This window comes from Pseudomonas sp. PDM26, assembly GCF_019219185.1.
Lineage (GTDB): Bacteria > Pseudomonadota > Gammaproteobacteria > Pseudomonadales > Pseudomonadaceae > Aquipseudomonas.
This window is the reverse complement of sequence record NZ_JAHUWC010000002.1, coordinates 459,661-517,331: the sequence shown is the minus strand read 5'-3', so window position 1 is coordinate 517,331 and position 57,671 is coordinate 459,661. Positions and strand designations below refer to the sequence as shown.

Below are 57,671 nucleotides of genomic sequence, written 5' to 3'. Positions count from 1 at the left end.
CGTTTTGCCGGGGCAGGAGGGTGACGATCCACCGCGTGGCGGCCTGGTTTTCGCCGCTGAGGGTGTTCAACTGGTTGACCTGGCGTGTGCCGCGCACTTCGAACAACGGCTCCAGCGGTGCCAGGTCGGGTTTGCCGAACTGAGTGACATCGGTGGATTCCAGGGTCAGCTCGACCGTCTCGCCTGAGCTGAGGCGACTGCGGTCCACACTGGCGACCAGCTCTGCTGCCTGTGCCTGAACCGCGCAGAACAACAGGCCATGCAGCAGTGCGAGCAATAAAACGGTGAAGCGGGTCATCGAGTTTCTTCCTGATCCTGATGTTGTTGCTGTTCGTACCAGAATTTGCGCCTGAGCAGTTCACCCGGGTCATCCGGAATCTGCCGCAGCCATTGCTCCAGTGCCTGGCGCTGTTCACCTTCGATGCCGTCGGTGACCGGGCGCAAGGGTGGTGTAGTGTGTTGTTCGTCACCCAGTTCGCTGCCTGGTACTTCGTTGGTCCCCGTTTTCGGCGGTGTGGTGGGCGGTTGTCGCTCACCCGGGCCGGGCGGTTGCCCATCGTCGCTGCTCGAGGGTTGGGCAGCAGCACCGGGCGGAGGTTCCTGCGATTCGGCTTCGGGCCGGGCGTTGCTGGCGGCGTCTGGCTCAGGAGGGGGTGGCGTGTTTTTCTCCTTGAGCAGACGTTCCACCAGCGCCTTGTTGGTCAGTGCCGGACGCAAATCAGGTTGACGTTCCAGTGCCTGTTCGTAAGCGTCCAGGGCGGCCTCCAGCTCACCACTTCTGGCCAGGGCGTTGCCCCGATTGTAGTGGGCATGGGCATCGTTGCCCTCGGCAAACCGCTCGGCGGCGCCGGCGTAGTCTCCGGCTTCATAGAGCGCCACGCCTTGCCACTGATGGTCCTCGAAGCGCCGGGCGGCCTCGGCCGGACGCTTGTGTTTGAGTAATTGCACGCCTTGTTGATCAGGACGCAGCCACAGGTCTGCGAGGTCGAAGGCATAGCTGGGTTGCGGTAGCGCCAATAGCAGCGGCAGGCACAGCAACCAACCACGACGTCCTGCGCAGGCCGCGAGCAGCAACAGTGGCAGCAGCAGCCAGTAACCCTGGTCGGCCCAGGTATCGAGGCGCAAGGTCTGACCGTCGTTGCGCAAATTGCGCGGACCGTCGAGCAGGCCAAGGGCGTGCAGGTCGCTATCGTCCAGGCGCGCCTGGCGAAAGCGTCCATCCAGGTCGTTGGCAAAACCTTTCAGGCCGGGCTCGTCGAGGCGCGACACGAGAATGGCGCCTTGTTCATCCTTGAGGAAGCTGCCGTCTTCCTGAGTGATCGGCGAGCCTTCGGCGGTGCCGATGCCGAGCATCAGAAATTGAGTCGATTTGCCGTTCAGCGCGCGACGGATGCCCAGCCGCTCTGGTTCGGTCAGGGACGAACCCATCAGCAGGATCCGACCTTCGCCCAAAGCAGCTTGTTCGAGCAGTGCCAGGGCCTTGAGTACCGCCAGATCGGCGCGATGACCGGACTCTGGCATCAACGACGGTTTCAGTGCATCCAACAAGTTGCGGCTGGTGGAAAGATCATCTGACAGCGGTACCAGCGTGTGGGCACTGCCGGCGTAGACGACAATGGCGGTTTGCGCGTCGCTGCGGATCTGCAGCAGGTCGTACAGCTTGCGCCGGGCCTGTTCCAGCCGATTGGGCGTGACGTCGGTGGCAAGCATTTCCGGGGTCAGTTCAAGAACCACCACCAACGGGTCCGCGGGTTTCTGGCTGGTTTGCTCGACGCGTTCCCAACCCGGCCCCAACAGCGCGAGCACGGTCAACAGCCACGCCACGCCGAGCGCGACCCAGGGCAGTTTACTGTCGCGACCACTGCCGCCGCTGAGCAGTGCCGAGTGAAAGGCCGGCGGCAGGATCATCTGCCAGCGCCCGGCGCGCTTCTTGCGGTGCCAGAGTTGCCAGAGCAACCAGCCAAGCACCGGCAGCAACAGTAGCCACCAGGGCCGGAACCAGTAGGGCCACAGTGCACTCATCGGCGCCTCCGCAGACGCAGGCGTTTAAGACGCTGGCGCCAGTCGGGCAGCAATTGCGTTTGCAAATACAGATCCTTGGTAAACAGGCGTTGCAACGGGTTGTCCGGCCAGAGTACGGGAGCCACCAGCAGTATGCTCAAGCACAGCGCCAAGGCGAGCGGCCAGTGATACAACGATTGAGTCGGGCGGGCCTGGGTGGGTTGTTGGGCCACGGGCTCCAGTTGGTCAAGGGTGTCCTTGATCGATTGCAGCTCCTTGCCATCGTGGGCGCGGAAATACCGGCCGCCGGTGGCTTCGGCGATGGCTTTCAGGGACGGCTCGTCGAGGTCCAGGCTCGGATTGACACCGAGGAACCCCACGGAGCCACTTTGTTCCGGATCGGCACCAATGCCGATCGGGTAGATTTTCACACCTTCTTGGGCCGCCAGTCGGGCGGCGGTGAGCGGATCGATTTCACCGCCATTGTTGGCGCCGTCGGTGACCAGTATCAGCACGCGGCTTGTTGCCGGGCGCAAACGCAGGCGTTTGAGGGCCAGACCGATAGCATCGCCGATGGCGGTGTTTTTGCCGGCAATGCCGATGCGCGCTTCGTCGAGCCAGACGCGTACGGTGTGGCGGTCGAAGGTCAGCGGTGCCTGCAGGTAGGCCCGGCTGCCAAACAGGATCAGGCCGACGCGGTCACCTTCGCGACTTTCGAGGAAGTCGCCGAGCAGGTGCTGGACCAACGACAGTCGACTCACCTCTTCGTCCTGCCACTGCATGTCAGGGAAATCCATGGAGCCGGAAACGTCCACCGCGACCAGCAGATCGCGACCGCTGGCGGCGATCGGCAAGGGTTCGCCGAGCCACTGCGGGCGCGCCGCCGCGACCAGCAGTAACAGCCACAGCAAAATGAACGGCGTCTGTTGGCGCCATGTCGGCAGGTTGGCCCGGGCGCGACGCCCGGCGAGGCCTTCCAGGTCGCTCAGGAAGCTGACCTTGAGTGCCGGTTCGCCACTGTCGGCCACCGGCAATACGATGCGCATCAGCCACGGCAGCGGCAGCAGGGCAAAAATCCACGGCCAGGCAAATTCAAACATGCTTGCGAATCCATGTGTCGACGGCCTGGGTCAGGCCGGCGATCGCCTTGTCGTCGAGCTTGCATTCGGGTTTGTAGGCGCCTTCCACAAGCACCATCCAGCGAGTGAGCCCGGCCGCCGGGCAGCGGTTGTCGAGGAACGCCAGCCATTTGCGGCCGTTGAGGGTATGGCTCTGGCTGTAGGGGTAATGGTTGCGGCACAGGCGTTTGAGCAAGCCGTTGAGTTGCTGCAGCCAGGCACCGGCTGGCGCACCGTCGTAGGGTTTTGGCATCAAGGCCAGCTCCGCCAGGGCGGCAAGGCGCACCGGGTCAAGCGGCTGTTCAGCACGTACCACCGGGCGTTTGTCCGGAATAAAGCGACGCAGCTTCCACAGGCCCAAACCGATCAGTGGCACCAATAAAAGCAGCAACCACCAACCCGGTGCCGGAGGCCAGAATTCCACCGGTGGCGGGGATATCAGCGGTTGCAGTTGATCAAGGCTGCTCATCGACCTTTCCCTGGTTTCTGTGGGTTCAGGTATTCGCGCAGTTGTTCGACCATCTCGCTCTGGGTACTCAGTGGCATCAGCAAGACGCGCAGTTTCTGCGCGAGCAGCTCCCAGCGAGCGATGCGTGCTTCGGCCTGGGCCCGGTAAGTCTGGCGCAGGTCGAAATTCAGCGTATCGAGTTCCAGTTGCGCTCCACGTTCGGCGAAACGTAAAAGTCCCGCGGCGGGCAGGGCATGATCCAGCGGGTCGGACACCGGCAGCAGCAACAGGTCGCAATGACGCGATAACAGGCTCAGCTGTTGCTCGGCGCTTTCCGATAGCGCGCGTTCATCGCAAATCACAATCACCAGGCTGCCCGGGCGGGACACTTCCCGGGCGCGGCGTAGGGCGATACCAAAGGCATCACGGTCCGGCTCGCTTTCGCTGTTGAGCGACTGATTGACCCGCACCAGCCGGTTGAGCAGCTGCAGCAGGCTTTGCTTGCTGCGCCGAGGCTTGATTTCGTAGTGCTGATTGTCGCCATACACCAGCCCGCCGACCCGGTCGTTATGCCCCAGGGCTGCCCAACCGATCAGGCTCGCGGCCTGTGCGGCGAGCACTGACTTGAACATCAGGCCCGAGCCAAAAAACAGGCGACGGCTTTGTTCGACCATGATGAAAATCGGCCGCTCACGTTCTTCGTGGAACAGCTTGGTGTGAGGCTCCTGGGTGCGTGCGGTCACGCGCCAGTCAATGGTGCGCACATCGTCGCCGGCCTGATAGACCCGCACCTGATCGAAGTCGACGCCACGGCCGCGCAATTTGGAATGGTGCAGGCCGATCAGCGGGCTGCGTTGGCTCGGCGTGGAAAACAGCTGCACTTCGCGCACGCGATGACGCATCTCGATCAGGTCGGCGAGGCTGACACGGATGCCCGGCTCGGGCGGCAGGCTGGCTTTCATCGGGGTCAAGCGACGGCTACGACGTCGAGAATCCGCTGGACCACCCGGTCCTGGTCGATGCCAGCGGCTTCGGCTTCAAAGGAAAGAATGATGCGATGGCGCAGCACGTCGAACAGCACGGCCTGTATGTCTTCCGGGCTGACGAAGTCGCGCCCGGCCAGCCAGGCATGGGCGCGGGCGCAGCGGTCCAGGGCAATCGAACCGCGCGGGCTGGCGCCGTAGGCGATCCACTCGGCCATTTCCGGATCGAACTTGGCCGGGGTGCGGGTGGCCATGACCAGTTGCACCAGGTATTCCTCCACGGCGTCGGCCATGTACAAACCGAGGATTTCCTTGCGTGCGGCGAAGATCGTCTGTTGGGTAACCCGACGCTCAGGCTTCGCTTCGCCGTTCAGAGCTTCGCCACGGGCCTGTTGCAGGATCTTGCGTTCAACCGTCGCGTCCGGGAAACCGATCTTCACGTGCATCAGGAAGCGGTCGAGCTGGGCTTCGGGCAGCGGGTAGGTGCCTTCCTGCTCGATAGGGTTCTGCGTGGCCATCACCAGAAACAGTGGCGACAGCTCATAGGTGCTGCGCCCGACACTGACTTGCCGCTCGCCCATGGCTTCGAGCAAGGCCGACTGGACCTTGGCCGGGGCGCGGTTGATTTCGTCCGCCAGCACCAGGTTGTGGAAAATCGGGCCTTGCTGGAACACGAAACTGCCGGTTTCCGGGCGGTAGATTTCCGTACCGGTAATGTCGGCCGGCAACAGGTCAGGGGTGAACTGGATACGGTGGAACTGGGCTTCGATGCCTTCGGCGAGTTCTTTGATGGCCTTGGTCTTGGCCAGGCCAGGGGCACCCTCGACCAGCATATGGCCGTCGGCGAGCAGGGCGATGAGCAAGCGCTCGATGAGTTTTTCCTGGCCGAGAATCTGCGTTGAAAGAAAGGTTCGCAGCGCGAGTAGCGCTTCACGATGTTCCATCGATGACTGTTCCTGCAAAAGGGTGGCCGAGGACGTTCGAAGTACGTCAGGGCCGGGGGCGTTACTTTAATCCATCGCGGGGGGCGGCGACTAACGGCATTTTGCGCAAAGTGCGGGAAATGATTGGGGCAATTGCTGGATTTGTGTAGCAGGGGAGTGAATGGGTGGCTGTTCCGGCCTCATCGCGAGCAGGCCGGAACAGGCGCTGATATTCAGAGCTGGCTAATGAAGGTGCCAGTGCCTTCAAGAATGTTCTGCAAGGTCTCTTCCACTTCGGCCAGGTCCGTCATGTCGGCATCAAAGGTAATTTCCAGCACATCATCCCCATTCAGCACATCAGCATCCGCCGCCGCAATTTCAATCTTCAGCAGAGTAGGGCTGAGCGTGACTTTCACGCCATCAAGCGTCGAAGGCTCGCCGTCGAGGGTGATTTCCAGCTCGTCTTCATCGGGGTAGCGGCTCATCAGGAACATTTCGCCCTGGTCGCTGTGGCAGCAAAGCATGGCCATGTTGTCTTCTTCGTCGTCGCAAGGGTTGACGATCAAGAGGGCGGTTTTCATTTTCATGGGAAATTCCTGGCCCGGCGGGCGTGGTAAACGCAACAAAGGGCGATTTTGCCAGCCTGCGAAGATTTCTGCTCGTCCGAGTGTCAAAGACCCGGTCGTGGACGGAGAGAGTGTTACTGGTCATTTCTGGTACGCATGTCCCGTAAAACCGGACGAAAAACCGTCATTTTTCTGTGCGAATGCTAGTGTTGTTCGATGCGCGTGCCTTGAGCTGCGTACCGATGACCGAATATGTCGCAGCACCGCAAGCATCGGCCTTGCCGCACTCGTTAAGCTGCGCAACGGATGAGCACCCGTAAAGACATTGCGCTGCACGTGGCCCAGTCGTTTTTGCAGATGCTCATTCACGGAAGGTGAATGTGACCTGAGTGTCTCGTCCAGCTTCACCCACCTGTCACCCTGTTTCCTCTGCCCGAGAATCAGGAGCCGGGTGACGGGTAGCCCCGAACAGGGGCTTTGCACGCGACGCTTCCATCAATAACAAGCCCAAGCGGAGTACCACAGATGGCGTTCTTCACCGCAGCCAGCAAAGCCGACTTCCAGCACCAACTGCAAGCGGCACTGGCGCAGCACATCAGTGAACAGGCACTGCCACAAGTGGCGCTGTTCGCTGAACAATTCTTCGGCATCATTTCCCTTGACGAGCTGACCCAGCGTCGGTTGTCCGACCTTGCTGGCTGCACCCTTTCTGCATGGCGCCTGCTTGAGCGCTTCGATCACGCGCAACCGCAAGTGCGCGTCTTCAACCCCGATTACGAACGCCACGGCTGGCAGTCGACCCACACTGCGGTCGAAGTGCTGCACCACGACCTGCCATTCCTGGTGGACTCGGTGCGTACCGAGCTGAACCGCCGCGGCTACAGCATCCATACCCTGCAAACCACCGTGCTCAGCGTGCGTCGTGGCAGCAAGGGCGAGCTGGTGGAAATCCTGCCCAAAGGCACCCAGGGCGACGACATTCAGCAAGAATCGCTGATGTTCCTGGAAATCGACCGCTGCGCCAACACCGCCGAGCTCAATGTCCTGAGCAAAGAGCTGGAGCAGGTGCTCGGTGAAGTCCGCGTGGCCGTTGGCGATTTCGAGCCGATGAAGGCCAAGGTCCAGGACATCCTGACCATGCTGGACAACAACCAGTTCGCCGTCGATGGCGAAGAGAAGAGCGAAATCAAGAGCTTCCTGGAATGGCTGGTGGGTAACCACTTCACCTTCCTCGGCTACGAAGAGTTCGTGGTCAGCGATGAAGCCGATGGCGGCCACATCGTCTATGACAAGGACTCCTTCCTCGGCCTGACCAAACTGCTGCGCGCGGGCCTGACCTACGATGACCTGCGCATCGAAGACTACGCCGTGAACTACCTGCGCGAACCGACCCTGCTGTCGTTCGCCAAGGCTTCGCACCCAAGCCGTGTCCACCGTCCGGCTTACCCGGATTTCGTGTCGATCCGTGAAGTTGACGCCAACGGCAAGGTCATCAAGGAATGCCGTTTCATGGGCCTGTACACCTCGTCGGTGTATGGCGAGAGCGTGCGGGTGATCCCGTACATCCGCCGCAAGGTCGAGGAAATCGAACGCCGTTCCGGCTTCCAGGCCAAGGCTCACCTGGGCAAGGAACTGGCGCAGGTGCTCGAAGTGCTGCCGCGCGACGATCTGTTCCAGACCCCGGTGGACGAGCTGTTCAGCACCGTGATGTCGATCGTGCAGATCCAGGAACGCAACAAGATTCGCGTGTTCCTGCGCAAAGACCCGTACGGCCGTTTCTGCTACTGCCTGGCCTACGTGCCGCGTGATATCTATTCCACCGAAGTGCGTCAGAAGATCCAGCAAGTGCTGATGGATCGCCTGAAAGCGACCGATTGCGAGTTCTGGACGTTCTTCTCCGAGTCCGTGCTGGCCCGTGTGCAGCTGATCCTGCGCGTCGACCCGAAAAACCGCCTCGACATCGACCCGCTGCTGCTGGAAAAAGAAGTGGTGCAGGCCTGCCGCAGCTGGCAGGACGACTACGCCGCCCTGACCATCGAAAGCTTCGGCGAAGCCCACGGCACCAACGTGCTGGCTGATTTCCCGAAAGGCTTCCCGGCCGGCTACCGCGAGCGTTTCGCCGCTCACTCGGCGGTGGTCGACATGCAGCACCTGCTGAGCCTCAACGAAAAAAATCCGCTGGTGATGAGCTTCTACCAGCCGCTGGGCCAGGTGTCCGGCCAGCGCATGCTGCACTGCAAGCTGTACCACGCCGACACGCCGCTGGCGTTGTCCGATGTACTGCCAATCCTGGAAAACCTCGGTCTGCGCGTGCTGGGTGAATTCCCGTACCGCCTGCGCCACAACAGTGGCCGCGAGTTCTGGATTCACGATTTCGCGTTCACTGCCGCCGAAGGCCTGGAACTCGACATCCAGCAACTCAACGACACGCTGCAGGACGCGTTTGTCCACATCGTGCGTGGCGATGCCGAGAACGATGGGTTCAACCGTCTGGTACTGACCGCCGGCCTGCCATGGCGCGATGTCGCGCTGCTGCGTGCCTACGCCCGCTACATGAAGCAGATCCGTCTGGGCTTCGACCTGGGCTATATCGCCAGCACCCTGAACAACCACACCGACATCGCTCACGAGCTGACCCGGTTGTTCAAGACCCGTTTCTACCTGGCGCGCAAGCTGGCCGGCGACGATCTGGACGACAAGCAGCAACGCCTGGAACACGCTATTCTCAGCGCCCTGGACGACGTCCAGGTACTGAACGAAGACCGCATCCTGCGTCGCTACCTGGACCTGATCAAGGCCACCCTGCGCACCAACTTCTACCAGACCGATGCCAACGGCCATAACAAGTCGTACTTCAGCTTCAAGTTCAACCCGCACTTGATTCCCGAACTGCCGAAGCCGGTACCGAAGTTCGAAATCTTCGTCTACTCGCCACGCGTCGAAGGCGTGCACCTGCGCTTCGGCAACGTGGCTCGTGGCGGCCTGCGCTGGTCCGACCGTGAAGAAGACTACCGCACCGAAGTGCTCGGCCTGGTAAAAGCCCAACAAGTGAAGAACTCGGTGATCGTGCCGGTGGGCGCGAAGGGCGGCTTCCTGCCGCGTCGCCTGCCACTGGGCGGCAGCCGTGACGAGATCGCGGCCGAGGGCATCGCCTGCTACCGCATCTTCATTTCGGGCCTGCTGGACATCACCGACAACCTGAAAGACGGCGCCCTGGTGCCACCGGTGAACGTCGTGCGTCATGACCACGATGACCCGTACCTGGTAGTCGCGGCGGACAAGGGCACTGCGACCTTCTCCGACATTGCCAACGGCATTGCCATCGACTACGGCTTCTGGCTGGGTGACGCGTTTGCGTCCGGTGGTTCGGCCGGTTACGACCACAAGAAAATGGGCATCACCGCCAAGGGCGCGTGGGTCGGCGTACAGCGCCACTTCCGCGAGCGCGGCATCAATGTCCAGGAAGACAGCATCACGGTTGTGGGCGTCGGCGACATGGCCGGTGACGTGTTCGGCAACGGCTTGCTGATGTCCGACAAGCTGCAACTGGTCGCAGCGTTCAACCACCTGCACATCTTCATCGACCCGAACCCTGAGCCGGCATCGAGCTTCGCCGAGCGTCAGCGCCTGTTCGACCTGCCGCGTTCGGCCTGGTCGGACTACGACACCAGCATCATGTCCGAAGGCGGCGGCATCTTCTCGCGCAGCGCGAAGAGCATCGCGATTTCCCCGCAGATGCAAGAGCGCTTCGACATCCAGGCCGACAAGCTGACCCCGACCGAACTGCTGAACGCCTTGCTCAAGGCTCCGGTGGATCTGCTGTGGAACGGCGGTATCGGTACTTACGTCAAAGCCAGCAGCGAAAGCCACGCCGATGTCGGCGACAAGGCTAACGATGCACTGCGCGTGAACGGCAACGAACTGCGCTGCAAAGTCGTGGGCGAGGGCGGTAACCTGGGCATGACCCAACTGGGTCGCGTCGAGTTCGGCCTCAATGGCGGCGGTTCCAACACCGACTTCATCGACAACGCCGGTGGCGTGGACTGCTCCGACCACGAAGTGAATATCAAGATCCTGCTGAACGAAGTGGTTCAGGCCGGCGACATGACCGACAAGCAACGTAACCAGTTGCTGGCGAGCATGACCGACGAAGTCGGTAACCTGGTGCTCGGCAACAACTACAAGCAGACACAGGCCCTGTCCCTGGCAGCACGCCGTGCCTTCGTGCGGATTGCTGAATACAAGCGCCTGATGAACGATCTGGAAGGCCGCGGCAAGCTGGATCGCGCCATCGAGTTCCTGCCGGCCGAAGATGCAATCAACGAGCGCATCGCCGCAGGCCACGGCCTGACCCGCGCCGAGCTGTCGGTGCTGATCTCGTACAGCAAGATCGACCTCAAGGAGCAGTTGCTGGGCTCCCTGGTGCCGGACGACGACTACCTGACCCGCGACATGGAAACCGCTTTCCCGCCAACCCTGGTGAGCAAGTTCTCCGCGGCCATGCGTCGTCACCGTCTGAAGCGCGAAATCGTCAGCACCCAGATCGCCAACGATCTGGTCAACCACATGGGTATTACCTTCGTTCAGCGACTCAAAGAGTCGACCGGCATGAGCCCGGCGAACGTTGCGGGCGCTTATGTGATCGTGCGCGACATTTTCCACCTCCCGCACTGGTTCCGTCAGATCGAGAACCTGGACTACCAGGTTTCCGCCGACGTGCAACTGGAGCTGATGGACGAGCTGATGCGTCTGGGCCGCCGCGCCACGCGCTGGTTCCTGCGTGCCCGTCGCAACGAGCAGAACGCTGCCCGTGACGTCGCCCACTTCGGTCCGCACCTGAAGGAGTTGGGCCTCAAGCTCGACGAGTTGCTCAGTGGCGAGATCCACGAAACCTGGCAGGCCCGTTACCAGGCGTACGTCGCAGCCGGTGTGCCGGAGCTGCTGGCGCGCATGGTGGCTGGCACCTCGCACTTGTACACCTTGCTACCGATCATCGAGGCCTCCGACGTGACCGGCCAGGACCCTGCGGACGTGGCCAAGGCCTACTTCGCCGTGGGCAGCGCGCTGGACATCACCTGGTACATGCAACAGATCAGCGCTCTGCCGGTTGAAAACAACTGGCAGGCCCTGGCCCGTGAAGCGTTCCGCGATGACGTCGACTGGCAGCAACGTGCGATCACCATCTCGGTCCTGCAACAGGGCGACGGTACCCAGGACGTGGAAACACGGCTCTCCCTGTGGATGGATCAGCACGAGAGCATGATCGAACGCTGGCGCACCATGCTGGTGGAAATCCGTGCCGCCAGCGGCACCGACTACGCCATGTACGCGGTGGCCAACCGCGAACTGCTGGACCTGGCATTGAGCGGTCAAGCGGTAGTGCCTGCCGCTGTCGCCGCCGAGCTGGAACCGGCTGCCTGATCAGGCGTTGAATAAAAAAAGCCCCGCATCGAAAGATGCGGGGTTTTTTTTTGTCGCAGGTTTTTGTGGTGACGGGTCGGGCCTCTTCGCGGGCAAGTCGGATCGCGAAGAGGGCGGTGAGATCAATACAACTTCTGGCTTGATTCATTACCAAGCATCGACACATTACTTGTCGGGCTGGTCAATAAATTACTGAGCGACTGATCAAACTTTTGCAGGGCCCTTACTTGCACATTCTGTTGTTCATTAATATCCGCCACTATCTCTTCACTGCGCTTATAGTCGGCCCACACCGGACTGAGTGCCTTGGCATCATGACCTTGTGCAGTACCGATGTAGTTGAAGTTCTTGTCATAAAAGTCCGCACGGACATCCGCCTGGATATCCGAACTGCGCGAGGTCATCAGTTGACTGCGGGTGTCGACCACCGCCATCACATCCGGTTTCGCTGCCCTGAGGCTCTGAATGTCCGGGTATACGATAACCGGGCCAAATTGCCGCTGCAGGGAGGCCTTGACCCAATCCACCGCCTGGTCTGGCCTGGAGGTGGCTACGTAGGCGTCATGAATCGGCTGCACCAGCAGGCTCTGGCCGAAACCGGTGCCGGCGTTGGCTTGATAATCCCGAAGGTAGGCACGATTGGTCTGAGTGGTTTGGCTGTAAATAACGCCCAACGAAACATGGCTACCGTTGGTAATGCGGGTGGCAGCGCTGCGGCCCACCGGTTCGGTGAAGATACCGTTCAGCGAAGAGACCGCCGTGGGCGCGGTGGGGATCGAGCAGCCGGTTAATACAACAGCCATGGTCAACGTACTGGCAAGCGCAAGTTTCATGGTGTTTCTCCAGTGAAACAATTTTAGTCGAAAGTTAAAGTTGCCGGTGCTGTTCCGGCGGTGACTCAAGACTAAACCCTGGTTGATTTATTTAAATGGCCAATATCCGCACTTGTCAGGTGGCCAATAGTTTTGTTTGGTTTAAAAGTCTTCGGTTAATTGCGTGAGGAAATAAAAAGTCCCGAATTCGCGATTCGGGCCTTTTTATTTATAGCTGCACGTTCAGGCATCAGTGTTCCAATGGGATCAGCACTTTTTCATCCGGGGCCAACACCATGAACACCAGCAATTTGGCCGGTTTGGTTGCGCTGGCGTTTTTCGATACCAGGTGTTCCGATCCCGCCGGCTCATACCAGAACTCACCGGCCTTGTAGGTTTTCGCCGGCTCGCCCTTGACCTGAGAAACGATTGCTCCCGAGGTGACGTAGGCCATGGTGGAGCCATCGTGTTTGTGGGCGATGGACGACTGACCGGGTTGGTAATCGACTTCGATCATCAGCGCTTTTTTACCGGGGACGTTCTTCAGCAATTCGTCCTGCAGGACAGTGACCTTTTCCGAAGGATCATGGGCAAAAGCCGATGCACAAAACATCAGGGCCAGGGCGGCAAGGGGGGCAGCACAGAAGCGCAACACGTTCATGGTTCTTTACCTGCGGTGGGTTAGTTGTCGAAAACAACAGTAGTGCGCAAGTAATAGAGGTTAAACAGCCAATATTCGGGAAGGCGAGGGGACCAATTAACCGGCGTTAAAAGCAAAGATCGCAGCCTGCGGCAGCTCCTGCGGAGAGTTCCGTGTAGGAGCTGCCGCAGGCTGCGATCTTTTGATCTTGTTTTTAAACGATCGGAAAGCTGTTGAAGTCCACGGCATTGGCCAGTTGGCTATCGATCAGGCTGATAAAACCCTGGACCTGCGGGCAGTTGAAATGCGATCGCATGGCCGCTTCCGATTGCCAGTGGGCGCTGACGGTCCAGCGATTGGTGTCCTCGGGGCAGCGGTCGACCATATAGGATTCGCAGCCCGGTAGTTCACGCAGGGTTTCGACAATCTTTTGCAGTTGCTTACCCAGTTCATCCGAGCGGCCGGCGGCGGCCTGTACCTGTACGGTATTGATCACTTCATGGGACATTGCTCACACTCCTGAATCAGGCCGGACGAATCCTGCTCATTGAGGGATAACGCCTATGCAGGATAGGCCTGCCCCCGTGGACCGCCAATAGCCAATCGCCGGATAAAGCCGCAGGCCAATCCGTCAGGCCACCTGCTGCAGAATGTCGCGCAAACGGTCCAGGGCGATGTCGATATCAAGGGTTTCGATGGCGCCAAAACCGAGGAAAAGCCCGGCCTTGGGCGCTTGCTGATAGAAGAAACTGTCGATGGCATAGAGCCCGACTTCGACTTTTTTCGCCAGTTCGATCACCAATGGAATATCCATCGGCACTTTGCACATCACCACCATATGGAAACCGGCGGTGGTCGGCACCGCCTCGAGCCAGGGCGAGAGATCGCCGGCCATGCGCGCCAGGATTCGCTCGCGGCGCCCGGCATAGATCGTATGGCAGCGCCGGATGTGCTTGAGCAGGCAGCCTTCGGCGATGAACTTGGCCAGCGCCCATTGCGGCAGGGTCGAAGTGTGCAGGTCGGTGAGCTGTTTGGCACGCACCACGGCCTCGAGGATCGCTGGCGGCAGGATCGCATAGCCGAGCCGCAGTTCCGGCAACAGGGTTTTCGAGAACGTGCCGACGTAAGCGACGATCCCCCGTTCATCCATGCTTTGCAGGGAATCGGCAGGACGGCCCTCATAGCGGAATTCGCTGTCGTAGTCGTCCTCGATGATGATCGCGCCCAGCTCATGAGCCTTGGCCAGCAGGGCTACCCGCCGCGCCTGGCTCATCGGCATGCCCAACGGGAACTGGTGCGAAGGGGTGACGTAGATCAGGCGCGTACCGCGAGGAATCTGGTCCACCACAATGCCTTCGGCGTCCACCGGTACGCCAATCACCGTGGCGCCATGGCTGCCGAACAGCAGCCGTGCCGGCGGGTAGCCTGGGTCTTCCATAGCGACCAGGCTACCCGGACTGATCAGCACCCGGGCGATCAGGTCCAGCGCCTGCTGCGCGCCGTTGCACACCACCACATCCTCATCCTGGCAATTGACCCCGCGGGAGAACGCGATGTGCCGGGCAATGGCGTTGCGCAGGGCTGGCAAACCCTCTGGCAGGCTGTAGAGGCCTTTGGAACCGGCAATCTGGCGCAGTGCGTGAGAGGTGCAGCGTCGCCAGTCATCCTGGGGAAACTGGCCCTTGCCGGTGGCGCCGCCGATGAAGTCGTAGCGCAGCGAGCCCTCAAGCGTCGGGTGACGCAGAAACACCGGCAGGTTGCGCCAGGACTCGATCACCTCGAAACCCGCAAGCTCGCAATGGCTCTGTTTACGCTGCACCTTCGAAGTGCGCGCGTTGACGTAAGTGCCTTTGCCGACCACGCCGGTGAGGAAGTTTTCGTAGGTCAGCTGGGCGTAGGTATCGGAAATGGTCTTGCGCGAAATACCCAATTGCTCGGCCAGCAAACGGCTGGGCGGCAGTTGTGTCCCGGCGGTCAGGCGACCGGACTCGATGGCGCTGCGCAGTTGGTTGTACAGCTGGCCGGCCAGGTCCTTGCGGCCGTTGATGACAACATGTAGTTCCATACCGGCGAGGCTCCGGGGCTGTTGAGGCGCGTGTGCGTCGCGCAAGATTACCCCTATCCGCTTGTGGTACAGAAGTTGTGCAGTGGAAAAACCGTCAATTGGTCTGGTGGCGGTGGTCCCCGGGGAAATCGCCTGATTGGATCTGTCATGCCTGAGCGCCAGCGACTACGGTGAAGGTCACATCACTGCTGCACGAGATCGCTCCATGACCCTTCGCCTGGATTACTACAGCGCGTCCCCCAAAGCGATGAAAGCCATGATCGCGATGGAGGCCCTGACCAGCAGCCTGAGCATCGAGCAGGGCCTGCTGCACCTGATCAAGATTCGTGCTTCGCAGCTCAATGGCTGTGCCTTTTGCACCGACATGCATTCGGTGGATGCACGGCGCCTGGGCGAAAGCGATCGGCGCCTCTATTGCATAGCGGTCTGGCGCGACAGTAATTTTTTCAATCCGCGGGAAAGAGCCGCGCTGGCCTGGACCGAGGCGGTCACTTTGCTCTCCGAAAGCCACGTGCCGGACGATGTCTACACCCAGACCCGGGAGCAGTTCAGTGAAAGCGAAATGGTCGACTTGACCATCGCCGTCACCACCATCAACAGCTGGAACCGCCTGGCCGTGAGCTTTCGCCAGGCGCCCAGTACCTGAGTCTTTGTCATGGCAGGTTCATGAACGATCCGCAGGATGCAACTGTCAGTGTCAGATCGACAGGGAGTCCTCGATGTCAGTCATGGAAACCAGCACCCGCCTGGGGGCTACCGAGTATCGTGTAGCCATTGAAAAAAACACCTCCTGGCGCCAGTTGGCAGCAGGTATCGACCCCGAACTGGCGCTGTGTTTCACCGCCAGCGCCCGTTGCGGTTGCTTCATGCAGGCCGCCCGCAGTCTCAACCTCAAGGCCACCCGCCTGCGCAGGCAACTGTTGCTGCTGGAGACGCAGCTCGAGTGTTCACTGTTCAACCATTCAGACAATGGTTTGAGCCTCAGCCGCGATGGCTTGCGTTTGCACGCACAATTGATCGCCCTGGCCCATGAGCGCAATTTGCCGGTGATCGAGCAGCCGTTGATTCGTCTGGCCGTGGCGGATTCGATCCTGCATGACCTTCTCGGACGCGGCCTGGTTGCACTGCTGCGGCGCAATGCCAGCCTGCGGCTGGACATCATCACGCTCGACAGCGAATTGTCATTGCAGGCGGTCAGCGCCGACGTGGTGGTGTGGCTGGGCGAGACCGAGTCGCCGTTACCGGGGCCAAGCTTTGCCACCACTGAACCCCGGCGTCTGGTGCAACTGGATTACCTGCCGCACATTGCCAAGCGCTACTCGCGGGTCGCTTCCAGGCCGGAATGCGTGGATGACCTGGCCGGTTTTCTCCTGGTGCAATGGCAGCAGGACGGCCATGTCGAAAGCTTGCGGCCATGGAATGCGCTGGTGGATCAGCGCCTGGCCGGAGCGGTGCAACTGCAATCCTGGGAGCTGATGCTGGAGATGATCCGTTGCAGTGCCTGCATCGGCCTGCTGCCGCACTACATGAGCCACTTCGACCGCGGGCTGATCGCCTTGCCGGGCCTGTTTGACCAGCCGATGCGACGTCAGGTGTGGATGGCGGTCAATGCCAGTTCCGGGGACGATGCGCAGGTAAGGATGATCGTCGAGTTGATCGAAAACACCTTCAGCGAGCGCCGGGCGTGGTTCGAAAGCTGAGTGCTCCCACATTGGTACTCGCCACACCCGAAGGTAGCGTTATAGAGTGAACGGCCATGTCTGCTTCAAGGATGATTCACCCATGCCAGCCACCGAACCCGTTATTACCCTCGAACGCTTCAACGAGTCCCATATCGAAGGCATCACGGCGCTGTACAACGCCCCGGAGATCGCCCGACAAACCCTGCAAATGCCGTTTCAGTCCACCGAGCTGTGGCGCAGTCGCCTGGCGCTGGATAACGAACGCCTGGTGAAAGTGGTGGCCCTGCACCAAGGAACGGTTATCGGCAACATTGGCCTGGAGCAGTTCTCACGCATTCGTCGCAGCCATGCCGGCAGTTTCGGTATGGGCGTTGCGGTGGCGTGGCAGGGCAAGGGCGTGGGTTCGAAGCTGCTCGCGACGGCACTGGATATCGCTGACAACTGGATGAATCTGCAGCGCATCGAGCTTTCGGTGTACGCCGACAACGAAGCGGCCATTGCCCTGTACCGCAAGTTCGGTTTCGAAACCGAGGGCCTGTTCCGTGATTACGCCGTGCGCGACGGCGTGCTGGTGGATACCTTGAGCATGGCGCGCCTGCGTCGCCCGCCCAAGGCCGGTTGAGTCAGCCGCCCTGGGCGAACCCCTGGCATACCTCCTGGCTGTTAGTCGCACATCGGCCTCTCGCATCTGCCATGCTCAATGTCCGTAACACCGCTGCAACCAAAGGAACACTGCAATGGACGATGTACAGCAACTGGGCGAAATGCTTCGCCACTACGCCGAAAGCGAAGCGCACAAAAAGCAAGTGTTCGAGTCGCAATCGGCCGAGTGGGCGAGGCGCATTGGTGCGCTGTTCGATCAGATCCAGCAGTGGCTGGAACCGGTCAAGGCACCTGACCTGCTCGAAGTGAATCGCGAAGTGTATGTCGCGTCGGGGCCGAGTGTTCCGGTGGAGACCTCTGCATTCAAGACCGAAAAGCTGAGCATCCTGATCGCTGGCAAACCGGTGGAATTCGTCCCGGAGGTGATGGGTGTCGGCGGGCAGATTTGCGTGGCGGTGATGGGCTTTACAGCAGCACGTTATGGCAGCGTGTCACTGGTGTGCCTGCCGCCATCCACTGGCTGGCAGTGGCGCAAGACCAATGGCTTGAAAGACCCGGACACTTTTGAGTTCGATGCAAACTTCCTGGCGCAACAACTGCAAAGCCTGATTCCCCGGGAGCGCAGTTGAGACAAATAACCCTGTAGGAGTGAGCCTGCTCGCGATGGCGGACTGTCAGCAACATACATGTTGAATGCTGAAACGCCATCGTCGGAACGCCGCCCGGAGCAGGCTCACTCCTACAATGGTCAGTGGTGCCTCAGATTTCGAGGTTGCCCCACCCCGGTTTCGGCACTTCAGGCGCCACCGCATTCACTGTCTTGCCCGTCGCCAACTCCACCCGCCGCGCCACTTCCGGGTCATCCGCAAACGGGATCAGGCTCGCATCGTCCAGGCTCTCGGCGGTCTGGTGGCGCAGACAATACTCGATGGCGAACCACAAAAATGCCACACCCGGAATGTTCAATATGATTTCAATCATCAGGCTAACCGCGCCTCGCGTTCGGCCATCGCCACGTCCGTTACCCGCACCGTGCGCCACACGTTGTAGGCCATCAGCAGCATGCCGCTGAGGAAGAACACCCCGCCGGCAAAGCGCACGACGAATCCCGGATGGCTGGCCTGCAAGGCTTCGACGAAGGAGTAGGTCAGCGTGCCGTCATCGTTGATCGCGCGCCACATCAGGCCCTGGGTGATACCGTTGACCCACATCGAGGCGATGTACAGCACGGTGCCGATGGTCGCCAGCCAAAAGTGCAGGTTGATCAGCGGCGTGCTGTGCATCTGATCGCGTCCGAATACCTTTGGCACCATGTGATAGGTCGCACCGAAGGTAATCATCGCCACCCAGCCCAAGGCGCCTGCGTGTACGTGGCCGATGGTCCAGTCGGTGTAGTGGGAGAGGGCGTTGACGGTCTTGATCGCCATCATCGGCCCTTCGAAGGTCGACATGCCGTAGAACGCCAGAGACAGCACCAGGAAACGCAGGATCGGGTCGCTGCGCAACTTATGCCAGGCACCGGACAGGGTCATCATTCCGTTGATCATCCCGCCCCAACTCGGCGCCAGCAGGATCAGCGACATCGCCATGCCCAGGGACTGAGCCCAGTCCGGCAGTGCGGTGTAGTGCAAGTGGTGCGGACCTGCCCAGATGTACAGGGTGATCAGCGCCCAGAAGTGCACAATCGACAGGCGATAGGAATACACCGGCCGGCCCACTTGTTTTGGCACGAAGTAATACATCATCCCCAGGAAACCGGTGGTCAGGAAAAAGCCCACGGCGTTGTGCCCGTACCACCATTGCACCATGGCGTCGGTGGCCCCGGAGTACACCGGATAGGACTTGAACCAGTCGACTGGAATCGACAGGTGATTGACCACGTGCAGCATGGCGATGACCACGATGAATGCACCGAAGAACCAGTTGCCGACGTAAATGTGTCTGGTCTTGCGTTGCACTACGGTAGTGAAGAACACCACGGCGTATGCAACCCAGACCACGGTCATCCACACCGCGCCGGTAAATTCGATTTCGGCGTATTCCTTGGTGGTGGTGTAGCCCAGCGGCAGGGTGATCAGCATCACCACAATCACCGACTGCCAGCCCCAGAACGTGAAGGCGGCGAGTGTGTCCGAGAACAGCCGCACCTGGCAGGTACGCTGCACCGCGTAATAGCTGGCGGCGAATTGCGCGCTGCCGGCGAAACCGAAAATCACCAGGCTGGTGTGCAGCGGGCGCAAGCGGCCAAAGGTGGTCCACGGCAGGTCCAGGTTCATCTGCGGCCACACCAGTTGCGAGGCGATCCACACGCCCATCGCCATCCCCACGACGCCCCAGACCACGGTCGCCACGATGAATTGGCGGACGACCTTGTAGTTATAGGCCTGTCCGATAGTTGTTGTGCTCATGATCGATGCTTCCACGGTTGCAATGACATGCACTGTAAAAACCGTGGAGAAAACAAAACAGGTTCAGAAATATCTCATTTGTGCGGATCAGATAAGTTGCGCTGCTGCGGCGATCTTACGCGCTCTGATACGGTTTTTAACGACTCAGGTGAATCTGTAACGTGCTGCACCGCTGGCGCATAGTCGCTCTTATGAACGAGCCACAGAGCCCGATGCCCCGCAATCCTGATGAGGTATTTACATGTATCAGTACGACGACTACGACCGGGCGCTGGTGTTCGAACGGGTTGCGCAGTTCCGTGATCAGGTCGAGCGCTTCATGGCTGGTGAGCTGAACGAAGAAGAGTTCCTGCCGTTGCGCCTGCAGAACGGCCTGTACATGCAAAAGCACGCCTACATGCTGCGGGTGGCGATTCCCTACGGCACGCTGAGTGCCCGGCAGTTGCGTACGTTGGCGAGCATCGCCCGGGATTACGATCGCGGCTACGGCCATTTCACCACTCGACAGAACATGCAGTTCAACTGGATCGAACTGGCCCAGGTGCCGGACATCCTCGAACGCCTGGCCGAGGTGGAAATGCATGCGATCCAGACCTCCGGCAACTGCGTGCGCAACATCACCACCGAAGCCTTTGCCGGGGTTGCGGCCGACGAAATGATTGACCCGCGACCGTTGGCGGAAATTCTGCGGCAGTGGTCGACCATCAATCCGGAATTCCTGTTCCTGCCGCGCAAGTTCAAGATCGCCATCTGCTCGGCCGAGCAGGACCGTGCGGCGATCATGATGCATGACATCGGCCTTTATCTTTACCCGGGTTGCGAAGGACACATGCTCCTGCGAGTCATGGTGGGCGGCGGTCTGGGGCGTACGCCGATCCTTGGCTTGCAGATCCGCGAAGGCTTGCCGTGGCAGCACCTGCTGTCTTACGTAGAGGCGGTGCTGCGGGTGTATAACCGCCATGGCCGGCGGGACAACAAGTACAAGGCGCGAATCAAGATCCTGGTCAAAGCCCTGGGCATCGAGGCCTTCGCCCGGGAAGTGGAGGAAGAGTGGCAGTACCTCAAGGACGGCCCGGCGCAACTGACCCTGGACGAGTTCGAGCGTGTGGCCAGTGCGTTCGTCGCACCGCCATATCGTGATCTGTCCGACACCAGCCTCGATTTCGGCACGCACCTGGCCGAAAACCCGGCGTTCGCTCGTTGGGTGCAGCGTAATGTGCAGCCGCACAAAATATCGGGCTATGCCAGCGTGGTGTTGTCGACCAAGCCCGGCAGCGCTGCGCCACCGGGCGATGTCACTACCGAACAGATGGAGGCAGTGGCCGAGTGGTCCGAACGCTTCGGCTTCGGCGAAATCCGCATTGCCCATGAACAGAATATCGTCCTTCCTGACGTGTCCAAGGCCGATCTGTTCACCCTGTGGCGCCTGGCCTGCGGACACAATCTGGGCAGCGCCAACGCCGGATTGCTCACCGACATCATCGCCTGCCCCGGTGGCGATTTCTGCGCGCTGGCCAACGCCAAGTCGATCCCCATCGCCAAGGCTATTGCCGCACGCTTCGAAGACCTCGACTACCTGCATGACCTGGGCGACATCAGCCTCAATATCTCCGGCTGCATGAATGCCTGCGGTCACCATCACATCGGCAACATCGGCATTCTGGGGGTCGATAAGAACGGCACCGAGTGGTACCAGATCACCCTCGGCGGCGCCCAGGGCAAGCACAGCGCGTTGGGCAAGGTCATTGGCCCGTCCTTCAGCGCCGCCGAAGTGCCCGAGGTGATCGAGCGCATCATCGACACCTTCGTGCGTTATCGCGAAAGCGAAGAACTGTTCGTCGACGCCTTCCAGCGGATCGGGCTAGAGCCGTTCAAGGAGGCGGTCTATGCGAAAGTGCTGGAGGTGTCGGCATGAACAATCTGTTGCGGCTGGAAGAGGGCATGGCGCGGATTGTCGCGGATGATCCGTGGAAGCTCGTGCGCGACCCGCAAGCATCGCTGCCCGTGGGGGCCGCGATTCTGCCGCTGAGCCGTTGGCTGGAAAACCCGTCGCAAAACGGCGTGTGGCTGGGGCCGGACGATGAAGTGGAAAGCCTTCAGCCATGGCTTGCCCAACTGCCCTTGATCGCCCTGGATTTTCCGAACTTTCGCGATGGCCGCGGGTACAGCCAGGCGTATCTGCTGCGTACGCGATTGGGATGGGCCGGCGAGTTGCGCGCCATCGGCGATGTCTTGCGCGATCAACTCAGCCACATGCGCCAATGCGGCTTCGACAGCTTTGCCGTGCGTGAAGACAAATCCGCAGAAGATGCATTGAAGGGATTGGCGGGGATGAGCGTGGTGTACGGGCGTTCGGTGATTGAGCCGCGGCCGTTGTTTCGTCGGCGGGGCTAGATCACTAGCAAAAGGGCGCATCCCGAACGGCGGAATGCGCCGGGTGCTGTCAGTTGATGCGAACCAGCGTCCCTGATCCGGTCTTTTCATGGGTAACTGAATCTGTAACGTAGTTTCCTACGCACATATCCGAAAGAGCTGATAGTTGCTCTGATTCCGAGATGACACTTTGTTCAGCTCTTGAATGGGTGGTCAGATCGAAGAGGTTTCATCGGATGGAGGGAATTTCGTTTGAACAGGCTCTGTCGCTGGTCTCATGGCAGAACAGTCTCAATTGCCTGGTGGATCCGGACTGGTCCCGTGCCCAGTATCCTTATCTGCGTGGCGTTCTGGCTGAAACCGCCGAGGCCATGGACCATCACGGCTGGAAGTGGTGGACTCCCCAGACCCCCGACCTGCAACAGTTTCAATATGAACTCATGGATGTATTGAGCTTCTTCCTCTCCCATCACATTAGTGAAAATCGCGGTGACCTGAATACTTCTGCGCGCGCCCTGGTCGGGCAATCAGATCCCGATGTGAAACATTATCTGTTCGACCAGCGCGTGATTGACCTGAAGGCCTGTGATGTCCTGCAGCTATTGGAGCGGTTCGCGGGCCTGGCGATGTTTGGAATAGCTGCCTTGCCTGTGCTGGAGCGCATATTTTGCCTGTCGGGGCTGAGTGACTGGGACGCTGTGGTTTCAACGTACCGCGAAAAATATGAATTGCATGTGTTTCGACAACGCAATGGATACAAATCGGGTGAGTACCGGAAAAACTGGAAAGGAAAAGAAGACAGTCTGCATCTCGCTGAACTCGCCCAGAGCAGTGGTCGCACAGGTGCCAGTCAGGATTGGCAACTCGATCAAACATTAAAAAATGCCTATTTACGCCTGACCTCTCGAAATGATGTCGAACCAGGGGGTAGCAATGCCTGCGATTGAACAACTTCCCGGACCCGCCGGGTTGCCGTTGCTCGGTAATGCATTGCAACTCAAGTCATCGCAGGTCTACAGGCAACTATGCGAGTGGGCGGACCGATATGGCTCTATCTATACATTCAGAATCGGTAGGCGCCGTATTTTGGTTATTTCCGATGCGGCACTGATCGGCGAGTTGTTGCGCGATCGTCCGGAAAAGTTTCGTCGATGGAGCAAAATGGAAGAGCTGGGCCTGGAAGTTGGAGCCGATGGCGTGTTTGTGGCCGAGGGGCAGAAGTGGCGACGCCATCGCGAGTTGGTTGTGCCGGCATTTGACAAACTGCATGTCAAACATTTCTGGAGTCGGCTGGAGGCAGTCACGGAACGCCTTGAGAACCATTGGCGCGCGCGTGCTATCGCCCGGCGGGCGTTTGATATTCGCCAGGATTCGATGAGCTATACGGTCGACATCGTTGCCGGGTTTGCCTTTGGTCATGACCTGAACACCTTGAATGACAAGGACAGCGTGCTGCAGGGGCACCTGTCGCAGTTCTTGCACACGGCTGCGCGGCGTCAGGCCGCGATATTTCCCTATTGGCGTTACCTGAAGTCTAAGTTGGACCGCAAGTTCGACGCATCCCTTGCGCAAATAAACCAGACAGTCAATGAAATGATCGCGCAGGCGCGCGTGCGTATTGCAGTCGATCCCTCGCTTTGCGAGCGCCCGGGTAACATGGTTGAAGCATTGGTTGCCTACCAGAACAACAATGACACCAGAGCCCTGAGCGATGGCGAGATTGTCGGCAATGTGCTGACTTTCCTGTTGGCGGGAGAGGACACCACTGCCAATACGATTGCCTGGACGATTTACTACATGGCCCGTCACCCCGATATTCAGCGTGAGATGCAGCGCGAGGTGGACAGTGTCATCGGTGCCGGCACCCGGTTGAGCGACATAAGGCAAATTGATGAGTTGCGCTACGTCAACGCAGTCATACAGGAAAGCATGCGTCTCAAACCGGTGTTTCCGCTCCTGACGCTCGAGCCTAACCAGGATGTGCTGATCGACAATGTGTCGGTGACCCGAGGCACCCCGTTGTTCCTGTTGCCGGGCCACCTGGGACAGCAGTCTGGCTGCTTTACCGATGCCTGGCAGATGCGCCCCGAACGCTGGCTCGATGACGCCCGCTATGTCGATGACAACCACAAGGCCTTCATGCCCTTTGGATCCGGGCCGAGGTATTGCCCCGGTCATCGCCTGGCGAAACTGGAGTGCCTCATGGCCATCAGCACATTGGCCAGGAACTTCCATGTGCTACCGGACCCGGACGCCGTTGAAACGAGTGAAATTTACGCCTTCACCCTTTGCCCCTCGCATGTGCCGGTACTGCTGAGCAAGCGCTGACCCTACCCGCAAATAAACCTTGAAAATGGAGCTTTAATTGGACAGCCAATCCCAGTCCTATCTATTGCGCGTGGGCGATGCCGATCGCGAGCGCCTCGAAGTGCTGGCCAGCATCTACGATCCAGGCAGCCAGGACTTTCTGCAACGTCACCTGCCAGCTCAGGCACGTACTCTGATTGATCTTGGTTGTGGTCACGGCCAACTGACATGCTGGATGGCGAAGGCATTCTCCCGGGCCTGGGTCTACGGGCTGGATCTATCAGATGAGCAGCTGTCTATCTGTGAGCAGAACCGGGTGGCGCTCGACGTACCGAATGTCAGCTTCCATCGTCATGATGTGCTGGACCCTGCCCCGGATATTCCACAGGCAGATGCAGTTTATTGCCGCTATCTCCTGTTGCACTTGAGAGAGTGGAACACCTTCTTCCATAACGTTCTGGCACTCTGTAAGCCGGGCGGTTCACTGCTGATCGAAGAGCCGGGATTTCCCTTTTTCTGTTATCCACGCCATGAAGCGCTCGATCGTGCGAACGCCCTCGGACAAGCACTGACCTCGAGGATGGGCTTGCGTTTTGACTGTATTGATCCGTTATGGCGCTATGTTCATGCACTGGACAGTGTCCGGGTAAAGGCTTATTCGTTCAGCCAGCCGATCCTGGCTACCGACCGCCAGAAAAGCCTGCTTTGGCGTTCATTTACGCAAATTCATCAACCCTTGGTCTCGATGGGGTTGTGTACTGGGCAAGAGGCTGATTCCATTCTTGCCCAGCTGGCGCATATTGCCGGCGATCCACTGTACGTTGTCGGTACCTTGCGCATGGTTCAGTTGCATCTGGTGAAGCTGTGATGGCTGAGATCAAAGTGATTCTGGTTGATGAAAAAGACCAACCGGTGGGCGAAATGGAAAAGCTTGCAGCCCACGAAAAGGGGCTGATGCACCGAGCGGTCACGGTCTACGTGTTCAACTCGCGCAGTGAGCTTTTGCTCCAGCAGCGCGCCGCGGACAAATACCACTGTGGCGGGCTTTGGAGTAACGCCTGTTGTGGTCATCCTTACCCAGGGGAGGACACACTTGCAGCGGCACAGAGGCGGCTTGAAGAGGAAATGGGCATCAGGTGTACGCTACACAAGGGCTTTGAGATCAAGTACCGGCTGGAGGTTGACCAAGGCTTGGTGGAGCACGAATACGGTCACGTATTTTATGGGGTCAGCGACCAGTTGCCGGTACTGAACCCAGATGAAGCCCAAGCGTTTTGTTACCTGTCCCGAGGGCAAATAGAGGCGCGCATGCTCCGGGATCCGGAGCATTTCACGCCTTGGTTTCGATACACTTTTGCCAGGGCAAGCAAAGCGTTTGAGGTGTGACACCAGCTGTTATTTCAATGCCGGGTCCCCCATGTTCATTTTCTTCCAGCCCTGCAACAGCACCTGCGCCTTGGGCTCCTGGCCGTTGTCCAGGTAGTACTGGATCAATGACAAGCGGGCATTGCGGTTGGACGGTTGTTCTTTCAACAGCCGTTCCAGCTCTGCGCACGCCTCGTCAATCTTGCCGCTGTCATGCAGGGCCACCGCCAGCACATAGCCGAACTGTCCGCTCTGTGGCTCCAGTTGCGCGGCCTTGCGCAGGTACGGCATGGCTTGTGCGGCCTTGCCCGCGCGAATCAGCGCAAGGCCCTGGGTGTGTTGCAGCAGGCCTGAGTCAGGGTGGTCCTTGAGGCTTTGCGCCAGCAGGACATGGCCTTCCTGACGGCGACCGTTGGCCTCCAGCCATTGCACCAGGGTGACCAGCGCCGGGTAGAAGTCCGGGTCGCGCTGCAAGGCGGTACGCAGCAAACCTTCGACTTCTGCGCTGCGGCCATCTGCCTGATAGAGCATGGCCAGGTTCAGGTTGGCCTCGGCACGCTCGACCAGACTCTTTTGCACCGCCTCGTATTCGACGATAGCGGCATTCCAGCTGTCCTGAGCCGTGCCCAGGCCGTTGCGCGCCACACTGAGCAAATCCCGGGCGGCGGCGATGCGCACTGCTCTGACAGGATCATTCAACAAGGGGGTCAGCAGCTGCGCGCGTTCCGGTGGCGGCAGGAATGCGCTGAGCGCGCGTATGGCGCTCTCACGTACTTGAGGCGCCGTATTGCTCAGGTCCCTGGTGGCCAGTTTCAACGCTTGTTCGCTCGGATACAGCGACAATTCGCCGAGCAGCGTGGCGCGCTGGATCGCCGGCAGATTGCTGCGTTGCAGTTGCTCGAACAGCGCCAGCGCCGCACCCGGTTGACCGTTACGGATCAACCACAGGCTTTCGTCGTAACGCGGGGCTTGCACCGCGCTGGCGTTGGCGGTGTTCCACAGTTTGAGTTGCCCGGTGATCTTGTCGCCGGCCTTGCCCTGGTGGCAGGTCAGGCAGGCGTCAGGCGAACCGAGTTTTTTTGCTCGCTCAGGGTCGGGAATGCTGAAACTGTGGTCATGCCGAAAGTCATTGCCCATGTAGAACTTGCCGGGCATATGGCAATCCACGCACTGCGAGCCCGGTTGGCCCATGGTGTGGCGCGTGTGTTCGATTGAATCGTAGTTTTTCGCTTGCAGGCCCTTGCCGTCGACGTCTTCCACGGTGGTTTTGCTGGTGGCGTTATGGCATTGCAGGCAAACGCTGTTGCCTGGCGCTTTCAATTGAGTGCTGTGCGGGTTGTGGCAGTTGCTGCAACGCACGCCCTTGTCGAACATTTTGCTCTGGGCGAAAGAGCCGTGTTCGAACACTTCGTCCTTGATCTTGCCGTCCAGCGCGTACAGTTCACGGGTCAGGACGCTCGGCAGGTAGTCGTCCATCAGGCGCTTGCCGACCGTGTAACCGTCGTCCAGCGGCGCGCGGCGCGAGTGGCAGCGGGCGCAGGTTTCGATTTCGACAGTGGCGTTCTTGTCCATGAGGTCGACGGCAAATCCGGCATGGATCAGGTCGGTTTTCTTCGCCGTCCATTCCAGGTGGTTGGACGCCGGACCGTGGCAGGCCTGACAACCGACACCGAGGCTGTTCCAGTGGCTGTCGAAGGTGTTTTTCGCCGCATCGAAATTGCGTTTGAAACCGGTGGTGTGACACTCGACACACATGAAATTGGCGTTCTGGCTCGGTTTGCTCCAGTGCAGCGGGTTCTTGAAGTTCACGCCCTGGCCCGGATACAGGTGAAACCAGCGGTGCTTCTCGGTATCCCAGGCTACGCCGAGGGCCTGCAAGCGGCCTTCGCCAACCTCGAGCAGGTATTGCTGCAAGGGGGCGACGCCAAAAGCATAGGCCACCTTGAAGTTGGCATTCTTGCCGTCGACGCCGGGAGTGTTGACCCAGAATTCGTCGCCTTTGCGCGAGAACACCGTAGTCTCTTTTTCGGTCTTGAAGGTGACGTTATTGAAGTCGCCGAGCAGGGTGTTGGCGTTGGCTTGCTGCATCGCCAACTGGTGATGGGAGCCTTGCCAGTCCTTGACCTGCTCGCCGTGGCAGCCCTGGCATTGTTGCTCGTCGACCATTTTCGCAGGCGCGAGAGCGACCGGTTGCGGTTTGGCCGATTCGACGACAGGGGCGCTGACAGGGACTGGCTGGAGTAGCGTCGGTGCACTGCTCAGCAAAAACCAGCCAATACCCGCGACTGTGAGCAGCAAGATGCCGATGGTGACAGGGAAAAGGTAACGGTTGATCAGGGTCGGTTGCGAATCAGGGTGTGGGTTTGCAGCTTTATTTTTATGTTTGCGCATTACGACTTCCATGGTCCGGGTGCGATTGCCGTCAGGGCGCGTTCAGGCTCGATGCAGCTTTGCCGGATGGCCGGTGTGTGTCAAATGGCATTGTTTTGAGGCTGATGGCCCCTTCGCGGGCAAGCCCGCTCCTACAGGGTGTTGTGTCGTACTCAATTGCAGTGAACAACACCAAACCCTGTGGGAGCGGGCTTGCCCGCGAAGGCGGCCGCCAAGGCACCTGATCACTCCCCCGACAAACCACCGGCAATGTACTGCGACAAACGTTTATTGCAGTCCTGCATTACGTCTTCTTATTGCACTTGCTCGGCTGTGGAGGCATCGAACGGATAGATCCGACGCCATTCGGACGCCATATCGACGACCGTCCAGCCACGTTTGTTTGCTTCGTCCAGGGCCTTGTCCAGACGACCGATCTGCGATTTACGGTCGTAAGCCCATTCGCGTTTGGCGTCGGTGTGGTGCACCAGGCCCATGAAGCGTTTACCGGGACCGGCGGCGGTCCACTGGAGCATTTGCAAGTCACCGTCGGAGTTGCCAAAGGCGAGGATTGGCCGGCGTCCGATCACGGCGTCGATGCTTTCCGGTTTGCCCGGGCCATCGTCGTTGTGGGCCAGTTTTGGCGTGCGCAGGATAGATGCCTGGCCGTCCTTGAATTGATAGGCAGTGACAAAGGTGGTGCCAATGACCTGTTCTGGCGGGATGCCATAGACCTTCTCGGCGAAGGCGCGCATGAACCCGGTGTCGCCGCCGGACACGATGTAGGTCTTGAAGTCCTGGCCGCGCAGGTAGTCGAGCATTTCCAGCATCGGCTGGAAGATCATCTCGGTGTACGGCTTGCCGGTTTTCGGATGGCGGGCCTGGCTCAGCCAGGTTTTGGCGTAGTCATCGAAGGCATCGGTGGTCATCCCGGTGTGGGTGGCACCGAAAATTTTCATCATGCCCTCAAGACCACTGGCGGCCAGGGCCTTGTGATCGTTTTCCAGCACTGCCTGGAAGGGCTGGGTGGTTTTCCATTCCGGGTGCTGCGGTGCGGTGCGTTTGACTTCCTCGAGGGCGAACAATAACTCGAAGTACATCGGCTGCTCGCTCCACAAGGTGCCGTCGTTATCGAACACGGCAATGCGGTCCTCGGGTTTTACGAAGTCCTTGCTGTTTTGATCGGTGACCGTCTGCACGAACTCGATGATCTGTTTTTTCGACGGGCCATCGTTCCAGGAGGGTAGCGGCTCGGCCGCCTGAACCAGTAACGGCAGGCTCAAGGCCAGGGTCAGCAGGAAGCTGAATACGCGGCGATGGCGCAGAGATATCGAATTCGTCATGGGAAATCCTTCTCGTCAACGGAGTTGAGCGGATGCAGTGCACCAGAGACGGACTCTCTGTTGCGCCCGGCCTGACTATGCAGCGTAGACAAGGATTGCCTGATTTGGCGCAGCGCCTGATTTTTGTCCGGTTCACGGCCGTAACAGACCCGCCGGGAGGTTTGCACAGGTGCGGGCCGAGGCGGGTCGGTTTCAGGCCGCGGCCCATCCGGTCGCTCATTGATCCCGTAAACCAATCGCATCCTATAAATATGTACCGCACCTGATCGCTGCCCCGTAGACATGCTGTGCCCTACAGACAAGGAGAGACTGTATGGCACATCGAACACAGAATGATGGGACGTCAGGAGACGTAGTAATAAGGTCCGGACCGCCGGCGTCGGGAGGCGGTGGTGGTTCATGGGGAGGCGGTGGTTTCGGGGGCAATCGTGTCGGCGCGTCCGGCAATTTCGGTGGCCCGAGCGCTAAGACCATAGCGCTCAGGAAAAAAGCCAGGCAGGCGCAAAAAGAGAAGGCGGCCAGAGATACGGCAGACGCTGCAGCTCGGGCGCAAGAGCAGGTACGTGTACAGACGCGGCAACAACTGCTCGCAGGACAGGCCCAGCGTCATGGCATCTTGAGGGCTGAGATTGACCAGGGCTTTGCCGCCAGGACTGCTCAACTGGCGTCATCACTTGAACACGAGATATCGAGCGCAAGGCAGCCTCATGCCAGTGGTTCGAGTAGCGAACGCTGGCAGCTGTATCTGATCACCAAAGAAAAAAACGAAATAGACGGGCTGATCACCCGCAAAGCATCAGAACTCAGTGCAAAAAATATCGTTGCCCATTCGTTTGATGGGCACGATCCACTCACGCGCACGCCAGCTGATTACCTGATGCGACTGGACCAGTTCGGCGAAGCGCTCGACAGTGGTTATCAGGCTTGGGCAAACGCCTATACAGCGGCCCATGAATCCCGGTTGCTGAACGCTCAAATAATCTCGCTCACCGAAAAGTCCAACGGCCTGGCCAGCCATCACGCTGAACAGACCATCGTCTGGCGTGAGAGAGAAGCTCATTGGGAGCGTCTTCGGCAGTTCGCCGAGCAACGTGATGCGCGCATCCGTTTCAAGCAACAGGCCGATGCAGATACGCGCATCGAGCGCATCAGGCAAGCCAACACACTGACGTTACCTGCCAGTTCGCTGGCTGCTGGCGGCGTGGTGTTGACACCGCAAGGCGTACTCATTGCCCAGGAAGTTGCGGCAGTACTCGAAAATGCAGTTCAGGCGGGCATCAAAGGTCTTATCGATCTCGGTCGCATAGCGCTAAAAACAGGACCAGTGTTCATCACGGGGATGCTGGAGTCACCCGTCCTGGGCAACAGTGAGTTGACTGCGGAACAACGAAACCGCTTGTTCTACGCCGTCGGTGTACCCGCGAAAACACTGGAGCTTTAGGACGCGCGGGAACTGCAAGCGATCGCTGACGAACACGGTTCGGTAGAAGCAGAGTACCGGCTCAAACCCTTGCCCATGCCGCAAGGCGTTGCAATTGTCATCGCCAATACTGGCGGCGAGATCGATTCCCGGGTTCCGGTCGTCAATGCAGTACTTGACCCTCTGACAGGGATCTACTCTGCCGAGGTGCCTGGATCGCCAGCCAGGCACCTGCAGTTCACCGCCGATGTCCCTTCCCAGGCGACGATGCCTGGCCAGACGCCGCTGACGGTGATGGAGCCCCAGGCTCAAGACATCCCCTCAGGCGTCGATCTGCGCATCCAGGATTGCATTGTTTGCGTGCCTGGCCTTGAACCGCTCTATCTATCTTTCGGCGTCCCGCCCATGGGCTCGGGAGTCGCTACGGGAACAGGTCAGCCGGCCACGCAAGATTGGTGGAATTCGGCGACTCAGGCTGCCGGTGCGACTTTTCCGACCCAAGTCGGTGACCAGTTCCGAGGTCGCGAATTCAAGTCGTTCGAGGCCTTCGATGAAGCGTTGTGGTGAACGATTGGAGAGCATCACCAACTGGTCTCGTCCTTCGATGAGGTGAACAAAAAGCGCATCGAACAAGGTTTTGCCCCCTACGCGCCGAAAAGCACATGGGTGGGTGAAAACCGTGAATTCGAGCTGCGCTACCAGGAGCGGCCGGAGTTCTGGTCGGATCCTTTCAACCTCGACAAAATCAGCATCAAGACGCCGCAAGCTGCCGAAGGATGGCTCGGGATCGTCCCCGCGGTTGTTCCTTGGCCGATTCCTCCGGCCAGTAGCTGGAAACCCGTGGTGCCGCCGGGCAGCGAACACATCGGATCGACGACATCGCCGATTACACCGACCGATCCAATGGTTTATCCCGGTGCCCCGGCCGTCCCTGTCCTACCGGCAAACGAGACATTTCCGGCTGTTGATGAAGGGAAAATTGGTGCGAGTATTCCGGGGTATCCGGGGGATATGGAACTGCCCTCGCCGGATGCTTTGTTTCGTGATCGACGGGACGATCCGGGGGTTGCAACCGGGGTGGGGCAGTTGGTTTCGGGGGTATGGTTGGGTGAGGCTGCGCGAGGGGAAGGGGCGCCAATACCTTCGCAGATTGCGGATCGGTTGAGAGGGGTTGAGTTTGCCAATTTTCACCGGTTCAGGGAGGCGTTTTGGAAGGCTGTTGCGGCGGACTCATTACTTAGTGAGCAATTTAATAAAGGTAACCTCGAAAGAATGCGAGATGGTTCGGCTCCATATCCCAAGGGGATTGATCAAGTCGGGGGACGTAAGACGTTCGAACTTCATCATCAAATTGAAATAGCAAAAGGTGGTGCTGTTTACAGCTTGGATAATTTATTTGTAATGACCCCGGAGCGTCATATTCAACTGCATAAAGGTAAATATAATGATTTCTTTTAAAGAGAAGCTAGAGGACTACACCGAGGCGGAATTCTTGTCTTTTTTGGGTGAGTTTTTTCATCAGACAAGCGGTTTAAAAGGACGAGCGCTTGAAGAGTATCGGGACAGGCTCTTAGAGCATTTTGAGTCAGTCACTGGGCACCCGGGGCGCTCAGACGTCATCTTTTACCCAAAGGAAGGCCAGGAAGACAGTCCGGAAGGCATCCTGAAGGAAGTCAAAGAATGGCGCGCAGCCAATAACAAACCCGGCTTCAAACCGGAATAACCTCCTACAAACACTGCCGGCACTTGCTCCTGATCGAGCGAGTGCCCATGTCTACGACAGTTTGCCCCAAGGGCTCAAGGAAGAACCAGGATGGAACTCAAAGCGACACTCAAGGATTACACCGAATCGGAATTTCAGGCGCTGGTCGACAAGATCTGGGCTGTGGATTTATCCAGGCAGGATCATGACAGGCTTATCAACCATTTCGATCTGATTGTCGGTCATCCGAAGGGGGCTGACCTGCTGTTTTACCCGAATGAAAAATTCAACCCGAACAGTTCGGAATCGGTGGTGTATTACGTCAAGGACTGGCATCGCAAACAAGGTGGCACTGCGTTCAAGGAAGAGTCGGTTTCCATACCCGCACCATCGCCAGCGATGACACCTCTTGCACGCAGCATTGCGCAAGTGCAAAAAATTGCTGCAGATGTGGCCGCGTCGGAAGTAGCCGTTGAAAATGCGTTTGGTCTATTCGGACCGGGTATCCAGCAACTGCGCGACCCGCTATACGGCAGCAAGGGGGGTTCTGATCAAGAAGCAAGCATCCGGGCCCTGGAACATGCTCAACATTCAGCAGTGATCGCGGTCAGGAAGTTCGAATTCTGGAAAATGACGGTGCAGTTCGCCAAAAACGATGCCCAGCGTAACCTGACCTATGCACGGACCGAACAGGCGCAGTGGCAAAGTGTCGCTCAGCAAATCAACGCATTGCACGATCGCTACACCGGGCAATTGGCGGTGTTTAGCCAGCGTCACCGATCTTTGCATGATCAAGCCGAGGCGTTGTTGATAAAGGCACAGGAGCAATTGATTCGTTCTCGTCGTCCGGGGAGGGCTGAACCTGCTCAACCGGGCTATATGATCCCCGCCTCATTGGCCTTTGCCCACAAGCGCCCCGAGGTTTTACTGGAGGGTGGCCCATCCGGTTTGCAGTTGAGCCAACAGATTGATTTGCAGAAAGCCATTCGTTCGGTTGTTGCTGAATTTACCTGGAGGAACACTTCAGGCGAGCGGAGCGATGAAGCACTGTGCGCCGCCGTATTGCGATTTGAGTTTTCCAGCCGTGCGGATACCCAGGTCTACGGTCTGTGTGTTCCCTTGGTCGAATTGATGCCGCTCGAGGGGCAGGATTGGCTTTCTTTGGCGACGAGAGAGTCCGGGATTGATCTTCCTTTCCGAATCGGGACGACCACAGTGCCCGCAAAACCTGGAACGATGTTTCAGGGCTTGCGCGAAGTCAAAACCCTGGAGCAGGTTTATGTCACCCCGACCCCAAGCGCTCATGTGCCGGCCAGGGTCAGAGTGAGGGCGGCGGAGTATGATCAGCAGCGGGGTTCCTTTGGTTTCACCGTTGATGGCGCGCCCCCTGTCACTGTTTACTGGTCTGCCCCGGTCGCCCTTGAAAGTCAGGCTCCGGAAGCCCAGCGCCCATTGCCTCGCTTGGGATTTGTACGATCTTTGACCGTGCCACTTGTCGAGCCCATCGCAGCCAAAGGAGCAACAACCCGGTTCACCGATTACATCGTGGTTTTCCCGGAGGATTCAGGGCTTGATCCGCTGTACGTCATGCTCAGTTCTTCTTCGCCTGCTCCCACACCCGTTCTTCCTGCGCACGCAGTTCCGGCGTGAATTCGGCGCCAAAGTCTTCGGCCTCGAACACCTGGCGAATCTCGATCTCGGCTTCGGTGCCCGGCATCGGGTTGGGGCAGCGCTTGACCCACTCGATGGCTTCTTCTTTGGATTTCACTTTCCATAACCAGAAGCCGGCGATCAGTTCCCTGGTTTCGATGAAGGGGCCGTCGATGACCGAGCGTTGCTCCCCCGAAAACTTTACGCGGGCACCTTTGCTGCTGGGGTGCAGGCCTTCGCCAGCGAGCATGATGCCGGCTTTGACCAGTTCTTCGTTGTAGTTGCCCATGGCAGTCAGCAGTTCCTGGCTGGGCATCACGCCGGTTTCGGAATCGGCGCTGGCCTTGATGATGATCATAAATCGCATGGTGATTTCTCCGTTGTAATTGAGTGACTCGCTTAATGGTCGAATGGCTGAAGTGCAAATCGACAGCTTCTCGAAAAAATTTTTATAGAAAACACTTTGGCAGGTTTCTTTTCGACCGCCATTTCGCTACACCGTATTTCTGGCGAGCTTGTCCAACGATCAAAGGAATGTGTCCCGTATGGCAATTCTGGAACTCACTACACTCATCCCCGGCCGCACACCCGGACAGGTCCTCGACTTCTGCCTGGAAGGCGTCAACTTTCCGAAGATTTTCCCCGAGCGCATTACCCCGCTGGGCGATGTCGATCTGAACAACCTGCGGATTGAAACCGGGCGGCAATTCCGCTTTCGCCACTGGATGTTCAATGTGATTCCGTCGAGCTGGACGGTAGTGATCCGTGAAGTCGGTGAAATGTATTTCATCGACGAGATGCTCAAGGGACCGATGCGTGCCTTTCGTCATGAACATCGGGTCCTGGCGGGAGAGGGCGGTACGCTATACACCGACCGGGTGACGTATTCGGCGATAGGTGGCGCGCCCATGGAGTGGTTGCTGGTCAATGGCTACATGCGGCGGATTTTCGAGGCGCGCCATCGCAATATGTTGCAGTTACTCAGATAACACCGCCGCTCCCACAGGGTCTTGTAGTGAATGAGAAAACGCGTGTATCCAGTTTTGTACGCTGATACATGACAATTTATGTTTGACCGTAGGTCGTCGGACAATTTCGTGGTTAACTTCGGCCTCGTCAAAATTCTCCACCACAACGTTCAGAAGGACTCCGTTCATGGCTCAAGTCACTCTTAAAGGCAACCCGGTTCAAGTCAACGGCCAACTGCCACAAGCCGGTTCCAAGGCGCCAGCCTTTTCCCTGGTTGCCGGCAATCTGTCCGACGTAACCCTGGCGAGCTTCGCCGGCAAGCGTAAAGTGCTGAACATTTTCCCAAGCATCGACACCCCGACCTGCGCCACCTCGGTGCGCCAGTTCAATGCCAAGGCCAACGACGTGGCCAACACCGTTGTGCTGTGCATCTCCGCCGACCTTCCGTTCGCCCAGGCGCGTTTCTGCGGCGCCGAAGGTCTGGAAAACGTACAGAACCTGTCGACCCTGCGCGGTGCCGAGTTCATCCAGAACTACGGCGTGGCCATCGCTGACGGCCCGCTCAAAGGCCTGACCGCTCGTGCCGTGGTGGTTCTGGACGAAAACGACAACGTGCTGCACAGCGAGCTGGTTGGCGAAATCGCTGACGAGCCGAACTATGAAGCGGCACTTGCTGTTCTCAAGTAAGTTAGCTCCATTACAATTGTTAACGGCCTGGCCCTGTCCAGGCCGTTTTCATTTGTGTTTCAGTGTCTTGGACAAATCTCCTGCTACGTAAGCCAAAGGTAAATTGCCGGTAAAGGCGCTTTGCTTAAAACCCGCCAGTGCTTATCGTTCCCTCATGTAAAAAAAGCCCACGCGCCCAATGGTTGATCACTCAATGCAATCCTCCGCTTCCCGTAGTCCTCGTCGCTGGCTGTTCGGCCTGCTTGTCCTGCTGGTCATCGCCGCCCTGTGCTGGAAATTCTGGCCCGGCAGCGCTGCACCCAAAGAGGCTGCGGGGCAGAAAGCCGTCGCCGGGCATACCGGCAGGTCAGGTGGAATGCGTCCGGGTTTCGGCGGCGCGTCCGGGCCGGTACCTGTGCGAGTGGCTCCGGCAGTCACCGGTGATTTCCCGCTGTACTTCAAGGCGCTGGGCACAGTCACGGCGCTGAACACTATCAATGTCCGCAGCCGTGTCGGCGGTGAGCTGGTCAAGATCCATTTCGAAGAAGGGCAGATGGTCAAGGCCGGCGACCTGCTCGCCGAAATCGACCCGCGCCCTTACCAGAATGCCTTGCTCCAGGCCGAAGGCACCTTGTTGCAGAATCAGGCGCAGCTGAAAAACGCCCAGGTCGACGTCGAGCGCTATCGCGGCCTGTACCGCGAAGACAGTATTGCCAAGCAGACCCTGGACACCGCCGAAGCGCTGGTCGGTCAATTCCAGGGCACGGTCAAGACCAATCAGGCAGCGGTCAACGACGCCAAACTCAATCTCGAATTCACCAGGATCCGCGCACCGATCACCGGTCGTGTTGGCCTGCGTCAACTGGACGTCGGCAACCTGGTAGCGGCCAACGACACCACTGCATTGGCGATCATCACTCAGACTCAACCGATCAGCGTGGCCTTCACCCTTCCGGAAAACAGCCTCGACACCGTGCTGGCCCGTTATCGCAGCGGCGCCAAACTTCCGGCTGAAGCCTGGGACCGCGGTGATACCAGATTGCAAGCCACTGGCGTGCTGCAGAGCCTGGACAACCAGATCGACGTCACTACCGGCACCCTGAAATTCAAGGCTCGTTACGAGAACCGGGATCAGTCGCTGTTCCCCAACCAGTTCGTCAACGTGCGCCTGCTGGCCGACACCCTCAAAGACGTAGTACTGGCGCCTTCCGCCGCGATCCAGTTCGGCACGAACGGCACGTTCGCCTATGCCTTGGACGGTGACAAGAAGGTCAAGATCCGTCAGTTGAAAGTCGGCGCCAGTGACGGCGTGAACACCGTGGTCACCGAAGGCTTGTCGGCTGGCGACCGGGTCGTATTGGAAGGCACTGACCGCCTGAAGGACGGCAGCGACGTGGAGGTGGTCAACGACAGCCAGGACGTGCCGACCACGCCAACCGAACACCTGCAAGGCAAGTCGGCGGCCGACGCGGCAACGCCCGCGACCACCGGCAAGGCGAAAAAGGGCGGCGCATGAATCTCTCGCGGCTGTTCATCCTTCGGCCGGTAGCCACCACGCTGAGCATGCTGGCGATTATCCTGGCCGGCGTCATCGCCTATCGGCTGCTGCCGGTGTCGGCATTGCCTCAGGTCGATTACCCGACCATTCGCGTCATGACCCTGTACCCCGGCGCCAGCCCGGATGTCATGACCAGCGCAGTGACCGCGCCGCTTGAGCGGCAGTTCGGGCAGATGCCCGGCCTGACGCAAATGGCCTCCACCAGTTCCGGCGGGGCGTCGGTGCTGACCCTGCGGTTCAGCCTCGACATCAACATGGACGTGGCCGAGCAGCAAGTGCAGGCGGCAATCAACGCCGCGACCAACCTGTTGCCCAAGGACCTGCCGGCACCGCCGGTGTACAACAAGGTCAACCCGGCCGACACGCCGGTGCTGACCCTTGCGATTACCTCCAAGACCATGCTGTTGCCCAAGCTCAACGATCTGGTCGACACCCGCATGGCGCAGAAAATCGCCCAGATCAGTGGCGTCGGCATGGTCAGCATTGCCGGCGGCCAACGCCAGGCCGTGCGCATCAAGGTCAATCCGGAAGCGCTGGCCGCCAATGGTCTGAACCTGTCGGACGTGCGCACCCTGATCGGCGCCTCCAACGTCAACCAGCCCAAGGGTAACTTCGACGGCCCGACCCGGGTTTCGATGCTCGATGCCAACGATCAACTGACGTCACCCAAGGATTACGCCAACCTGATCCTGGCCTACGCCAACGGCGCGCCGTTGCGGCTCAAGGACGTGGCGGAAATCGTCGACGGCGCCGAGAACGAGCGACTCGCCGCGTGGGCCAACGAAAACCAGGCCGTGCTGCTGAATATCCAGCGTCAGCCCGGCGCCAACGTGATCGAGGTGGTGGACCGGATCAAGGCCCTGCTGCCGAGCATCACCGACAACCTGCCGGCCGGCCTCGACGTGGTGGTGCTGACCGACCGCACCCAGACCATCCGCGCCTCGGTCAAGGACGTGCAGCACGAACTGCTGATCGCCATCGCTCTGGTGGTCATGGTGACCTTTCTGTTCCTGCGCCGCGCCAGCGCCACGATCATTCCGTCGGTGGCCGTGCCGCTGTCGCTGATCGGTACGTTCGGCGTGATGTACCTGGCAGGCTTCTCGGTCAACAACCTGACCCTGATGGCCCTGACCATCGCCACCGGTTTCGTGGTGGACGATGCGATCGTCATGCTGGAAAACATTGCGCGCTTCATCGAGGAAGGCGACAGCCCGCTGAACGCAGCGCTCAAGGGCGCCAAGCAAATCGGTTTTACCCTGATCTCGCTGACGTTGTCGCTGATCGCCGTACTGATCCCGCTGCTGTTCATGGCGGACGTGGTCGGGCGGCTATTCCGCGAGTTCGCCATCACCCTGGCGGTGGCGATCCTGATTTCCCTGGTCGTCTCCCTGACCCTGACACCGATGATGTGCGCGCGGTTGCTCAAGCGTGAACCCAAGGAAGCAGAGCAGGGCCGTTTCTACCGTGCCAGTGGTGCGTTCATCGACTGGATGATCGCCGCCTACGGGCGCAAATTGCAGTGGGTGCTCAAGCACCAGCCGCTGACCTTGATGGTGGCCGTTGGCACTCTGGCACTGACGGTTTTCCTGTACATGGTGGTGCCCAAGGGCTTTTTCCCGGTGCAGGACACGGGTGTTATCCAGGGTATTTCCGAAGCGCCGCAATCGATTTCCTTCGCCGCCATGAGCGAGCGCCAGCAGGAGCTGGCCAAGGTCATTCTGGCCGACCCGGCGGTCGAGAGCCTGTCGTCCTACATTGGTGTGGATGGCGATAACTCGACCCTCAACAGTGGTCGGTTATTGATCAACCTCAAGTCGCACCACGACCGTGACCTGAGTGCCACGCAAGTGATTGCCCGCCTGCAACCGGAGCTGGACAAACTGGTCGGCATCCGCCTGTTCATGCAACCGGTGCAGGACTTGACCATCGAAGACCGGGTCAGCCGCACGCAGTACCAGTTCAGCATGTCTTCGCCGGATTCTGAGCTGCTGAGCCTGTGGAGCGGGCGACTGGTCGAGGCCCTGGCCGACCGGCCGGAACTGACCGACGTTGCCAGCGACTTGCAGGACAAGGGCTTGCAGGTTTATCTGGTGATCGACCGCGATGCGGCGTCGCGGGTCGGGGTGTCGGTGTCGAACATCACCGATGCGTTGTACGACGCCTTTGGCCAGCGGCAGATTTCCACCATCTACACCCAGGCCAGTCAGTACCGCGTGGTGCTGCAATCGCAGGCCGGCGAGAAGATCGGCCCGGATGCGTTGAACCAGATTCACGTCAAGACCACCGATGGCGGTCAGGTGCGCTTGTCCAGCCTGGCGCATATCGAGGAACGTCAGGCGCAGCTGGCAATCACCCATATCGGCCAGTTCCCGGCGGTGATGATGTCCTTCAACCTCGCGCCCGGCGTGGCGTTGGGGCATGCGGTAGAGATCATCGAGCAGGTGCAGAAGGACATTGGCATGCCGATTGGCGTGCAGACCCAGTTCCAGGGCGCGGCCGAAGCCTTCCAGGCTTCGCTGTCGAGCACCTTGCTGCTGATTCTGGCCGCGGTGGTGACCATGTACATCGTGCTGGGCGTGCTCTACGAGAGCTACATCCACCCGATCACCATTCTTTCGACCTTGCCGTCGGCGGCGGTGGGCGCCTTGCTGGCGTTGATCCTGAGCGGCAACGACCTGGGCATGATCGCGATCATCGGCATCATTCTGCTGATCGGCATCGTGAAGAAGAACGCGATCATGATGATCGACTTCGCCCTCGACGCCGAGCGCAACCAGGGCATGGACCCGCAAACGGCGATCTATCAGGCGGCGTTGCTGCGTTTCCGGCCGATCCTGATGACCACCCTGGCCGCGCTGTTCGGTGCCGTGCCGTTGATGCTGGCCACCGGTTCCGGCGCAGAGTTGCGCCAGCCGCTGGGTCTGGTGATGGTTGGCGGATTGCTGCTGAGCCAGGTTCTGACCCTGTTCACTACGCCGGTGATCTACCTGTACTTCGACCGTCTCGGTCGGCGATTTGGCAAGACCGGCGCTCAGGAGACGGCGGTATGACGGCATGCATAACCTGTGGGAGCGGGCAATGCTGTTCAGTTAAGCGAATGTGGTCCTCTGTAGGAGCGAGCTTGCTCGCGATGGACTCAAGAGCGCCGCGTTTAGCCAGTAAATACGCGTTATCGTTAACGACCATCGCGAGCAAGCTCGCTCCTACAACTTCCTTAACCGAACAGCATTGCGCTCCCACAGGGGGCCTTCATCGATGAATCTTTCAGGTCCTTTCATCAAACGCCCCGTGGCGACCATGCTACTTTCATTCGCGATCATGCTGCTGGGCGGCGTGAGCTTCGGTTTGCTGCCCGTGTCGCCGCTGCCGCAAATGGACTTTCCGGTGATCGTGGTCCAGGCCAGCCTGCCCGGGGCCAGCCCCGAGGTGATGGCATCGACGGTGGCCACACCGCTGGAGCGCTCTTTCGGCGCCATTGCCGGGGTCAACACCATGAGCAGCCGGTCCAGCCAGGGATCGACCCGGGTGATTCTGCAATTTGACCTCGACCGCGACATCAACGGCGCGGCGCGGGAAGTGCAGGCGGCCATCAATGCCTCGCGCAACCTGCTGCCGAGCGGGATGCGCAGCATGCCGACCTACAAGAAGGTCAATCCGTCCCAGGCGCCGATCATGGTGCTGTCACTGACGTCGGATGTGCTGGAAAAAGGCCAGCTCTATGACCTGGCCTCGACGATCCTGTCCCAGAGCCTGTCCCAGGTGCAGGGCGTCGGCGAGGTGCAGATCGGCGGCAGTTCCCTGCCAGCGGTGCGTATCGAACTCGAACCGCAGTCGCTCAACCAGTACGGCGTGGCCCTGGACGATGTGCGCAACACCATCGCCAATGCCAACGTGCGCCGGCCCAAGGGCTCAGTGGAAGACGATCAGCGGCTGTGGCAGGTCCAGGCCAACGACCAGCTGGAAAAAGCCAAGGACTACGAGTCGCTGATCATCCACTACAACGGCGGTGCGGCCCTGCGCCTGAAGGACGTGGCGAAGGTCAGCGACAGCGTCGAGGACCGCTACAACAGCGGTTTCTTCAACGATGACGCGGCGGTACTGCTGGTGATCAACCGGCAGGCCGGCGCCAACATCATCGAGACGGTCAACGAGATCAAGGCGCAGTTGCCGGCCCTGCAGGCGGTGTTGCCGGCCAGCGTCAAGCTGAACCTGGCCATGGACCGTTCGCCGGTGATCAAGGCCACGCTGCACGAAGCGGAAATGACCCTGCTGATCGCCGTGGCACTGGTGATTCTGGTGGTGTTCCTGTTCCTCGGTAACTTCCGCGCTTCGCTGATTCCGACCCTGGCGGTGCCGGTGTCGCTGGTCGGCACCTTTGCCGTGATGTACCTCTACGGTTTTTCGCTGAACAACCTGTCGCTGATGGCGCTGATCCTGGCCACCGGGCTGGTGGTAGACGATGCCATTGTGGTGCTGGAGAACATTTCCCGGCACATCGACGAAGGCGTACGGCCGATGCGGGCCGCGTACCTGGGTGCCCAGGAAGTCGGCTTTACCTTGTTGTCGATGAACGTGTCGCTGGTGGCAGTGTTCCTGTCGATCCTGTTCATGGGCGGGATCATTGAAAGCCTGTTCCGCGAATTTTCCATCACCCTGGCGGCGGCCATCGTGGTTTCGCTGGTGGTGTCGTTGACCCTGACCCCGATGCTCTGTGCCCGCTGGCTCAAGCCGCACACGCCGGGGCAGGAGAACCGCCTGCAACGCTGGAGCCGGCGGGCCAACGACTGGATGGTCGGCAAATACGCCACCAGCCTCGATTGGGTGCTGCGCCACAAGCGCCTGACCTTGCTCAGTCTATTTGTGACAATTGGCGTGAACATCGCGTTGTATGTTGTTGTTCCTAAAACATTTATGCCGCAACAGGATACCGGCCAGTTGATCGGTTTCGTGCGCGGCGACGACGGCCTGTCGTTCAGTGTGATGCAGCCGAAGATGGAGATTTTCCGCCGGACGGTGTTGAAGGATGAGGCGGTAGAAAGCGTCGCCGGGTTCATTGGCGGTAACAACGGCACCAACAACGCCTTCATGCTGGTGCGCCTGAAGCCGATCAAGGAACGCAACATTTCCGCGCAAAAGGTCATCGAGCGTCTGCGCAAGGAAATGCCCAAGGTCCCTGGTGCTCAACTGATGCTCATGGCGGACCAGGACCTGCAATTCGGCGGCGGCCGCGAGCAGACCTCGTCGCAGTATTCCTACATCCTGCAAAGCGGTGACCTGGGGTCGTTGCGCGAGTGGTATCCGAAAGTCGTCACCGCGCTCAGGGCCTTGCCGGAGCTGACGGCGATCGATGCGCGGGAAGGCCGGGGCGCCCGGCAAGTGACGCTGATCGTCGACCGCGACCAGGCCAAGCGCCTGGGGGTCGACATGGACATGGTCACGGCGGTGCTGAACAACGCCTACAGTCAGCGACAGATTTCGACCATCTACGACAGCCTCAACCAGTATCAGGTGGTGATGGAGGTCAATCCGAAGTACGCCCAGGACCCGATCACCCTCAAGCAGGTTCAGGTGATCACCGCCGATGGCGCGCGGATCCCGCTGTCGACCATCGCCCATTACGAAAACAGCCTGGAAAACGACCGGGTCAGCCACGAAGGCCAGTTCGCGTCGGAAAGCATTGCCTTCGACATGGCCGAAGGCGTGACGGTGGAGCAGGGCAGTGCCGCCATCGAGCGGGCGATTGCCAAGGTCGGACTGCCGGAAGACGTGATCGTGAAAATGGCCGGCACCGCCGACGCCTTTGCCGCCGCGCAAAAAAGCCAGCCGTTCATGATTCTCGGCGCGCTGGTGGCGGTGTATCTGGTGCTCGGCGTGTTGTACGAAAGCTACATTCATCCGCTGACCATCCTGTCCACGCTGCCGTCGGCCGGGGTCGGCGCGTTGCTGTCGATCTATGCGCTGGGCGGCGAGTTCAGCCTGATTTCGCTGCTGGGGCTGTTTTTGCTGATCGGCGTGGTCAAGAAAAACGCGATTCTGATGATCGACCTGGCGTTGCAGCTGGAGCGACACCAGGGCATGGCACCGCTGGAATCGATTCGCAGCGCCTGTCTGCAACGTTTGCGACCTATTTTGATGACCACCCTGGCGGCGATCCTCGGTGCCTTGCCGTTGCTGCTGAGCCGTGCCGAAGGGGCGGAAATGCGCCAGCCACTGGGCCTGACCATCATCGGCGGGCTGATCTTCAGCCAGGTGCTGACGCTCTACACCACCCCGGTGGTTTACCTCTATCTCGACAAACTGCGCCATCGCTTCAATAAATGGCGCGGGGTGCGTACCGATGCTGCTCTGGAAACTCCGCTATGACTGAACGTTCGCTTTTCAACCTGGCTGCACCGCTGCTCATGGCTCGAGGCTCGCGTCTGTTGAGCCTGTCACTGTGCGTGGCAATGCTCAGTGCCTGCGCCGTCGGCCCGGATTACCAGCGCCCGCAAACCGCGGAACCTGCGCAGTACAAGGCCGCAGAGGGCTGGCGTCAGGCCAATCCGAGCGATGCCCTGGCGCGCGGCGCCTGGTGGGAGTTGTATGGTGACCGGCAGCTCAACGATCTGGTCGAAAAGCTCAACAGCTCGAACCAGACCGTTGCCCAAGCCGAAGCGCAGTACCGGCAGGCCCAGGCGTTGGTGCGTAGCGCACGCGGGGCGTTTTTCCCGACGGGCGACCTGAATGTCAGCAAGAACCGCTCAAGTCAGGGCACTGGCAGCAGCAATTCCAGCCTGACCAGTTCGTCCAGCGGTATTCGCGACACGTATTCCGCCCAGGTGGGCGTCAGTTGGGAAGCGGACGTATGGGGCAAGCTGCGCCGGGGCCTCGAAGCCGACACCGCGAATGCCCAGGCCAGCTTTGCCGATCTGGCCGCGATGCGCTTGAGCCAGCAGTCGGAACTGGTGCAGAACTACCTGCAGTTGCGCGTGATCGATGGCCAGAAGCGCTTGCTCCAGGACACGGTCGATGCTTATCAGCGGTCGTTGAAGATGACCGAGAACCAATACCGCGCCGGCGTATCGGGCAAGGACGCCGTGGCCCAGGCCCAGACGCAGCTTAAAGGCACCGAAGCCGATATGATTGACCTGATCTGGCAACGCGCGCAGTTCGAGAACGCCATTGCCGTGCTGATCGGCCTGCCGCCGGCGCAGTTCAGCCTGGCGGAAAGCCAGGACATTCCGCCGTTGCCGCAAGTGCCGCCGGCCTTGCCTTCACAGTTGTTGGAGCGGCGCCCGGACATTGCTGCCGCCGAGCGTTCGGTGATGGCCGCCAACGCCAACATCGGTGTGGCCAAGGCCGCCTATTACCCCGATCTGACACTGAACATGAACGGCGGTTACAGCAGCAGCACCTATTCCAACTGGATCAGCCTGCCGAACCGCTTCTGGTCGGTCGGACCGCAATTGGCCATGACCCTGTTCGATGGCGGCCAGCGCTCGGCGGAAATCGACCGCAGTGAAGCGGCCTATGACGAAACGGTGGCCAAATACCGCCAGACCGTGCTGGACGGATTCCGCGAGGTGGAAAACTTCCTGGTGCAGCTCAAGGTGCTTGAAGACGAAGCCGTCGTGCGCCAACAGGCACTGGACGCCGCCCGTGAATCGCTACGCCTGACCCAGAACCAGTACAAGGCCGGTTTGATTGCGTACATCGATGTGGTGGTGACCCAGGCGGCGGCGCTGAGCAATGAGCGCAGCAACCTGGATCTGCTGCAAAGCCGCCTGATTGCCAGCGTGCAGTTGATTGCCGCGTTGGGAGGTGGCTGGGACGGGCAGCTCCAGGTGAGCGATAGCCAGTAATGCATTTGTGCCCAGAGTGACTTGTTTGTGGCGAGGGAGCTTGCTCCCGCTCGAGCGCGAAGCGCTCGCAAAACTTGCGATCGTGATCCTTCTGAATGATTTTGGGGTCAGGTTTCGGGGCCGCTCCGCAGCCCAGCGGGAGCAAGCTCCCTCGCCACAATAGTGCATTCGCCATTGACGCACGTGTCTGGCACGGTGATCCAAGCCTCGAGTCCGGGTATGCCAGAGTTAATGTAAAACCTTAAAACAAGCGTTTCATCGGACTGATGGCCCTTTGCTCATTTTGTGAGTGCGTTCTCATTTGGAATCAGTACAATCGCCGCATTTGCCCCCCCGCGAGAAACAATACCAATAAGGGGGGCATGCGCGAGAAGTCCCCATGTTCATCGGTAGCTATTCCCCCACCCTGGTCATCATTTCACTCTGTGTAGCGATTCTCGCCTCATACACCGCACTCGACCTGACCGGACGCATTGCCACCGCCAAAGGCCGCGCCGTGCATTTGTGGACCGCGGGCGGGGCCATTGCCATGGGCATTGGCATCTGGTCGATGCACTTTATCGGCATGCTCGCGTTCAAGTTGCCGATCGATCTGGGCTACGACGGCACGATCACCCTGTTGTCGCTGCTGATTGGCGTGCTCTCCAGCGGTTTTGCGCTGTGGCTGGTCAGCCAACCGCAATTGCCCGCCTGGCAGCTGGCCTTTGGCGCGTTGGTCATGGGCGCCGGTATCAGCGCGATGCACTACACCGGCATGGCCGCCATGCGCATGCAACCGGGGATCGACTACGATCCGACGCTGTTCGGCGCTTCGCTTGTGATCGCGGTCGGCGCATCGGGCGCGGCATTGTGGATTGCTTTCCGCCTGCGCCAGCACACGCCTTATGTCCGTCTGATCCGTGGTGGTGCCGCCGTGATCATGGGTATCGCCATCGTCGGCATGCACTACACCGGCATGGCGGCCGCACGCTTTGCCGATGGCAGTTTTTGCGGGGCGGCGGTCAATGGCCTGAGCGGCAAGGGCCTGGACAATCTGGTGCTGGTCACCACGCTGGCGGTGCTGAGCATCGCTTTGCTGACCTCGATCCTCGATGCGCGCCTGGAGGCCCGCACCGCGAGCCTGGCCGAGTCGCTGACCGAGGCCAACCGTGAACTGACCCAACTGGCTCTGCATGACACCCTGACCGGGTTGCCGAACCGGATGTTGCTTGCCGATCGCATCGATCAGGCCATGTCGCGGGTCCGGGAACAAGGTGGCTGCTTTGCCCTGATGTTCATCGATCTGGACGGCTTCAAACCGGTCAACGATGCCTTTGGTCACCATATGGGTGATTTGCTGTTGCGCGAAGTAGCCTTGCGCCTGCGCGAAGACTTGCGCAGCCAGGACACCCTGGCGCGGATCGGCGGCGATGAGTTCGTGTTGCTGGTGCAATTGAGCGAGCAGATCGACGCCTTGAACCTCGCGGCCCGTCAGGTCGGGCTGATCGCGCAGGCGTTCCGGGTTGCCGAGCATGATTTGCACATTTCCGCCAGCGTCGGCATTGCGCTCTACCCGGGTAACGGGCAGTCCGCCCACGAGTTGCTGATGAACGCCGACGCGGCGATGTATCACGCCAAGGGCGCGGGTAAAAACGGCTACAGTTTTTTCGATGCCTCGATGAACAGCAACGCCCGCAAACAGCTGCAATTGCTGCAGGACTTGCGCAATGCCGTGGAACAGCAGGAATTCAGCCTGTATTACCAGCCCAAGTTCGACGCTGCCAATGGCCGTCCGGTGGGCGCCGAGGCTTTGTTGCGCTGGGAGCACCCGACGCAAGGGCTGCTGTTGCCGGACAAATTCATCGAAATGGCGGAAAAAACCGGCCTGATCATCCCGATTGGCGAGTGGGTGCTCAACGAAGCCTGCCGCCAGATGCGCGAGTGGTACGTGTCGGGCTACACCGATTGGCGCATTGCGGTGAACCTTTCGGCCATCCAGTTCTGTCATGCCGGGCTGGTCCAGAGCGTCGCCAAGGCGCTGGCGACACACCATCTGCCGGCCAACAGCCTGACCCTGGAAATCACTGAAACCACCGCCATGAGCGATGCCGATGCGAGCATGACGGTGCTTCAGGAGCTGTCGGAAATGGGCGTCGACCTGTCCATCGACGATTTTGGTACTGGCTATTCGAGCTTGATGTACCTCAAGCGCCTGCCGGCCAACGAACTGAAGATCGACCGCGGTTTTGTCCGCGACCTGGAGCACGACAGCGATGACGCCGCCATCGTTTCGGCCATCGTCGCCCTCGGCCAGGCGCTGGGGTTGCGCATCGTCGCCGAAGGTGTGGAGACGGGCGTGCAGCAGGACTTCCTGACTCAACTCGGTTGCGATTCGTTGCAAGGCTATTTGCTCGGGCATCCGTTGCCGGCCGCAGGCTTCATGGTGGAAATCCATCGCGGGGAGGCGGTTGCCAATTGACCCGTGGCGAGGGAGCTTGTCGGAACGCCGCACCGTCCCGCTGGGGCGCGAAGCGGCCCCCGCTTTTCAGCCCTCTCAGTAACCTCAAATCGCGACTGCTTCGCAGCCGAACGGGAGCAAGCTCCCTCGCCACAATGCACTGTCGAATTCATGCAAAAACCGTCAATGGCGGTTATTCTTGCCCCCGACCGCTTAAGCTTTGATTGGGGGGAAAGCTCGCATGGACAAAGTCATCGTCATCACCGGCGGTAGCCGCGGCATTGGTGCCGCCACCGCTCTGTTGGCCGCCGCGCAGGGCTATCGGATCTGCATCAACTACCAGGCCGACGAACAGGCTGCACTCGGCGTGCTCGAGCAAGTCCGCGCCCTCGGTGCGCAAGCCATTGCAGTACGGGCCGACGTCAGCATCGAAGACGAAGTCATCGCGCTGTTCCATCGGGTGGACAGTGAACTGGGCCGGGTCACCGCGCTGGTGAACAACGCCGGCACCGTCGGGCAGAAGTCCCGGGTCGACGAGATGTCCGAGTTCCGCATTCTCAAAATCATGAAAACCAACGTCCTGGCGCCGATCCTCTGCGCCAAACACGCGATCCTGCGCATGTCGCCCAGGCACGGCGGGCAGGGCGGCAGCATCGTCAACGTGTCTTCAGTGGCCTCGCGTTTGGGCTCGCCCAACGAGTACGTTGACTACGCAGCCTCAAAAGGTGCGCTGGACACCTTCACCATCGGCCTGTCCAAGGAAGTGGCGGGCGAGGGGATTCGGGTCAATGCCGTCCGCCCGGGCTACATCTACACCGATTTCCATGCCTTGAGCGGCGATCCGGACCGGGTCAGCAAACTGGAATCGGCGATTCCGATGGCCCGGGGCGGGCGTCCGGATGAGGTGGCGGAGGCGATTGTCTGGTTGCTGTCGGACAAGGCCTCCTATGCGACGGGGACTTTTGTTGATCTTGGTGGTGGGCGTTAACGCTTCAGTTTTGTGTTGTTGGATATAGCCTCATCGCGAGCAGGTTCGCTCCCACAGTGGATATCCAGTGTTCACAGATATTGTGTACACGGATAAACCCTTGTGGGAGCGAGCCTGCTCGCGAAGGCGATAGTGCAGGCAACATCCAACCATCAAAACGACCGCACAATCCGCCCCAACGTCTCCATCGCCTTCTCCGCAGCCTCATCCCACGGGCTCCCGTAATTCAACCGAATACAACTCCTGAACCGCTGCGCCGGCGAGAAAATCGGTCCCGGTGCAATGCTGATGCCTTGCGCCAACGCCATCTGGAACAACTTCAGCGAATCCATCTGTTCCGGCAATTCCAGCCACAAGAAGTACCCGCCCGCCGGTTGGCTGACCCGCGTTTGCGCGGGGAAATAGCGGGCGATGGCGGCGAGCATGGCGCTTTGCTGGTCTTCCAGTGCATGGCGCAATTTACGCAGGTGCCGGTCGTAGCCGCCGTGTTGCAGGTAATCGGCGATGGCGGCCTGGGCCGGCATCGAGGCACAGAGTGAGGTCATGAGTTTCAGTCGTTCGATTTTCTGCGCATAACGCCCGGCGGCGACCCAACCGATGCGATAGCCGGGGGCCAGGCTCTTGGCGAACGAGCCGCAGTGCATCACCAGGCCTTCGGTATCAAAGGCCTTGGCCGGTTTCGGTGCTTGCTGGCCGTAATACAGCTCGGCGTAGACGTCGTCTTCGATCAGCGGCACCTGGTGGCGGCGCAGCAGTTCCACAAGCTGCTGTTTCTTGGCCTCGGGCACAGTCGCGCCCATGGGGTTCTGGAAGCTGGTCATGCACCAGCAGGCCTTGATCGGATGGCGCTCCAGGGTTTGCTCGAGCACACCGAGGTCGATGCCGTCGCGCGGGTGCACGGGGATTTCCACGGCCTTGAGCTTCAGGCGTTCGAGCACTTGCAGGCAGGCATAGAACGCCGGGGCTTCGATGGCCACCAGGTCGCCGGGTTGGGTCACCGCTTGCAGGCACAAATTGAGGGCTTCCAGCGCGCCGTTGGTGATCAGCAGTTCTTCCATGGGCAGCATCAGCCCGCCGACCATGTAGCGCAGGGCGATTTGCCTACGCAGTTGCGGGTTGCCCGGCGACATGTCGGTGACCACCATGCGCGGGTCCATTGCGCGGCTGGCGCTGGCCAGGGAGCGGGACAAGCGCTGCAGGGGAAACAGCGTCGGGCTGGGGAACGCCGAGCCGAAGGGCACAGTGTTCGGGTCCTTGATCGAGTCGAGCACCGAGAACACCAGTTCGCTGACGTCGACTTCCGTGGATTCGTTGACCTGATTGCTGATCACCGGTTCGGAAAACGGCCGGGTTGCATGAGCGTTGACGAAGTAGCCGGAGCGCGGGCGAGCGCGGATCAGCCCGCGACGTTCCAGCAGGTAATAGGCCTGGAACACCGTCGACGGGCTGACGCCGTAGGTCTGGCTGGCATAGCGCACCGAGGGTACACGCTGGCCCGGGCCGAGGACGCCGGAGCGGATCAGTTCTGCGATGTCGTCGGCGAATTTTTCGTAGCGTTTCATCAAAAGCCCGGTTGGGTGTCATTTGGAGAAAGGGGACGGTCGTACCGCCAAGATCGCAGCCTTCGGCAGCTCCTACAATGGATCGGCTTGCGTGCGTAGGAGCTGCCGAAGGCTGCGATCTTTAAAGCTCTGCATCTTAAAGGTTCAGCGATTCATCGGCGCAACAAACCGGCTCTTCGCCACGCTGTAGACGTCGGGCTCATCGTGGTCGACCACCTTGAAGCCGATGCTCTGTGAGCTGCTGGCCGGGCGCTCCGTAAGCATCGCCACCGACACCGGCACATCGACAATCTCCCCCGGTGCCAGGCTCAACCCGGTCTTGCCCCGCAACTCGAAACCATCGGCATCGACCAGGCTCAATTGATAGTCCTGACGCTGCTGGGTCTTGTTGATCACCTTCAGACTGTAGATGTTTTCGATCTGCCCCTGGCTGTTCTCGCGGAACAGGCCGCGGTCCTTGCTGACGTCGAGGGACACCATCGGCCGTTCCACCAGCGCCACCACCAGGGCGGCGATCATCACCAGCAGCACGGCGGTGTAGCCGATCAGGCGCGGACGCAGCAGGTGGGTCTTGCCACCCTGCAACTGATGCTCGGAGGTATAGCTGATCAATCCTGGGGCGTAGCCCATCTTGTCCATGATCGAATCACAGGCGTCGATGCACGCGGCGCAACCGATGCATTCCATCTGCAAGCCATCGCGAATGTCGATGCCGGTCGGGCAGACCTGTACGCAGAGCTGGCAATCGATGCAATCGCCCAAACCGACCTCGGCGGGTTTGACCTCGCGTTTGCGCGGGCCACGGTTTTCGCCTCGGGCCACGTCGTAGGAAATGGTCAGGGTGTCCTTGTCGAACATCACGCTCTGGAACCGTGCGTAGGGGCACATGTGCATGCACACCGCTTCACGCAGCCAACCGGCATTGATGTAGGTGGCGCCGGTAAAAAACAGCACCCAGAACAGGCTGACGCCGCTCATTTGCAAGCTCAGCAGCTCTTCGGCTAACGGCCGGATCGGCGTGAAGTAGCCGACGAAGGTCAGGCCGGTCAGCAGGCTGATGACCAGCCACAAGGTGTGCTTGGCCGCGCGCCGCATCAGCTTGTTCAGACCCCACGGCGCGGCTTGCAACTTGATCCGCTGGTTGCGCTCGCCTTCGGTGATCTTCTCGCACCACATGAAGATCCAGGTCCACGAACTTTGCGGGCAGGTGTAGCCGCACCAGACCCGTCCCGCGAATACGGTGATCGCAAACAGGCCGAAGGCGGCAATGATCAACAGCGCCGACAGCAAGATGAAGTCCTGTGGCCAGAAAGTCGCGCCGAAGATATGGAATTTGCTTTCGGAAAGATCCCAGAGCACCGCCTGGCGGCCACCCCAGTTCAACCACACGGTGCCGAAAAACAGCAAAAACAGAACACCCGCACCGCTGATGCGCAGGTTGCGGAACAACCCGGTGAAGCTGCGGGTGTGGATGTGGTTGTCGCTGGATTTGGCCTTCATCTTTGGACGCGAAGGCTCGAAGGTTTCTACGGTTCGGACGGGGATTCTCTCGCTCATGGTCTTTCGCTCATCAGCCTCCATCAGGCATGAGCACTATGAGCGGCGATCTGTTTGCATAACAGACTCAGGTATTGCATTAAAAAGCGGATCAGATGGTGCTGGGCGCACTGCCTGCGACAACTTGAAGCACCCGTCACAGTTGAGCGCAGGAGGCCATCTAAAACAGCGGCGGCAGGCGCTGATCAATCCCGGTCAAATCACCGAATCACTGTCGGTGGCTTTCAAGTGCCGGCGTCCAACCACCGCGCCTGTCTGTCAGCGGAGGTTTTTTCACAGCCTGATTCCTGCACGTTGCGCGGCGTTTCCGAGAGTTCGTGCTGGCTGTAGTCAATATCACCGTGCAGTAGATGATTCTCCAGATCCCTGATGATTGAGCTTCTGGTTGATGGTTCTGAGGGGTTGCGTTCGGCTTCGAAGCAAAGAAATTCGTAGTTGAATATTTTCAAAGGGAGGCCAGCCGTCGATTGGTCGTTCACGGTTGAGCGCGTGGTGCTGTGCGCTAGCGTTGTCTGTGAATTCGCTGACGCTGGGAAAAAACGTTTTCATGGCTGGCCACGCTCAAGGCTGACGGAGTGATGGCTATATAAGGCGTGGGATATGCGTTTCGTAAAGTGTCGGGGGGGCAGAATTTCCGCTTTAGGATCGGTACTACGCGTTCTTGGGAAGAGTCATACATTCTTTATGATCTTCCCTGCTTTCGACGCAGGAGCGATCAACCGTCTTCATTGCGGATTCACAATCACCGGCGGCATCGTCGTTGGCGGTTCTTCCTTTGGCCATGGGATCGTGCCAGGAATGGATTGTTCATTGTTCATTGTTCAAACCTCCACTGGCACATGGCGTGAGTCGTGCTTAAGTAGGTGGACCAGTGGATTGACCGCTGCGCCAAAGACTTGATTGCGCAAATTACAGATGAAACTTTCCCGGCGACTGTCGCTCGGAACCTAAGTAAGTGCATCCCGGGGCGGACAGTCCAGCGGGATGGCGACCAGACACACGCGCGTCCATGGGGCGTCAGGAGAGAGGCTCGATGACGGCTGAAAAACCGACTGAGTTGAGCTACAACCCGCACATGCCGCTGTCGCAGGCGTTGTTGCTGCCGCGTATCGTCATGGAAAACATCATGCCGACCCTTGAAGGCGGGCAGTTCGCGGTCAAGGCCGTGGTGGGGCAGGACATAGTGGTGACCGCCAAGGTGTTTGCCGACGGGCATGACAAACTGGCGGTTCGCGTACGCTGGCGGGCCGAGGACGAAGACGTCTGGCAAAGCGCGCCCATGCACGATCTGGGCAACAACGGTTGGCAAGGGCAGTTCCATGTCGAGAACCAGGGTCGTTATCTGTTCTGTATCGAAGCCTGGATCGATCAGTTCGCCAGTTTTTGCTACGAACTGGAAAAGAAACATGCGGCGGCGGTGCCCGTCAGCCTGGAGCTGCAGGAAGGGCGGATTCAAGTGCAACAAGCCGCCGAACGCAGCGAAGGGCCACTCAGCGAGCAACTGGCAGCCTTGCACCATGAACTGTCAGGACTGCTCGAAGCCGAGCAGGTCGCGCTGTTTTTGCACCCTCGTAGTGCCGACCTCATGGCTCGCGCCAATCATCGTGCTTTCCTGAGCCTGAGCCCGGAGTACCCGGTGGATGTGGAGCGCGAACTGGCGCAGTTCGCCAGTTGGTATGAATTGTTCCCGCGTTCGATCACCGACAGTCCGGCGCGCCATGGCACCTTCAATGACGTGCATTCACGGCTGGCGATGATTCAGGACATGGGCTTCGACGTGCTGTATTTCCCGCCGATCCACCCGATCGGGCGCAGCTACCGCAAAGGCCCGAACAACTCCCTGATAGCGGGCCCCGATGATCCGGGCAGCCCCTATGCGATTGGTAGCGAGGAGGGCGGCCACGAGGCGATTCACTCGCAGTTGGGTACCCGCGAAGACTTCCGGCGACTGGTGGCGGCCGCCGCGGCCCATGGCCTGGAAATCGCCCTCGACTTTGCCATCCAGTGTTCCCAGGACCACCCTTGGCTCAAGCAACACCCCGGCTGGTTCAACTGGCGGCCGGACGGCACGATCAAATATGCCGAGAACCCACCGAAGAAATACCAGGACATCGTCAACGTCGACTTCTATGCCCCCGAGGCGATTCCGAGCCTGTGGGTGGAACTGCGCGACATCGTGGTGGGCTGGGTCGAGGAGGGTGTGAAGATCTTCCGCGTCGATAACCCGCACACCAAGCCTTTGCCGTTCTGGCAGTGGCTGATCGCCGATGTACGGGCGTTGTACCCCGAGGTGATCTTCCTCGCCGAAGCCTTCACCACCCCGGCAATGATGGCGCGCCTGGGCAAGGTCGGTTATTCCCAGAGCTACACCTATTTCACCTGGCGCAACACCAAGGCCGAACTGGCGAGCTACTTCACTGAGCTCAACGAATCGCCGTGGCGCGAATGCTACCGGCCGAACTTTTTCGTCAATACACCGGACATCAACCCGGCGTTCCTGCATGACTCAGGGCGTCCCGGGTTCCTCATCCGCGCCGTGCTGGCGACCATGGGTTCGGGCCTGTGGGGCATGTATTCGGGTTTCGAGTTGTGCGAGTCCGCGCCGGTGCCGGGCAAGGAGGAGTACCTTGACTCCGAGAAGTACGAGATCCGCCCCAGGGACTTCAACGCGCCGGGCAACATCATTGCCGAGATCGCCCAGCTCAACCGCATCCGCCGGCAGAACCCGGCGCTGCACACGCATCTGGGCCTTAAGGTCTACAACGCCTGGAACGACAACATCCTGTACTTCGGCAAACGCAGCATTGACGGCAGCAATTTCATTCTGGTGGCGGTCAACCTCGATCCGCACAACGTGCAGGAAGCGAGCTTTGAGTTGCCGTTGTGGGATATGGGCCTGCCCGATGACGCCAGCACCCAGGGCGAAGACCTGATGAATGGCCATCGCTGGACCTGGCACGGCAAGCAGCAGTTCATGCGGATCGACCCGGCGTACCAGCCGTTCGGGATTTGGAGGATTACCCCCTCTTGAGAACACCACAATTTCTGTGGCGAGGGAGCTTGCTCACGCTCGGCTGCGAAGCAGTCGTAATCCCTTTGAACACGGTGCACCTGTCAAATGGCATAGGGTTGCTCCGCAACCCAGCGGGAGCAAGCTCCCTCGCCACAGAAGTCTCAGCCTGTGGCCAAGTCGAATTCACCAGGAGTTTCACATGGCGAAGAAACCCAAGGCAGCCACGTTCATCAAGGACCCGCTCTGGTACAAGGACGCGGTGATCTATCAAGTTCATGTCAAATCGTATTTCGACTCCAACAACGACGGGATTGGCGATTTCCCCGGCCTCATCGCCAAGCTCGACTACATCGCCGACCTCGGGGTCAACACCATCTGGCTGTTGCCGTTCTATCCCTCGCCACGGCGCGATGACGGTTACGACATCGCCGAGTATCGTGGCGTGCACAGTGACTACGGCACCATGGCCGATGCCAGGCGGTTCATTGCCGAGGCGCACAAACGCGGCCTGCGGGTGATCACCGAGCTGGTCATCAACCACACCTCCGACCAGCACCCGTGGTTCCAGCGCGCACGCAAGGCCAAAAAAGGTTCAGCCGCCCGGGACTTCTACGTGTGGTCCGATGACGATCAGAAATACGACGGCACCCGCATCATTTTCCTCGACACCGAAAAGTCCAACTGGACCTGGGACCCGGTCGCCGGCCAATACTTCTGGCATCGCTTCTACTCCCACCAGCCGGACCTGAACTTCGATAACCCGCAAGTGATGAAAGCGGTGCTGTCGGTGATGCGTTACTGGCTCGACATGGGCATCGACGGCTTGCGCCTGGACGCCATTCCCTACCTTATCGAACGTGATGGCACCAACAACGAGAACCTGCCGGAAACCCACGACGTCCTGAAAAAAATCCGCGCCGAAATCGACGCCAACTACCCCGACCGCATGTTGCTGGCCGAGGCCAATCAATGGCCGGAGGACACACAGCTGTACTTCGGCGACACCGATAAAAAAGGCTTGAACGGCGACGAATGCCACATGGCCTTTCACTTCCCGTTGATGCCGCGCATGTACATGGCGCTGGCCCAGGAAGATCGCTTCCCGATTACCGACATTCTGCGCCAGACCCCGGATATTCCCGCCAATTGTCAGTGGGCGATTTTCCTGCGCAACCACGATGAGCTGACCCTGGAGATGGTCACCGACAAGGAGCGCGACTACCTGTGGAATTACTACGCTGCCGACCGCCGCGCACGGATCAATCTGGGCATTCGCCGCCGTCTGGCGCCTTTGGTGGAGCGCGACCGCCGCCGGGTCGAGCTGCTCAACAGCCTGCTACTGTCGATGCCGGGCACGCCGACCCTGTACTACGGCGATGAAATCGGCATGGGCGACAACATCTACCTCGGCGACCGCGACGGCGTGCGTACGCCAATGCAATGGTCCATCGACCGCAACGGCGGTTTCTCCCGCGCCGACCCGGCCAGCCTGGTGCTGCCGCCGATCATGGACCCGCAATATGGCTACCTGTCGGTCAACGTCGAAACCCAGGCCGGCGATCCGCATTCGCAGTTGAACTGGACCCGGCGCATGCTTGCCGTGCGCAAGCAATCCAAGGCCTTCGGGCGCGGTACGTTGAAGATGCTGTCGCCCAGCAACCGACGGATTCTGGCCTACACCCGTGAATACACCGGGGTGGATGGCAAGCACGAAGTCATTCTGTGCGTGGCCAATGTGTCGCGCAGTGCCCAGGCCGCCGAGCTGGATTTGTCGGCCTACGTTGGCATGGTGCCGGTGGAAATGCTCGGGGGTAACGCGTTCCCGCCCATTGGCCAGCTGAATTTCCTTCTGACGCTGGCACCCTACGGCTTTTACTGGTTCGGACTCGCCGCGGAAAACCAGATGCCGAGCTGGCACGTGGAACCCGCACATAGCCTGCCGGACTTCACCACGCTGGTGCTGAAAAAACGCATGGAAGAGCTGCTCGAAGCGCCGTCACGCACCACGCTGGAGCAAAGCATCTTGCCGAACTGGTTGCAAAACCGCCGCTGGTTCGCCGGCAAGGACGCCGCCATTGAACAGGTCGATCTGGCCTATGGCGTGCGTTTCGGCGATCCGCAGCATCCGGTGCTGTTCAGTGAGATCAAAGTCACCAGCGCTGGCCAGGTCAGTCGTTACCAGTTGCCGTTCGGCTTTATTTCCGAGGATCAGGTCGGTACTCCGTTGCCGCAGCAGTTGGCGTTGTCGCGGGTACGGCGTGGACGTCAGGTCGGCCTGATCACCGATGCCTTCAGCCTGGACACCTTTGTGCATGCCGTATTACAGGGCATTCAGGCCGGCACCGTGTTGGCATCCAGTGATGGCGACATTCGCTTCGAGTCCACCGCGGAACTTGAAAAACTCGGCCTCAATGCCGAGTCCCCGGTGCGCTACCTGTCGGCCGAGCAGTCCAACAGCTCGGTGGTGATCGGCAACAGCCTGGTGCTGAAGCTGATCCGCAAGGTCGCCTCAGGCGTGCATCCGGAACTGGAAATGAGCGCGTATCTGACCAACGCCGGGTTCAGCAATATTTCGCCATTGCTGGGTGCGGTGGTGCGCCGTGATGCGGCGGGTGAAGACAACCTGCTGATGATCGCCCAAGGCTATCTGAGCAATCAGGGCGACGCCTGGGAGTGGACGCAGAACAACCTCGAGCGGGCGCTGCGCGATGAGCTGGCCGACGCCGTGTCCGAGCAGGAACAACACTACAACGCGCTCGGCGAACTGAAAGATTTCGCCGGTATGCTCGGTCGGCGCCTGGGAGAAATGCATCAGGTACTGGCAGCGCCGAGTGCCAATCCGGACTTCTTGCCACAGGTCACCACACCGAAGGAGGCGCT

Annotated in this window: 44 protein-coding genes and 1 pseudogene (2 of these 45 only partly in view); 26 read left to right on the top strand and 19 right to left on the bottom strand. The window is 59.9% G+C overall.

Annotated elements, in window-relative coordinates; all coding sequences use genetic code 11:
* From KW849_RS06210 to KW849_RS06180, 7 genes are all read right to left on the bottom strand, one after another.
* Positions 1-298, bottom strand: the beginning of a protein-coding gene (locus KW849_RS06210) for a BatD family protein (RefSeq protein ID WP_218428590.1). The gene continues 1,352 nt to the left of window position 1, outside the view; the window shows 298 of its 1,650 coding nt (coding positions 1-298); its start codon is at positions 296-298; the stop codon falls past the left edge of the window.
* Positions 295-2,022: a VWA domain-containing protein gene (locus KW849_RS06205; protein WP_218428589.1), complete on the bottom strand. Its 1,728-nt coding sequence runs from the start codon at positions 2,020-2,022 to the stop codon at positions 295-297. Before KW849_RS06205 ends, KW849_RS06210 begins: the two co-directional genes overlap by 4 nt.
* Positions 2,019-3,101, bottom strand: coding sequence for a VWA domain-containing protein (locus KW849_RS06200; protein WP_218428588.1), 1,083 nt, complete (start codon positions 3,099-3,101; stop codon positions 2,019-2,021). The genes KW849_RS06205 and KW849_RS06200 overlap by 4 nt, the downstream gene beginning before the upstream one ends.
* A complete protein-coding gene (locus tag KW849_RS06195) occupies positions 3,094-3,588 on the bottom strand; it encodes a DUF4381 domain-containing protein (RefSeq protein ID WP_218428587.1) in 495 nt (164 codons plus the stop codon). The genes KW849_RS06200 and KW849_RS06195 overlap by 8 nt, the downstream gene beginning before the upstream one ends.
* Positions 3,585-4,529 carry a DUF58 domain-containing protein gene (locus KW849_RS06190; RefSeq protein WP_218428743.1) on the bottom strand — a complete coding sequence of 315 codons (945 nt, stop codon included), beginning with the start codon at positions 4,527-4,529 and terminating at the stop codon, positions 3,585-3,587. The genes KW849_RS06195 and KW849_RS06190 overlap by 4 nt, the downstream gene beginning before the upstream one ends.
* Before the next feature lie 5 nt (positions 4,530-4,534).
* On the bottom strand, positions 4,535-5,494 hold the full coding sequence (locus KW849_RS06185; RefSeq protein ID WP_108215854.1) for a MoxR family ATPase: 960 nt from the start codon (positions 5,492-5,494) through the stop codon (positions 4,535-4,537).
* A 212-nt stretch (positions 5,495-5,706) separates the two neighbouring features.
* Positions 5,707-6,060, bottom strand: a complete 354-nt coding sequence (locus tag KW849_RS06180; protein ID WP_218428586.1) for a hypothetical protein — start codon at positions 6,058-6,060, stop codon at positions 5,707-5,709.
* Positions 6,061-6,564: 504 nt separating this feature from the next.
* Here KW849_RS06180 and KW849_RS06175 point away from each other — a divergent pair.
* A complete protein-coding gene (locus KW849_RS06175) occupies positions 6,565-11,460 on the top strand; it encodes an NAD-glutamate dehydrogenase (RefSeq protein WP_218428585.1) in 4,896 nt (1,631 codons plus the stop codon).
* 122 nt (positions 11,461-11,582) lie between these two features.
* Here KW849_RS06175 and KW849_RS06170 read toward each other — a convergent pair whose 3' ends face one another.
* From KW849_RS06170 to KW849_RS06155, 4 genes are all read right to left on the bottom strand, one after another.
* A complete protein-coding gene (locus KW849_RS06170) occupies positions 11,583-12,293 on the bottom strand; it encodes an ATPase (RefSeq protein WP_218428584.1) in 711 nt (236 codons plus the stop codon).
* A 229-nt stretch (positions 12,294-12,522) separates the two neighbouring features.
* Entirely contained in the window at positions 12,523-12,933 is a 411-nt protein-coding gene (locus KW849_RS06165; RefSeq protein WP_218428583.1) for a cupin domain-containing protein, read from the bottom strand.
* 193 nt (positions 12,934-13,126) lie between these two features.
* Entirely contained in the window at positions 13,127-13,420 is a 294-nt protein-coding gene (locus KW849_RS06160) for a putative quinol monooxygenase (RefSeq protein ID WP_108215849.1), read from the bottom strand.
* 123 nt (positions 13,421-13,543) lie between these two features.
* Positions 13,544-14,977 carry a PLP-dependent aminotransferase family protein gene (locus tag KW849_RS06155; RefSeq protein WP_218428582.1) on the bottom strand — a complete coding sequence of 478 codons (1,434 nt, stop codon included), beginning with the start codon at positions 14,975-14,977 and terminating at the stop codon, positions 13,544-13,546.
* Positions 14,978-15,182: 205 nt separating this feature from the next.
* Between KW849_RS06155 and KW849_RS06150 the strand changes: the two genes are divergently transcribed.
* The 4 genes from KW849_RS06150 (at position 15,183) to KW849_RS06135 (ending at position 17,891) form a co-directional block, all read left to right on the top strand.
* The gene (locus tag KW849_RS06150) at positions 15,183-15,623 is read left to right on the top strand and encodes a carboxymuconolactone decarboxylase family protein (RefSeq protein WP_218428581.1); all 441 of its coding nucleotides are present in this window, start codon (positions 15,183-15,185) and stop codon (positions 15,621-15,623) included.
* Positions 15,624-15,696: 73 nt separating this feature from the next.
* Positions 15,697-16,677 (top strand): LysR family transcriptional regulator, encoded by a 981-nt coding sequence (locus KW849_RS06145; RefSeq protein ID WP_218428580.1) that lies wholly within the window; start codon positions 15,697-15,699, stop codon positions 16,675-16,677.
* 82 nt (positions 16,678-16,759) lie between these two features.
* Positions 16,760-17,281 (top strand): GNAT family N-acetyltransferase, encoded by a 522-nt coding sequence (locus KW849_RS06140; protein WP_008020048.1) that lies wholly within the window; start codon positions 16,760-16,762, stop codon positions 17,279-17,281.
* Positions 17,282-17,396: 115 nt separating this feature from the next.
* Complete coding sequence (locus KW849_RS06135; protein ID WP_218428579.1) at positions 17,397-17,891, top strand: hypothetical protein; 495 nt, start codon at positions 17,397-17,399, stop codon at positions 17,889-17,891.
* A gap of 130 nt (positions 17,892-18,021) precedes the next feature.
* Here the strand turns inward: KW849_RS06135 and KW849_RS06130 are convergent, their stop codons facing one another.
* Positions 18,022-18,243 (bottom strand): cbb3-type cytochrome c oxidase subunit 3, encoded by a 222-nt coding sequence (locus KW849_RS06130; RefSeq protein ID WP_218428578.1) that lies wholly within the window; start codon positions 18,241-18,243, stop codon positions 18,022-18,024.
* Positions 18,243-19,670, bottom strand: a complete 1,428-nt coding sequence (ccoN, locus tag KW849_RS06125) for a cytochrome-c oxidase, cbb3-type subunit I (protein ID WP_218428577.1) — start codon at positions 19,668-19,670, stop codon at positions 18,243-18,245. The genes KW849_RS06130 and ccoN overlap by 1 nt, the downstream gene beginning before the upstream one ends.
* Positions 19,671-19,911: 241 nt before the next feature.
* On the opposite strand from ccoN, the gene KW849_RS06120 reads away from it, so the two are divergent.
* The 6 genes from KW849_RS06120 (at position 19,912) to idi (ending at position 25,736) form a co-directional block, all read left to right on the top strand.
* Positions 19,912-21,585: a nitrite/sulfite reductase gene (locus tag KW849_RS06120; RefSeq protein ID WP_218428576.1), complete on the top strand. Its 1,674-nt coding sequence runs from the start codon at positions 19,912-19,914 to the stop codon at positions 21,583-21,585.
* Complete coding sequence (locus tag KW849_RS06115; RefSeq protein ID WP_218428575.1) at positions 21,582-22,064, top strand: DUF934 domain-containing protein; 483 nt, start codon at positions 21,582-21,584, stop codon at positions 22,062-22,064. Before KW849_RS06120 ends, KW849_RS06115 begins: the two co-directional genes overlap by 4 nt.
* Positions 22,065-22,279: 215 nt before the next feature.
* On the top strand, positions 22,280-22,990 hold the full coding sequence (locus KW849_RS06110; protein ID WP_218428574.1) for a dUTP diphosphatase: 711 nt from the start codon (positions 22,280-22,282) through the stop codon (positions 22,988-22,990).
* The gene (locus tag KW849_RS06105; protein WP_218428573.1) at positions 22,977-24,371 is read left to right on the top strand and encodes a cytochrome P450; all 1,395 of its coding nucleotides are present in this window, start codon (positions 22,977-22,979) and stop codon (positions 24,369-24,371) included. The genes KW849_RS06110 and KW849_RS06105 overlap by 14 nt, the downstream gene beginning before the upstream one ends.
* A 37-nt stretch (positions 24,372-24,408) precedes the next feature.
* Complete coding sequence (locus KW849_RS06100) at positions 24,409-25,218, top strand: bifunctional 2-polyprenyl-6-hydroxyphenol methylase/3-demethylubiquinol 3-O-methyltransferase UbiG (protein WP_218428572.1); 810 nt, start codon at positions 24,409-24,411, stop codon at positions 25,216-25,218.
* Positions 25,218-25,736 (top strand): isopentenyl-diphosphate Delta-isomerase, encoded by a 519-nt coding sequence (gene idi, locus KW849_RS06095; RefSeq protein WP_218428571.1) that lies wholly within the window; start codon positions 25,218-25,220, stop codon positions 25,734-25,736. The genes KW849_RS06100 and idi overlap by 1 nt, the downstream gene beginning before the upstream one ends.
* 9 nt (positions 25,737-25,745) lie before the next feature.
* On the opposite strand, the gene KW849_RS06090 is transcribed toward idi, so the two are convergent.
* Positions 25,746-28,106, bottom strand: coding sequence for a tetratricopeptide repeat protein (locus tag KW849_RS06090; RefSeq protein ID WP_218428570.1), 2,361 nt, complete (start codon positions 28,104-28,106; stop codon positions 25,746-25,748).
* A 293-nt stretch (positions 28,107-28,399) separates the two neighbouring features.
* Positions 28,400-29,428: an HAD family phosphatase gene (locus KW849_RS06085; protein ID WP_218428569.1), complete on the bottom strand. Its 1,029-nt coding sequence runs from the start codon at positions 29,426-29,428 to the stop codon at positions 28,400-28,402.
* 313 nt (positions 29,429-29,741) lie between these two features.
* On the opposite strand from KW849_RS06085, the gene KW849_RS31780 reads away from it, so the two are divergent.
* The 5 genes and pseudogenes from KW849_RS31780 (at position 29,742) to KW849_RS06070 (ending at position 34,200) form a co-directional block, all read left to right on the top strand.
* On the top strand, positions 29,742-30,869 hold the full coding sequence (locus KW849_RS31780; protein ID WP_371319112.1) for a hypothetical protein: 1,128 nt from the start codon (positions 29,742-29,744) through the stop codon (positions 30,867-30,869).
* Between the two features lie 12 nt (positions 30,870-30,881).
* Positions 30,882-31,604: pseudogene (locus KW849_RS31775) on the top strand (S-type pyocin domain-containing protein); the annotation flags it as partial.
* Positions 31,605-31,751: 147 nt separating this feature from the next.
* The gene (locus KW849_RS31770; protein ID WP_371319114.1) at positions 31,752-32,306 is read left to right on the top strand and encodes a hypothetical protein; all 555 of its coding nucleotides are present in this window, start codon (positions 31,752-31,754) and stop codon (positions 32,304-32,306) included.
* Positions 32,293-32,571, top strand: coding sequence for a bacteriocin immunity protein (locus KW849_RS06075; RefSeq protein ID WP_256357087.1), 279 nt, complete (start codon positions 32,293-32,295; stop codon positions 32,569-32,571). Before KW849_RS31770 ends, KW849_RS06075 begins: the two co-directional genes overlap by 14 nt.
* A 90-nt stretch (positions 32,572-32,661) precedes the next feature.
* A complete protein-coding gene (locus KW849_RS06070) occupies positions 32,662-34,200 on the top strand; it encodes an S-type pyocin domain-containing protein (RefSeq protein ID WP_218428568.1) in 1,539 nt (512 codons plus the stop codon).
* On the opposite strand, the gene KW849_RS06065 is transcribed toward KW849_RS06070, so the two are convergent.
* Entirely contained in the window at positions 34,142-34,567 is a 426-nt protein-coding gene (locus KW849_RS06065) for a YciI family protein (RefSeq protein ID WP_218428567.1), read from the bottom strand. The two genes, KW849_RS06070 and KW849_RS06065, sit on opposite strands and share 59 nt — an antisense overlap.
* Positions 34,568-34,745: 178 nt before the next feature.
* Between KW849_RS06065 and KW849_RS06060 the strand changes: the two genes are divergently transcribed.
* From KW849_RS06060 to KW849_RS06025, 8 genes are all read left to right on the top strand, one after another.
* Positions 34,746-35,189: a polyketide cyclase gene (locus KW849_RS06060; RefSeq protein WP_218428566.1), complete on the top strand. Its 444-nt coding sequence runs from the start codon at positions 34,746-34,748 to the stop codon at positions 35,187-35,189.
* A gap of 166 nt (positions 35,190-35,355) precedes the next feature.
* Positions 35,356-35,856 (top strand): thiol peroxidase, encoded by a 501-nt coding sequence (tpx, locus tag KW849_RS06055; protein WP_218428565.1) that lies wholly within the window; start codon positions 35,356-35,358, stop codon positions 35,854-35,856.
* A gap of 178 nt (positions 35,857-36,034) precedes the next feature.
* Positions 36,035-37,351, top strand: a complete 1,317-nt coding sequence (locus KW849_RS06050) for an MdtA/MuxA family multidrug efflux RND transporter periplasmic adaptor subunit (protein ID WP_218428564.1) — start codon at positions 36,035-36,037, stop codon at positions 37,349-37,351.
* The gene (locus tag KW849_RS06045; protein WP_218428563.1) at positions 37,348-40,443 is read left to right on the top strand and encodes an MdtB/MuxB family multidrug efflux RND transporter permease subunit; all 3,096 of its coding nucleotides are present in this window, start codon (positions 37,348-37,350) and stop codon (positions 40,441-40,443) included. Before KW849_RS06050 ends, KW849_RS06045 begins: the two co-directional genes overlap by 4 nt.
* A gap of 205 nt (positions 40,444-40,648) precedes the next feature.
* Positions 40,649-43,756, top strand: a complete 3,108-nt coding sequence (locus KW849_RS06040; RefSeq protein WP_218428562.1) for an efflux RND transporter permease subunit — start codon at positions 40,649-40,651, stop codon at positions 43,754-43,756.
* Positions 43,753-45,234, top strand: coding sequence for an efflux transporter outer membrane subunit (locus tag KW849_RS06035; RefSeq protein WP_218428561.1), 1,482 nt, complete (start codon positions 43,753-43,755; stop codon positions 45,232-45,234). The genes KW849_RS06040 and KW849_RS06035 overlap by 4 nt, the downstream gene beginning before the upstream one ends.
* A 379-nt stretch (positions 45,235-45,613) precedes the next feature.
* Entirely contained in the window at positions 45,614-47,692 is a 2,079-nt protein-coding gene (locus KW849_RS06030; protein ID WP_218428560.1) for a bifunctional diguanylate cyclase/phosphodiesterase, read from the top strand.
* Positions 47,693-47,912: 220 nt separating this feature from the next.
* The gene (locus KW849_RS06025) at positions 47,913-48,659 is read left to right on the top strand and encodes an SDR family oxidoreductase (protein WP_218428559.1); all 747 of its coding nucleotides are present in this window, start codon (positions 47,913-47,915) and stop codon (positions 48,657-48,659) included.
* A gap of 152 nt (positions 48,660-48,811) precedes the next feature.
* On the opposite strand, the gene mapR is transcribed toward KW849_RS06025, so the two are convergent.
* The 3 genes from mapR to KW849_RS06010 all read right to left on the bottom strand — a co-directional run bounded on the left by mapR (position 48,812) and on the right by KW849_RS06010 (position 52,257).
* Positions 48,812-50,221: a GntR family transcriptional regulator MpaR gene (gene mapR, locus KW849_RS06020; protein WP_218428558.1), complete on the bottom strand. Its 1,410-nt coding sequence runs from the start codon at positions 50,219-50,221 to the stop codon at positions 48,812-48,814.
* 144 nt (positions 50,222-50,365) lie between these two features.
* Positions 50,366-51,778 carry a cytochrome c oxidase accessory protein CcoG gene (gene ccoG, locus KW849_RS06015; RefSeq protein ID WP_218428557.1) on the bottom strand — a complete coding sequence of 471 codons (1,413 nt, stop codon included), beginning with the start codon at positions 51,776-51,778 and terminating at the stop codon, positions 50,366-50,368.
* A 224-nt stretch (positions 51,779-52,002) separates the two neighbouring features.
* The gene (locus tag KW849_RS06010; RefSeq protein WP_218428556.1) at positions 52,003-52,257 is read right to left on the bottom strand and encodes a hypothetical protein; all 255 of its coding nucleotides are present in this window, start codon (positions 52,255-52,257) and stop codon (positions 52,003-52,005) included.
* A 554-nt stretch (positions 52,258-52,811) separates the two neighbouring features.
* Between KW849_RS06010 and KW849_RS06005 the strand changes: the two genes are divergently transcribed.
* Positions 52,812-54,809 (top strand): alpha-1,4-glucan--maltose-1-phosphate maltosyltransferase, encoded by a 1,998-nt coding sequence (locus KW849_RS06005; protein ID WP_218428555.1) that lies wholly within the window; start codon positions 52,812-52,814, stop codon positions 54,807-54,809.
* Between the two features lie 181 nt (positions 54,810-54,990).
* On the top strand, positions 54,991-57,671 hold the 5' portion of the coding sequence (gene treS / locus KW849_RS06000; protein WP_218428554.1) for a maltose alpha-D-glucosyltransferase. 661 nt of this gene lie beyond the right edge of the window; 2,681 of the gene's 3,342 nt are visible here — the first part of the coding sequence; it begins with the start codon at positions 54,991-54,993; its stop codon lies beyond the right edge, outside the window.

Excerpts from the sequence above, each read along its gene's own strand:
- KW849_RS06025 (WP_218428559.1), top strand. The coding sequence starts at position 47,913 with ATGGACAAAGTCATCGTCATCACCGGCGGTAGCCGCGGCATTGGTGCC.
- KW849_RS06160 (WP_108215849.1), bottom strand. The coding sequence starts at position 13,420 with ATGTCCCATGAAGTGATCAATACCGTACAGGTACAGGCCGCCGCCGGC.
- KW849_RS06070 (WP_218428568.1), top strand. The coding sequence starts at position 32,662 with ATGGAACTCAAAGCGACACTCAAGGATTACACCGAATCGGAATTTCAG.
- KW849_RS06040 (WP_218428562.1), top strand. The coding sequence starts at position 40,649 with ATGAATCTTTCAGGTCCTTTCATCAAACGCCCCGTGGCGACCATGCTA.
- KW849_RS06180 (WP_218428586.1), bottom strand. The coding sequence starts at position 6,060 with ATGAAAATGAAAACCGCCCTCTTGATCGTCAACCCTTGCGACGACGAA.
- KW849_RS06075 (WP_256357087.1), top strand. The coding sequence starts at position 32,293 with ATGATTTCTTTTAAAGAGAAGCTAGAGGACTACACCGAGGCGGAATTC.
- KW849_RS06150 (WP_218428581.1), top strand. The coding sequence starts at position 15,183 with ATGACCCTTCGCCTGGATTACTACAGCGCGTCCCCCAAAGCGATGAAA.
- KW849_RS06030 (WP_218428560.1), top strand. The coding sequence starts at position 45,614 with ATGTTCATCGGTAGCTATTCCCCCACCCTGGTCATCATTTCACTCTGT.
- mapR (WP_218428558.1), bottom strand. The coding sequence starts at position 50,221 with ATGAAACGCTACGAAAAATTCGCCGACGACATCGCAGAACTGATCCGC.
- KW849_RS06130 (WP_218428578.1), bottom strand. The coding sequence starts at position 18,243 with ATGATTGAAATCATATTGAACATTCCGGGTGTGGCATTTTTGTGGTTC.
- KW849_RS06140 (WP_008020048.1), top strand. The coding sequence starts at position 16,760 with ATGCCAGCCACCGAACCCGTTATTACCCTCGAACGCTTCAACGAGTCC.
- KW849_RS06045 (WP_218428563.1), top strand. The coding sequence starts at position 37,348 with ATGAATCTCTCGCGGCTGTTCATCCTTCGGCCGGTAGCCACCACGCTG.
- KW849_RS31770 (WP_371319114.1), top strand. The coding sequence starts at position 31,752 with ATGGTTTATCCCGGTGCCCCGGCCGTCCCTGTCCTACCGGCAAACGAG.
- KW849_RS06135 (WP_218428579.1), top strand. The coding sequence starts at position 17,397 with ATGGACGATGTACAGCAACTGGGCGAAATGCTTCGCCACTACGCCGAA.
- ccoN (WP_218428577.1), bottom strand. The coding sequence starts at position 19,670 with ATGAGCACAACAACTATCGGACAGGCCTATAACTACAAGGTCGTCCGC.
- KW849_RS31780 (WP_371319112.1), top strand. The coding sequence starts at position 29,742 with ATGGCACATCGAACACAGAATGATGGGACGTCAGGAGACGTAGTAATA.
- idi (WP_218428571.1), top strand. The coding sequence starts at position 25,218 with ATGGCTGAGATCAAAGTGATTCTGGTTGATGAAAAAGACCAACCGGTG.
- KW849_RS06090 (WP_218428570.1), bottom strand. The coding sequence starts at position 28,106 with ATGCGCAAACATAAAAATAAAGCTGCAAACCCACACCCTGATTCGCAA.
- tpx (WP_218428565.1), top strand. The coding sequence starts at position 35,356 with ATGGCTCAAGTCACTCTTAAAGGCAACCCGGTTCAAGTCAACGGCCAA.
- ccoG (WP_218428557.1), bottom strand. The coding sequence starts at position 51,778 with ATGAGCGAGAGAATCCCCGTCCGAACCGTAGAAACCTTCGAGCCTTCG.
- KW849_RS06110 (WP_218428574.1), top strand. The coding sequence starts at position 22,280 with ATGGAGGGAATTTCGTTTGAACAGGCTCTGTCGCTGGTCTCATGGCAG.
- KW849_RS06105 (WP_218428573.1), top strand. The coding sequence starts at position 22,977 with ATGCCTGCGATTGAACAACTTCCCGGACCCGCCGGGTTGCCGTTGCTC.
- KW849_RS06200 (WP_218428588.1), bottom strand. The coding sequence starts at position 3,101 with ATGTTTGAATTTGCCTGGCCGTGGATTTTTGCCCTGCTGCCGCTGCCG.
- KW849_RS06060 (WP_218428566.1), top strand. The coding sequence starts at position 34,746 with ATGGCAATTCTGGAACTCACTACACTCATCCCCGGCCGCACACCCGGA.
- KW849_RS06120 (WP_218428576.1), top strand. The coding sequence starts at position 19,912 with ATGTATCAGTACGACGACTACGACCGGGCGCTGGTGTTCGAACGGGTT.
- KW849_RS06115 (WP_218428575.1), top strand. The coding sequence starts at position 21,582 with ATGAACAATCTGTTGCGGCTGGAAGAGGGCATGGCGCGGATTGTCGCG.
- KW849_RS06035 (WP_218428561.1), top strand. The coding sequence starts at position 43,753 with ATGACTGAACGTTCGCTTTTCAACCTGGCTGCACCGCTGCTCATGGCT.
- KW849_RS06185 (WP_108215854.1), bottom strand. The coding sequence starts at position 5,494 with ATGGAACATCGTGAAGCGCTACTCGCGCTGCGAACCTTTCTTTCAACG.
- KW849_RS06165 (WP_218428583.1), bottom strand. The coding sequence starts at position 12,933 with ATGAACGTGTTGCGCTTCTGTGCTGCCCCCCTTGCCGCCCTGGCCCTG.
- KW849_RS06190 (WP_218428743.1), bottom strand. The coding sequence starts at position 4,529 with ATGAAAGCCAGCCTGCCGCCCGAGCCGGGCATCCGTGTCAGCCTCGCC.
- KW849_RS06050 (WP_218428564.1), top strand. The coding sequence starts at position 36,035 with ATGGTTGATCACTCAATGCAATCCTCCGCTTCCCGTAGTCCTCGTCGC.
- KW849_RS06155 (WP_218428582.1), bottom strand. The coding sequence starts at position 14,977 with ATGGAACTACATGTTGTCATCAACGGCCGCAAGGACCTGGCCGGCCAG.
- KW849_RS06205 (WP_218428589.1), bottom strand. The coding sequence starts at position 2,022 with ATGAGTGCACTGTGGCCCTACTGGTTCCGGCCCTGGTGGCTACTGTTG.
- KW849_RS06065 (WP_218428567.1), bottom strand. The coding sequence starts at position 34,567 with ATGCGATTTATGATCATCATCAAGGCCAGCGCCGATTCCGAAACCGGC.
- KW849_RS06175 (WP_218428585.1), top strand. The coding sequence starts at position 6,565 with ATGGCGTTCTTCACCGCAGCCAGCAAAGCCGACTTCCAGCACCAACTG.
- KW849_RS06085 (WP_218428569.1), bottom strand. The coding sequence starts at position 29,428 with ATGACGAATTCGATATCTCTGCGCCATCGCCGCGTATTCAGCTTCCTG.
- KW849_RS06170 (WP_218428584.1), bottom strand. The coding sequence starts at position 12,293 with ATGAAACTTGCGCTTGCCAGTACGTTGACCATGGCTGTTGTATTAACC.
- KW849_RS06145 (WP_218428580.1), top strand. The coding sequence starts at position 15,697 with ATGTCAGTCATGGAAACCAGCACCCGCCTGGGGGCTACCGAGTATCGT.
- KW849_RS06005 (WP_218428555.1), top strand. The coding sequence starts at position 52,812 with ATGACGGCTGAAAAACCGACTGAGTTGAGCTACAACCCGCACATGCCG.
- KW849_RS06195 (WP_218428587.1), bottom strand. The coding sequence starts at position 3,588 with ATGAGCAGCCTTGATCAACTGCAACCGCTGATATCCCCGCCACCGGTG.